This window comes from Streptomyces sp. NPDC090088, from assembly GCF_044747345.1.
In the GTDB taxonomy this organism is placed as follows: Bacteria; Actinomycetota; Actinomycetes; order Streptomycetales; family Streptomycetaceae; genus Streptomyces.
In genome coordinates, this window is sequence record NZ_JBIVDZ010000019.1 from 1 (window position 1) to 46,432 (window position 46,432).

Below are 46,432 nucleotides of genomic sequence, written 5' to 3' on the forward strand. Positions count from 1 at the left end.
CGGCTCGGAGTGACACCGACTTCCGCACCAGGTGGCCATGAGGGGAACTTCACCGAGCCAGCGGGTCTTGCCCAGGCCTTGCTCAAGGCCTGAAAGTCCGCAGCCCAGTACGGCGGCCGAGACGGCTGATGGTTGACGATTCACTGCTTTCGCGCCCGCGAGCCAACTAAACATGTCGATCGGTCTGGTTTGCTAACCAGTCCGCTGGTGTTCACCGATGCGATGCGCGGGTTGACGAGGCCTATCTGCGACGCGGAGTACGTCGCGAACACTGCGAAGGATGCTGATGGACGAGTTGCGGTTCGATGGCAAGGCGGCTCTGGTGACCGGGGTCGGGGCCAGCGGCAGCATAGGTCGGGAGCACGCGATCGAGTTGGCTCGGCGGGGCGCGTCCGTCGTTGTCAACGACGTCGCGAGCCGCGACGGCTATCCCATCGCGCAAGCTCTCGTGGACGAGATCACGGCCGAAGGCGGCACCGCTCACGCCTACGTCGGCAGCGTGGCGACGGAGGACGGCGCCCGCGACGCGGTACGACGCACGGTGGAACTTCTTGGTGCCATCGACATTCTCGTCAACAACGCGGGCAACGTCCACAACGGCGTAGTCGGCACGATGAGTACCGCAGACTTCGACGCGGATGTGCAACTGAACCTGATGGGGCCGTTCTGGACGATGAGCGAGGCTCTGCCGCAGATGCGGGCGCGTGGCTACGGCCGGATCGTCAACACGACGTCGGCCTCGGGGGCTTTCGGATCCTTCCGAAGCCCGGGCTACGCGGCGGCGAAGGCGGGCGTCATCGGCCTGACGCGAGCCGTGGCGCTCGACAACCCGGACTGGGATCTGAAGGTCAACGCGGTGGCTCCACTCGCAGCGAGCCCTCGATCGAGGGACTGGTTCGAGTCCTTGGACAACATCGATGCGGGCCTACTGCGCCCCGAGCTGATCGCACCCCCGGTTGCGTACCTGTGCCACGAGCAATGCGACGTCAATGGTTCGGTCCTGTCGGTGGGTGCCGGTCGGGTTGCCATCGTGTTCACGGGTACCGTGCCGGGCTATCTGAATCGCGACCTGACCGCCGAGGACATCTCGCTGCACCTCGATCAGGTCCTCGACCGGCGGGACTACGAGGTCCCGGGCAGTCAGCTCGAGCAGTACCCGCTGTTCGGCATCATGACCGACCGGTAGCCGTCACACGCGACCCATGGGCAAACTCGGGCGACCGGACCTCGCACAGTCTGCGAGGCCGGGTCGTCTCGCCTGCGATTGCGCATTCGTTAGCTGTGCGGTGAGGCCAAGTGCTCGCAAGATCGCCTCTGGCGCCGCGCCGCGACTCCTGTCGGCGCTCGAGCGTCGGAACGTCCCACGCCGCAGTAAGCCCAGAAGCCGCCGAGCGAATGAGAGTTGAACAAATGGTGCCGGAAGCCTTCGCGGTGGTGTCGGCGCCGAAAGTGCCGCCGCCCAGCATCGAGTACACCACGCTCGTAAGGCCTCCAGACACAAGTGATAACGGCGGCCTGGTTCGCCGGCCGCCCAGGAGCGAGGCCGGCGAGACCGCTGGGCTCGAGTCAGCGCAAGTAGGCATCCAGCGTCGCGTCTTACGCTTGCCGACGCAGTCCAGCCGAGAACGACTGAGAACGGAGTTCGCGACCGCACCGATAGGGGCTAGCGGAAAGGGGACAAACAGACTAGCCTGTTCGCAATGTGGTCCGCGCCACATCTGCTCGCCGAGCACTGTGCTCGAGAGCGACGTCTTCGAGCACTACGGGGGCACCAGGGCAGTCCAACGCCCGTCCGAACCGCCATGACTCGAAAGGGAACGATCGTCGATGACCGCTCAGATCTCGTTCGACGCGAACCCCTCCGGTAGTGCCGAGAACGCCGCAGGGCTCGACGCCGCTGCCCTCGTCATCTCGTCCGACGGGCACGCGTCGGCTGCAATGAGGTCCTACAAGGACTACTTGCCCGCGAAGTTGCACGAGGAATTCGCGGACTTCTGTGCGCTGTGGGACGACAAAGGCGGGCTTCCGTCCGAGACGCGCTCCCTCGTCATGCAGTTCGACCCCGAAGAACTCGAGCGCTGGGATCAAGAGATCGTCGAACCCGGCCGTATCGCCGGCTACGGGAACATGTCCGCCCGGCTGACCGAGCTCGACCGGCAGGGCATCGCCGCCGAGGTGCTGTTCCCCGACTTCGGCCGCCCGTTCGAGATCAAGCCATTGATTGCTCGACTCCTGGGATACTCGCCCCGGCAAGAGCTGATCGACGCTGGAAACCGTGCCTACAACCGGTGGCTAGCCGAATTCTGCAGCCAAGCCCCCGAACGCTTCGCGCCGTTGGCCGCCGTGAGCTTCAGCGATGTCGACGAGACCGTCGCAGAGATCCGTTGGGCTCACGCCGCCGGGCTTCGTGGAATCGTGCTGCCCTGCTTCGACGACGCAGTGCCGCTGTTCGATCGCCGCTTCGACCCGGTGTGGGCGACGCTGGCCGAACTGGGCATGCCGGCGAACTGCCACATCGCTATTTCGTCGGTAACCACGCACGCACCGGCGTTGCCCGAGTTGCCGCATCCCACCGTTGCAGCCCGGGTGCACGTTCCCCGCATCCTGTTCTTCGCCCACCAGATGCTCGGGCACTTCATCTGGGGTGGAGTCCTTGAGCGGCACCCCGACCTGCAGGTCGCCTTCACCGAGATGGGCTCGGACTGGGTGGTGCCCGAGCTGAGGTCGATGGACTACGTGCTCGAGGGCAGCTGGGCCCGCAGGGATATCCGCGAGATCATCAGCCTTCGGCCCTCGGAGTACTGGCAGCGCCAGTGCCACCTCGGATCCTCCATCTTCTCGCGGGCAGAAATCGAGGCGCGAGGAGAGATCGGCCTGGACAAGATGATGCTGGGTATGGACTTTCCGCACCATGAAGGAACCTGGGCGGGCGCACCAAACGCAACAACGCTCGACTATCTGCAGGCCACCCTCGGCGCGGCTCAGGTGCCGGTCGGCGAGGCCCGGCAACTTTTGTCCGGCAACGCGTCCGCCCTGTGGAAGTTCGACACCGATCACCTGCAGCACGTCGCGGATCGCATCGGCCCCACGATGCGTGATGTCTTGTCGGTGCCGGACGTCGACCGGTTCCCGCGAGGCGACGTCCACAAGCCGAACAGTGCCGCTGTCTGAGGCTCGTCTTCGGCTCCGTCGAGCATTATCTTCGGCCATCTGAATCGTCCCGATCACGGTCCACAGCCGTTCCGCCTCGATTCGCGATTGCACCCCACGCAACGGTGCCGACGCCGACGAACACACGGTGGAGGTGCTGGCCGAACACACTGGGGCTGTTGGCCGACACCCCCACGGCCTGCTCACCTGAGACGACAGGCCACCGACCGTCACCTCAGGGTTGGGCGATCCATGCCTGACGATGACGTCACGAGCGTTTGATGACGAGATCAGATCTTACGTACAGCGCGGTCACGGCCTCACAGCGGACCGTCCGGGGATTCGCAACGCGATGAACCGCCATGGTGCTGGAGCAGGCAGCACTACAGCACAGGCGGTTTTGCACCGCCGAAAGGGAGTGCAATGACGAGAACTGCCGAGGACATCTTCTGCGTCGATCGTCCGGAACTGTATGACGCCGAAACGAGTGGTCCGCTTCTCGCTCGTATGCGTCGGGACTTTCCCGTTTTGAGATACGAGCGTGCGAATGTGTGGGTGCTGAGCCGATATGACGACATCAAGTCTGCGCTGTCGTCCCGGACCCAGTATTCTTCCGCCAAGGGTACGTTCCTCAACGACGCCATGAACAGTGCTGGCCTCGACGGCGAGAGTGTGGCCAACTCGTTCTTCCCGGACGGTGCGGAGTTCGTTCTCACGCTCGACCCGCCCCGTCATGGAGACGTGCGCAAGTTGATGACGCCAGCTTTCGCTGCAAGAGTCATTGCTGCGATGGAGCCGGATGTACGCGCCGTGTGCCGACAGATCATCTCGAAGATCGAACCCGGTGAACCTCTGGACTTCATTCGGGATGCGGCTCGGCTCCTGCCGATCCACGTGGTGTCCCAACTGTTGGGTATCCCTCCAGCCGAGATTGACGTCGACCGGTTGCAGTTGTGGAGCGATGAGCTCATGAAGTCCGGCGCAGCGCTGAGCCGCGAGGAGTTCGACATCGCGCGCGCCAACACCATGGACATGCGCCGGTATTTCTTGGACCTGGTCAACCGCAAGCGCGCTGCACCAGGCGGCGATGACCTGCTGAGCACGTTGACAGAAGCCCAGCTGGACTCCAAGCCTCTAAGTGAGGCCAACATCCTGATGCTGGCTATGACCACGCTCGTTGCCGGAAACACGACAACTCGCGCTCTCGTGGCAGGCAGCATTTTCAACTTCGCTACACACCCCGAGCAGGCAGCGTTGCTGGTCGAAGACCTTGGTCTGGCCCGGCAGACTGTCGAAGAGACGCTTCGCTATACACCGGCGTTGCCGGGCTTCATGCGAACCGCTGCCGAGGATGTCCAGGTGCGCGGGCAGCGCATAGCGGCCGGAGACTTCGTGTATCTGCTGCTGTTTGCCGGTAATCGCGACGAGCAGTACTGGACGGACGGAGACCGATTCGACATCTCTCGGCCGGCCAAGCCGGCGGTGCTGACGTTCGGGCATGGCGCGCACTTGTGTATTGGAGCGGCTCTCGCGCGTCTCGAGGCACGCTGTTTCCTCGAGGAGCTGTTCGCAAGGTTCAAAGGTGTCCGCTTCGCGGGCGCGCCGAAGCGCTACGCGTCGTTCCTGGAGTACACCTGGACCTCGCTTCCTGTCGTGTTCGACGCGCGCTGACAACTGGGCTCAGGTCACAATCCGAACGGTGGAGGAGAAGTCTTGGCCGAGGTGCAAACCGTCAGGGGCCCCCTACGGACCGAGTTGATCGGCACGACGCTGATGCACGAACATGTGTTCGTGGCGGACGAAGAGTTGCGTTACAACTACCCGGAGCATTGGGAAGGTGAGGACATCCGTGTCGAGGAAGCCGTCGTCCGCCTGAAGGAGTTGAAGTCTCGGGGTGTCGACACCATAGTCGACTGCACCGTGATCGGGCTCGGTCGCAATGTCGAGCGCGTCGCGCGCGTAAACGAACAAGTTGACATCAATATCATCCCGGCCACGGGGATGTACACGTACAACGAGTTGCCCATGTCGCTGCACTTGTTCGGCCCAGGCACCTTGTGGGGAGGCGATGAGCCAATGGTGGACATGTTCGTCCGCGACATCACCGAGGGCATTGCCGACACGGGTATCAAGGCGGCTTTTCTCAAATGCGCCATCGAGGACAGACTGACTCCCGGCGTTGAACGGGTCATGAAGGCTGTGGCTGAGACCCACAAGCGCACCGGTGCGCCGATCACTGTGCACACGAGCACTGTGCACCGCACCGGCTTGGTAGCGCTCGAGGTATTTCGCAAAGAGGGAGTGAACCTGTCGCAAGTCGTTGTCGGGCACACCGGCGACACCACAGACTTCGACTACCTGCACGAGCTGCTCGATTCCGGTGCCTACCTCGGCATGGATCGCTTCGGGCTGGACCTCCTACTGCCTACCGATGACCGCGTACGCACCGTTGCTGCACTCGTCGAACAGGGTTTCGCTGATCAGCTCGTGCTCGCTCACGATGCGGCTTGCCACCTCGACTACTTCCCTCCGGGCATGCTCGCCGAACGCGCCCCGAACTGGCATCTCACGTTCATCCACGACACCGTATTGCCTGCATTGCGCGACGCGGGGGTTAGCGAGGCTCAGCTGACAACGATGCTGGTCGATAATCCGCGGCGGTATTTCAAGCCCGGTCAGGGCTGACCCTCGATACTCGAACTAGGAGCACGACAGTGACGTCGGTAGCCGAAGACAGGAACGAGATCGCGCAACTGCTGTACCGCTACGCGAACTCCATCGACCGGTTCAGCGCCGGCGCGGAGTTGGATGACTGGATCGCCACCTTCACGGACGACGGAGTTCACGAGTTCGCGGGCGTCGAGCACGTTGGACGAGAAGAACTCACAGTGCTCGCTGAACAGGTGCGCGGGATCCGCCACTTCATCCTCAACCCGGAGATCGACGTGGACGGCGACAAGGCCACAGTGCGCGCGGTGCAGATGGTCTACCAGGGGCTGAAGCTCGGCGCTATCACGTGGCACGACGATGACGTTGTGCGCACGCGGGACGGGTGGCGGTTCTCCCGGGTCCGGGTTGCGCGAACAGTCGGCGGAATTCTCGATGCCGACAATCTGGCGTAGCCAGCCAGTTCCCGCGCGAACAGGCGCGATGCGGCCGTTGCCGCCGCCGATTTCATGCGGCAAACCAGTTGCGAAACGATCGTTCTGTATGCCGGAGCTGGAGGTTCGCTAGCCGGGTGGCCTATCAAGGGATGAATACACCTTTGCCGACGTCTGTGCCTCGGACAACCTATAAGCGTCGCTGCCCCCTGGCAGGCTCCAGCGCTCCGTGAACAGGGCATCGACGTCGATGCCTCGCTCCACAACAAAGCGTGCACAGTCCGCCATGGCAGCAATCGACAAGGTCAACGACGCAATGCCTGTCACCTGCTTGTAAAGGCGCGGTCAGCTGCGCCGCACCGCACGTCACGTTCGCACCGGGCACGCGATGGAGTTGGTAGACGGCCTTCGACTTCACGACCGTGGCCGGGCGACCGGCCGAATCCTGTTCGGACTGAAGCCCGGGAAGGAAGTTGACTTCACCAGCTACGTGTTCGGCCCGGCCCATGTACTAGGCCGCATTGGCGAGAGCGAGTTCGAGGCGATGCCGTCCCTTGCCGAGGACGGTCTGGTGAGTTCGGCTTTGGCGCGTGCACGTTCCGGCGCCCAGCAGGAGAGATCGAGACTAGATCACGTCTTCGCGTCGCAACTCGTCGACCTCCGCTTCGGTGTAGTCGGTGACTCGGCTGAGCACGTCGGCTGTATCTTCGTCGTAGTTTGGACGTCCAGGTGCGAGAACCGGCGCCCTCCTACCAGGGTCCCTTGCATGATCGAGGTCTGTCCGGATTCATCCAGTGATGCCGAGGGCAGCCAGGGATCCTGGGGGCCGAGGTGCGAACGCCAGAACGAATATGGCGAGTATCTTGATCGTGCTTTTCGTGGTGCGCCCAATCTTTCGAGGGGACTTTCAGACACTACATGCGAACGGACTCCGGGAGATTTCCGTCCTTAACGAACTTCCCAGTACCCACGATATGCAGGCAGTTGGGAGTCCATTCATCGGCGTACACATCTACCACCTCGCCACCGTCCGTGGACTGGTGGGAAAATGCCCGCGTGTCTTCGTGATTTTCGCACCAGGCGCGAGGGTCGTTCATGACAACTCCTCTTTGACGATGGAGAAGGGGCTATGCAGTTTTACGGGAAAATCTCGATGATTTCGGGGAACTTCCTTTGAGCCTTCTTGGAGCTGTCGCAAGAATATACAGCAGCCTTGTGACCCAGGGGCCGTTGCATCAGAGGCCGCTGCATGATCACGTTTCGTCCGGAGTGCCGTGCTGGCCCCTCCTTGGAGGGGCCAGCACGGTTCGGGCAGGGGGCGGACGCAGTGCGGGCACGGTCTCAGTGATCATGTGAGTGTCGAAGTCCCATGAACACCTGGCGAGTCCGTGCCTGCTCCTGCATCTTCTCCCATGCCCACCGCGCTGACCCAACTGGGCCGGACTGCCGCGCCGGTCCCGCTGGCGGACGCGGTCGCACTGTCCGGCTTCCTGGACCTGGTCCCCGACCCGCGAGGCGTCCGCGGCCGCCGCTACCGGCTGTCCGCCCTCGTCTCCGCAGCCGCGGCGAGTGTCCTGGCCGGTGCCCGCTCGCTCACCGCGATCACGGAATGGATCGGCGACGTCCCTGCGTGGGCCTGCCGGGTTCTCGGCTTGCCCACCGACCCGCTCTCCGGCACCGTGTCCGTCCCGCACCCCCACACCCTGCGCCGTCTGCTCGTCCAGCTCGACGGCGACGCTCTGGACCGGGCGATCGGCGCCTTCCTCACCGCCCGCGCCGCCCCGGCCGGCCCCGGACTGCGGGCGATCGCCGTTGACGGCAAGGCTCTGCGCGGCTCGCGCACCCACGTCACCGGGCACGTCACCCTGCTCGCCGCGATGGACCACACCGGTCACGTCCTGGCCCAGCGCCAGGTCGCCGACAAGAGCAACGAGATCCCCGCCTTCCGGCCCCTGCTGGACAGCGTCGACCTGACCGGCACGGTCATCACCGCCGACGCACTGCACACCCAGCACGCTCACGGCACCTACCTTCGCGAGCGAGGTGCCCACTACATCGCCCAGGTCAAGGCCAACCATCCCGGCCTCTTCGACCGCGTCCGCCGCCTGCCCCGGCGCGAGGTCAGGCTCGACCACCACGACCGCACGCGGGCCCATCACCGCCTGGAGATCCGGCGGCTGAAGACCGCCGCCTTCTCCCACCTCGACTACCCCGACGCACGCCAGGCCCTCCAAGTCGTGCGCTGGAGGAAGGACTTCGCCAGCGGCAAGCTCACCATCGAGCGCGTCTACCTGATCACCAGCCTGCCGCCCGGCGCGGTTACCGGCGCCCAGCTCGCCGACTGGATCAGAGGGCACTGGAAGATCGAAAATCTTCTGCACCACGTCCGCGACCGCACGTTCCGCGAGGACGACTCCAAGATCCATGTCGGCCATCTCCCGCGCGTCATGGCCGGCCTGCGCAACCTCGCCATCGGCGTCCACCGTCAGGACGGCCACGCCAACATTGCCGCCGCCCTACGTCACACCGCTCGCGACTGGCGAAGGCCCCTGGCCGCCCTCGGCATGACCGGATGAATCCGGACAGATCTCGATCATGCAAGGGACCCTGCCTCATCGACGGCCTTCTCGCCAAGACCCGTCTCGACTTCCAACCGCCGTAACCCCAGCCATTGAAGATCTCTAGATCACTTCCTCGCGTCGCAACTCGTCGATCTCCGCGTCGGTGTAGCCGAGGACTCGGCTGAGCACGTCGGCTGTATCCTCGCCGTAGTTCGGCCCGTTCCGGTCCATCAGCCCGCCGGTGTAAGGCGGGGTCTCACTGAAGCGAACCGGGTGTGTCTTGACCGGCCATATGCCGTTCTCTGTCTGCGGCAGCTCGATCTGCCACCCGAGGTGGGCGAGTTGCGGGTCGATCTCGACCCGGTCTTGTGCGTCCTGCGCCACTCCGGCTGGTACTCCTGCGGCCTGCAGCGCATACATCAACTCGTAGCGATCCCGCTTCTCGGTCTCGCTGCCGAGAAGACGATCCAGCTCGTCTTGATTCGCCAACCGGCCAGCGAGCGTGGCGTACCTCGAGTCGCTTGCCCAATCCGGGTTGCCCAGCACGTCGACGGCGGCTTTCCACTCCTCCTCGGTGAAGACCGAGATCGCCACCCAACGGTCCTCACCGAGAGCCGGGTAGATCCCGTGCGGTGACGCCTGTTTGAGCGGATTTCGGTTGCCATAGCGCTGCCATGATCGGCCGTTGACCGAGTAGTCCAGCACGGCGGTTCCGGTCAGATAGAGGCCGGCCTCGACTTGGGAGGCGTCCACGTAAGTGCCCTCACCCGTCACGCTACGGCGATACAGAGCCGCCAGGATCGCTGTGGTCATGTTGTACGCGCCGAACCAGTCGAGGTACGAGTAGCCGATCCCGGCCGGCGGCCACGGCGATGGGAATCCCGACATCTCGGTCAATCCTGAGAATGCCTGCGCAGGGGGGCCGAAGGACTTCGCTCGACCGTAGGTGCCCAGTTGGCCGAGTCCGGACTGCTGGACGTAGATGATGCTCGGATTCAGCTCTTTGAGCCTCTCGTAGCCGAATCCCATTCGCTCCATCGTGCCCGGCGAATACCCCTCGATCACCACGTCCGCGTCACGGATCAGGTCTTCCAGGATCTTCTTTCCCCGGCCGTCCTTCAGGTTGAGCGACATCGCCAGCTTGCCAGCGTTGATCTCCATGAAGTTCGCCGACTGATTGAAGCTCGTCTGCTCCCGGATGTCCACCGGCTCTGTTGCCGCGTCGCGTGCGGCTCGACCGCCCTCCGGGTAGAGCACGAGCGTGTACCGCATTCCGTCGAGATGCGATTGGTGCTCGACCTTGATTACCTCTGCGCCGAATGACGCGAGGAACCGTCCGGCGCCGGCGGACGCGAGCATCCACGACAGGTCGACAACCCGCAGCCCAGCCAGGGCGAACGGCTTTCCGAGCTTCGACAGCGGTGCTTCGCCTCGTGCAGGCAGCTCATGGACCAGCGTGTGACCGAGCGGGGCCGCCCCCCAGTCGCGTGCGACCTCGTCGTTGTGCTCGCCGAGCAGCGGGGCGCGTCTGTCGGTCTTCCAGCTCGCTTGCTGCGACACCCAGCGCGCGCCCACATAGGTGAACGACGTACCGAGCTCTGGGTGCTCGACCTGCGTGAAACTGCCGCGCACCTTCCAGTGCTCGTCGTCCAGGTTTTCCTCAGGCCTGCGCACTGGCGCCCACGGAAGGCCCGCATCGAGCATCTCCCGCCACAGTTCCTTGTTCCAGGTGAACCGCGCCACCAGCTTGTCGATGACGTCGGCGACCCGCCACTGGTTCGGAATCCGGTAGTCCGGGTCCTCCCACTTCGGGTCATCCAGATCCGCCTGCATCCCGTACTTGCGCAACTTCGCGATATCCGTGGGCCAGCTATTGCGGAAGTTGCGGACATAGGTGCCGTATGGCAGCAGGTACCGTCCGTCCTTCGTCGGCGCCAGTGTGCGCACCGAGAGCTTCTCGTTCGAGTGGCGCCCAGTCTGGCGATGCTGAGCCCGGCGAAGCACTACCCAGTTAGGAATGTCCAGCTCGGTGTTGGCAGCGTTGGCCTGGTGCACCGAGGCGGTCAACACCTGCCCCTTTCCTGTCCGCAGGCGGTAGGACAGGGCTGTGAGCAGCGAAATGACGGTGAACTCGCCAGCGACGTGGTAGGCCTGCCACATCTGCGGGGCCACCGGCGGCGTGTCGTACTGGAGGGATGGGTCCGGGTCGTAGCCGGAGTTCATTGCCATGCCCCCGAGGGCGAGATGAACCAGGTCGCTGCCGGCGAACGTGGACCAGGGCCCGTCCGCGCCGAACGGGGTCACCCGGACGTAGATCAGGTCGGGATTGTGCTCGACCAGGGACTCGTAGTCCAGTCCGCGTGCCGCCATGTACCCGGCGGGACGCGCATCGAGAACCACGTCTGCCGCATTCGACAGAGCGAGGAAGTCCTTCCTACCGCCCTCTGAGTCCAGATCCAGCGCAACGCCGCGTTTGCCGAGATTGTAGTGCCAGAAATACAGGCTCTGATTGGGGTCCTGCTGGTCCAGGTAGAAGGGGCCGTACTGCCGGGTCTGCTCGCCGTCCTGCGGCTCGACCTTCACGACGTCCGCGCCCAGTCCGGCCAGCAGTTTGCCCGCGTACTCGCAGAGCTCGTTGCCGAGTTCCAACACACGCAAGCCTTCGAGATACGTGCCTGAAAACGATGCTTGGCTCACGGTAGAGACTCCTTCAACCCAGGCGGTAAACATCACAAGCGTGGCCGCGGAACCGACGTGCACGGCCCCGCAGGAGGACCCGGCGTGCAGGCCCGTCAGCTCTGCTGAAAGTTCGAATAGTCGGTGAATCCGACATCGGTGCCGCCGAAGAAGTGGCTTCGCTCCGCGTCGCGAAGCGGCCACCCCTCGCGGAATCGCGCTGGCAGGTCCGGGTTGGCAATGAAGGGGCGCCCGAACGCGATCAGGTCGGCCCAGCCGGCTTCCAACGCTGCCTCGGCCCGACTCAACGTGTACTTCCCCGCGAACATCAGGGTGCCGCTGAAGACAAGGCGCAGTGCCTCCTTGAACGCCGTAGGCATGTCTGGCACGTCTTCCTGATCAGGCTCAGCGATGTGGAGATAGGCGACGCCCAACTCGTCCAACACCTTGGCAGCTCCGAGGTAGGTCGCGAGCGGAGTGTCGTCGACCAAGCCTCGGTGACTTGCAAGCGGTGACAGCCTGACGCCCACGCGGTGGCGGCCGACCACTCCGATCACCGCCTCGGTGACTTCGCGCAGGAAACGCAAGCGGTTGGGCAGCGATCCACCGTAGTCGTCGCTTCGGGTGTTGGCCTGGGAGTCGATGAACTGAGTGATCAGGTAGCCGTTTGCCCCATGGATCTCGACCCCGTCGAAGCCGGCCTTGAGCGCGTTCGATGCCGCGTCAGCGAAGTCCTGGGCGACGGACGCGATCTCGTCCTTCAGCAGAGCACGCGGCTCGGAGTGCTGGACGAACTCGCCGCTACCGTGCTGCGGACCACGTCCGTCGGGGTCGATGTAGACCTTCACACCGGGGGAAACGAGCGCTGAGGAAGACACCGGCGCTGCATCGTCGGGTTGCAGCGACGTGTGCGAGATCCGACCGACGTGCCACAGCTGGGCGAACATCCGTCCCCCGGCGGCGTGGACCGCGTCGGTCACCAGCCGCCAGCCCGCCACCTGCTCCTCGTTATGGAGACCAGGAGTCCAGGCGAATCCCTGACCCTGCTGAGAGATCTGGGTGCCCTCACTGATGATCAGGCCGGCAGATGCCCGCTGCGCGTAGTACTCGGCCATCAGCGGCGTCGGGACGTTGCCGTCCGCTGCGCGAGAACGCGTCATCGGTGCCATGACGATTCGATTCGGCAGGCTCAGTTCGCCCAGTCCGTACGGAGTAAAAATCATCTGTGGTCAAGCCCTCTCAACCAGATCCGAATAATCCACCAACACCTGCTCCGGTATGCAGCCCGCGGAGCGATCCAGTTGCGCGCGACCCGTTTCCAGGGAGCCGGGCAGAGGAATCCGCCGCGGACGCGGCCACCACGCACGGATTTTCTCGAGCGAAGGACGCGATCGCTCTCGGGCGGCAGTGGAGCTTCTGAGAACAGGTTAGTCTGTTTGTCTGGCGGGGGCTAGCGCCCGTTCCGCCATCGGGTCCCGTTGGGTCGTCCACGTGACGGGGACCGATGCTGTGATGGCGGCTGCAGAGCCGACGCGAACTACTCGATGGCGCGCGCGACGGGAGCGATGCCCGCGATCTGCGAGCAAAGGCTCCAGGCGGCGCGCCGGGGGACTATGGAGTCGCGGCAGCGCTCGCAGCCGGGGTCATAGCCACTTCTTCGGCGCCGCTGAGCGGCGTCACCCAATCGGTCGCGGAGAGGATCTCGGGCATTGCAGCCGCGACATCTTCGACACTGGGTATCCCGCCTGGCTTCCACCCCTCGGTGACCGCGATGCGAACGCGAGCGAGTCGTCCGCCACCGACGGAGAAGATCTCGTGCGTGCTCGTGCACTCCGTCGACGCCAGGTAGCAGACAAGTGCAGCGACCTCGTCGGGCGAGTACGAGGCCGCCAGGTCCTCGAACATGGATGCCGTCTGCCGCGTCGCCGCGATAGGGGCGATGACATTCGACGTAATGTTCCGCTTCGCGCCTTCGATCGCCAGAACGTTGGCGAGTCCCACGAGCCCCATCTTGGCCGCCGCGTAGTTCGCTTGTCCGAAGTTGCCGAACAGGCCGACGTTGGAGCTCGTGAAGATCAACCGTCCATAGTTCTGAGCCTGCATCTGCCGGAATACCGGCTGCGTGACGTAGAACGCGCCCTTCAGCTGGGTGTCCAGGACCAGATCGAGCTCATCGTTCGACAACTTCGCGAAACTGCGGTCCCGCAGAGTTCCGGCGTTGTTGACAAGCACATCCACACGACCGAACCGCTCCAGAGCAGTAGCGTAGATTTCGTCGCCGCCCGCCGGAGTCGAGACGGAGGAGTAGTTCGCCGCTGCCGAGCCGCCAGCGGCAACGATCTCGCTGACGACGGCGTCGGCCGCATGCGGTTCGAGGTCGTTGACGACAACGGATGCTCCGCGGCGGGCCATCTCGAGGGCGTGTGCTCTGCCGAGACCGTTGCCGGCGCCGGTCACTACGGCAACTTGCCCCTCAAAAGTGATCGCCACTACACACACCTCTCGCGCCAGTTGCGAACAGATCGTTCTGCACACAGTAAGCTGATGGCGCTGGGCGATGTCAACCTGCCCCTCGACTTTTGTCGATCGGGATGGATCGTTAGCCAGCGGTGACTCAGGCTCGCTGAACGGGGCGAGGGTGCGGTGCTTGGCGTCGGGCGGGTCGTGTCCCGCCTGCGCGCACCGCATGACGAGGGTCGTGCGGTGCGCGCAGGCCGAAGGGGGCGATCTGCTCGGCCGCCCGGTGGGTGCGGTTCTCGGACTGCCTGGGGCGGCACTGTGCGGGATTCCGCGAAGGCGCCACCTCGATCGCCCGGTGCAAGGCGTGCCGGGTGATCGAGGTGGGCGGCGCCAACGCAGCTCGGACAGGACGACGGCATTGGCGCAGCCGCACCGCGTGACCTGGGTGGGGGAGTAGCGGACCCGTGAAACGCCTCCGTGACCTTGGGTGCTCGATGCTTACGCCACGAGGGCGTGTCCTTGTTCGAGGCGCTGTCGGGTCTCCAGCGGGGTGAAGTGGCCCCAGTGTGGATGGCGGGCGTAGGCGCTGTCGGTTGTAGATGTCGCCACTGCGCACACCTCTCGTGCCGGTTGCGAACAGATCGTTCTGCGTACAGTGGTACTATGACGTTGGTCGATGTCAACCTACCCATTTTGGGACCGAGAAGAGCTAGGTAGCCACGTGAAACCCTCTGACGGAGTGCTGCAGTTGCAGACGCAAGAGCAGCGATCGGCGAACACGCGACGTCTTGTCATGCGCGCGACTATCCAGTCACTGGTCGAAGTGGGATACGCAGGTTCTAGCGTGCAGGAGATCCAAGCGCGCGCACGTGTGTCCCGTGGCGCAATCACGCATCAGTTCCCGACTAAGCATGAGCTCCTGATCGCGGCGATCGACCATCTCTCCGCCGCCCACGAAGCGCAAATCCGATCGATCCGGATTGCGGATTCGCACGACCGCGCAGAGCGCGCCCTCAAGGCGCTGTGGAAGAGTTTCGGTAGCGACCTATGGAAGGCAACGCTGGAGTTGTGGACAGCGTCGCGCACGGACGACGCTCTGCGCAAGCCGCTGCTCGCCTCAGAGCGCGAACTCGGTCGGCGACATCGCGAGCTGTTCTCAGACATGCTTGGCAGCCCAGAGTTGGCTGGGGTTCAACTTCATTACGCCATCGACCTAATCTTTCGATTCATGCGCGGTACTGCGCTTACCGACATGCTGCAGCGAAAGTCGACGCCAGCGAACCGCGTCGTCGGCGAGTGCATGGCCATACTTCAAGCTGTCGCTGGCTCCGCCGAGGGGACCAACAGCATGGTCTACAAGTAACAGCTCCCCACCAGGCGCGGGTGACGTGCTCGCCCAACTTCATCGAGTTACGTCCTGCATTGCTACCAAACGGGAGCGTGGAGAACACATGAAGAAGTCGTGGATCCGTTCGATGCTGTTCGTTCCGGGGCACAAGCGCGACTGGATCATAAAGGCCTGCCGCTATGGCGCCGATGCGCTCATACTCGATCTTGAGGACTCCGTTCCGGCCGAGCTGAAGGATTATGCCCGGGAGCAGGTCTGCAGCGCAGTCAAGGAGATCGCGACCACCGCAGGTCCTGACACGCCAGCGTTGTTCGTTCGCGTCAACGGCTGGGAGACCGGCGAGTTGCTCGCGGACGTCACCGCGGTCGCCAGCGAGGTCTCGTTGCAGGGCCTGGTGCTGGCGAAGGTCCGGGGTCCAGGGGACGTGCAAGCTCTCTCGCTCGTGTTGGACAACATCGATCACCAGCGCGACCGCGACTCCGACAGACTGGAGATCGTGCCCATGCCGGAGACGGTGACAGCTGTCCGCGACATAGAGGCGGTGTGCCGTGCATCCACGCGCGTGCACCGACTCACCGGGATCTCAGGCCTGACGCCCGGCAGTGCGGGTGATCTGCAAAGCGACATCGGAGTCGAGCCCTCGGGCGACGGGATGGAGATGCTCTATGCCGACAGCCGCTGTGTGCTCGGTGCGCGAGCCGCCGGGCTGGCGCAGATTTTGGGAGGACAGAGCTCGCGCTTGGATGATCCGGACATCCAGCGGCGGTCCTGGCGACGCGCCAAGATGCTCGGAGCGTCCGGCTCGACCGCGATTCACCCGAGCCAGATCGAGATCATCCACGACGTGTTCACTCCGTCGGCCGCCGAGGTCGAGAGTGCCTCGCGCATGCTCAAGGCCTTCGACGCCGCTGTCGCCGACGGGAACGCCGCAATACGTTACAACGGCGAGATGATCGACTACGCGCAGGTCCAGAGGTTGCGCGGTCTGATCGAGCGGGCCAAGTCGTACGGCGTCGGCACGGTTGCGAGCGACTAGAGGCCCCTAACCACCGGAAGGTGACCGTAGACCATGGACAGCCATCGGAGCATACTGTTCGAGGTGATCGACCATGTCGCCTGGATCACTCTTAACCGGCGCGGCACGCTGAACGCCGTTGACCACGTGATGGCCGGCGAACTGCGCGAGGCATGGTCGGAGGCGGCAACGAAACCTGGTGTCGCGGGAGTGGTGGTCGTGGGCGCCGGGAGCGAGGCGTTCTCGCTGGGAATCGACCGCTCACCCGGCTCGGCTCTCGCCCAGATAGACAGCTTCATGCTGCCGGAACTGGGCTTGTTGCCCCTGGTGGTCGCGGTCAACGGCATGGCGTGCGCAGAGGCGCTCACCCTGCTGCGCGCCGCCGATTCAGTGGTCGCCGCCCAACACGCCTGCTTCTGCCCCGGCCGCCCGCCGGTACGTCAGCGGGCCACCGATGTCCTCACAGCGACCGAGGCGAACGCGGCTGGGCTGGTTGAAACCGTGGTCCCGCTGAAGCGACTGCGCACCGAAGCGCAAAAAACGGTCACCCGACTCGCCGAGGGCCGGGACTCAGCACCTGACCGTTGGGAGCCCGTCCGGGAGTAGTTCGCGGCCGCCTGGCCTTCACGATGTTCTCCGCGAGCATTTCCTTCCCGATGGGGGCGTGGACATACAAGCCGTGCCGCTTCGGGAACCGCCGGCTATTTAAAGAGCACCTGCGGCCAATCCGCCAGGTTGCAACGAACTGGCGTTGTCGGTGGCTCCCGATACGGTTGCACCAGTGAGGACTGCCGGGGAGTCACGGAGCTTCAGGGGAACGGAAGTCCCAGATGGGAGGGAAGCCCATGACTGAAGTCGATGTAACCGTCACCGGTCCCGAGCCGCAGGTCCAACTTCCGGACGTCATGGAGCCGGTGCTGGACCTCCACCTCCAACACTTGATCAAGATGCTGAACGATGACGAAACCAAGAAGTCCCACTTCGGGATTTCCCTCAATATCCCTGGTGGTGTCATCTACGGGCAGGCGATCAGCCGGGACGCCTACCTGGACGCTTGGGAGGCAGAGATTCGGCAGTCGTCGGGAGCAGGCGCCGAGTTCATCGCTACCTTGCCCCGCAAGATCAGTGAAGTTGGAGACAAGCTGGTCAAGGGTCGGGATACGAAGCCGCTGCCCAGGTGGATCCATCTCCGCGAGGCCACGTTTCTAACTGGGGCGCCGGTTCAGACCATGCACTATGGCCTCTGGCGCGGCCGCTTGTCCGACGTCGCCGGCTGGTCTTTCTCGTTGCCCTCGGCGTAAAGAAGCACCTTGCGTGTCGGACGAACTCTCGCTGGTAGGCGCCCTGGAGCGAGCGGATATACGAACCGGAACGCTCGTGTCCGGAAAATGTGTGTTAAATCTCAACATTTGGACTGGTCGTTAGAAGGGGAGACATAGGTCAGCCACTCGTATGATCAAAAGTGCACACCTCTCTTCTAAAGCAAGCAGACGGTTTCAGGGATGAATCGACCACCAAGGTTGGCCGCTATTACCTGAACCGCTCCGGGGCTGATAGAGGCTCCGGGCCAGGTTCGGTGCAGGCCTGCACGGAAAGGGGGGGATCCGACAGGCGGCCACGGAACACCAGCAGGGCGGGCTTCGTACAGCCACCAGCTGCCCCTCCGGTACCGGTATACCCCCGGCGCAGCAACTGCTGGTCATCCTTGCCGGGACCTGGCTGCCCGTGGTGCTCATTAAGGTCGCCCCTAGTTCATCCACGCACCACGCCGCCGGTACTCCCGGCGCTGCTCAAGGGCCGTGTTCCACACCGTCCGGCAGACGTTCCCGAACTCCTCGCACATCTCCCCTTGCTCGGGCGATGGATCGAGGCGAGAGCGGCGGCCCAACAGCATGACAACACCCCCTTCGACTGTAGTGATCAACCTAATGCACGCCACTGACAACACCGTGAACTCCGCCGCTGCGCGGCTCCGGTCCGAGGATGCGCGCAGACCCCCTGCTTCAGCTGGGGGTCTGCGCCCAAGAGAACGGATCACACATCGGTGATTCGTACTCCCGTGTGGGCCTTGTAGCGACGGTTCATTGAGATCAGGTTGGCGACTAGAGATTCGACCTGATGGGCGTTGCGCAGCCGTCCTGCGAAGATTCCGCGCATGCCGGGGATGCGGGCAACTAGCGCTTGCACGACATCGGTGTCCGCCCGGATGTCACCCAGCACCATCACGTCCGTGTCGATCTCTTCAATCTCTGGGTCCTGCAGGAGGACGGCTGAGAGATGATGGAAGGCGGCAGCCACTCGCGACTCTGGAAGCAACACAGCTGCCTGTTCCGCGGCACTGCCCTCATCTGGACGGAGCGCGTAGGCGCCTTTCCCGTCGAACCCCAGCGGGTTGACGCAGTCGATGACGAGCTTGCCCGTGAGATCTTCGCCCAAGGCCTTCAGAGCCTTGGCGTGACCGTCCCAGGGCACCGCGACGATGACAACGTCACTGTGCCGCGCACACTCGGCATTCTCAGCCCCCTCGATGCCGACGCCCAGCTCTTGTGCGGCAGCCTGCGCGCGCCCGGCATCGCGCGACCCAATGATGACCTTTTGGCCGGCTCGGGCCAGTCGATAGGCCAGCCCACGGCCCTGGTCACCCGTGCCGCCGAGAACACCGACCACCAAGCCGGATACGTCGGGCAGCTCCCAGGGGTCTCTGCCCAGGCTCTTCTTTCCCTCGGAAGCCTGGCCGACACCGACGACTACGGGAGTGTTGGGGTCCACGGGGTTAGGGGTGGAAGTCATGGAGACCGGACCTTTCGTGCTTCAGATCTAATGCTTGAGGGAGGCTTTCAGGCGACGGGTGCACGCCGGAGACGAACCGGGCGCCCGTTCTCGTCGGACCGGATGAGGAGGCCGAGGTCGGTGAGGTGCTGCACATGAGCCTCGGTCTCGGCCAGGGCGGCGAAGCGCATTGCTCCGACCTGGTCCCAGGGACGGGACCAGGAAATGTGTGCGGTTGCTTCCCAGAGCGTGGGCTGGCCGAGTTCGCCGACCACCTCGAGGAGTTCGCTCAGTCGTGCAGTGTGGTGGTCGAGAAGTTGTTCCGTGCGGGCCGCCAGGCCGCGGAACCGGTACTCGTGGGCCGGCAGTGCTTCGTGGTCGTCCCACGACGCGAGCCGCTTCAGGGAGTCCATGAAGTCGGCCAGCGGGGTTTGGCCTGGCCGGCGGCCGTGCAAGCCGATGTTGGGAGTAATACGGGGCAGTATGTGGTCACCGGTGAGCACAACGCGCGCGGTGGGTTCCACCAGGCAGAGGTGCCCCGGGGTGTGTCCGGGCGTCCACAGGGCGACGAGGTCGCGCCCGTCGAGCGCTACCGGGCTGCCATCCTCCAACAGCAGGTCGGGCTCGACCAGGTCGGGAGCGGAGTCTGGCCGATGCTCCTCATCCGGAGTACCGAACAGTTCTCGCACGTCGCTCTCGGGGGCGCCTGCTTCCCGCAGCCGGTTGCGGGCCGCCTCTGCACGGGACTTCTCGTGCTGGAACTGCCGGTGCGGGAGGCTGTCGCGTTCGGCGGGGTGCATGGCCACCCAGGCGTCGCTGGCCGCCTTGAGCCGGGCCGACATGCCGTGGTGGTCGGGATGAATGTGGGTGATTACGATGCCGGTCACGTCCGCTGGCGTGGCTCCGGCCGAAGCGAGACCGTCGCACAAAGCGTCCCAGCCCTTCGTGCTGTCCCAACCGGGATCGACGACGACCAGGCCAGAGTCACTGGGCACGACATAACAGAGGGTGTAGCGCAGCGGATTGTCCGGGATCGGGACCGGCAGCGACCAGATGTCACCGGCCAGGTGCTCGACCGGCGGCAGGACGTGTTCCGCCCAGGCCGCCTTCTGCCGGCTCCCGGTTACCGTGACGGTCGAGCCGTCACCCCTTTCGGCGGCGCTACCAGGTACGTGCATGGGTTTACCTCTCGCGTTTCCACCTGGTCGTGTCTTCTTACGGGGCCAGGATCGCTGTGCCTTACGGGAGGTGTAAGGCGTCCGTTCTTCTTCGAGCTCAGTCTTTACAGGTCTTGATCTCTTCCGTGAGGGCGGGGACGACGTCGAAGAGGTCGCCGACCACGCCGAAGTCGACCAGCTCGAAGATCGGGGCCTCGGCGTCCTTGTTGACGGCCACGATGGTCTTGGAGGTCTGCATGCCGGCGCGGTGCTGGATGGCGCCGGAGATGCCGTTGGCGATGTACAGCTGCGGCGAGACGGACTTGCCGGTCTGGCCGACCTGGTTGGTGTGCGGGTACCAGCCCGCGTCGACCGCGGCGCGGGAGGCGCCGACGGCCGCGCCGAGGGAGTCGGCGAGGGCCTCGATGATCGCGAAGTTCTCGGCGCCGTTGACGCCGCGGCCGCCGGAGACCACGATCGCGGGCTCGGTCAGCTCCGGGCGCCCGGTGGACTCGCGCGGGGTACGGCCGGTGACCTTCGTCCCGGTCGCCTTCTCGGAGAAGGTGACGTTCAGAGCCTCGACCGTGCCGGCGGCCGGGGCGGCCTGGACGGCGGCGCTGTTGGGCTTGACGGTGATGACCGGGGTGCCCTTGGAGACGCGGGACTTGGTGGTGAAGGAGGCGGCGAACACCGACTGGGTGGCCACCGGGCCCTCATCCGAGGCTTCGAGGTCGACGGCGTCGGTGATGATGCCGGAGCCGATGTGCAGCGCGAGGCGGGCGGCGATCTCCTTGCCCTCGGCGGAGGAGGGGACCAGGGCGGCGGCCTGGAGCGCGTCGACCTTCAGGACGACCAGGTAGTCGGCGTACTCGGACGCGTCGTGGGTGAGGACCTTCACGGCGCCGTGCTCGGCGAGCGTGGCGGCGGCCCTGACGGTGCCGTCCTCGACAGAGACCTCCGACAGCAGCGTCACCTGCGGCACACCCAGCTGCTCGGCGACCAGCGCTGGCACCACACCCATGGTGCCGTCGGTGGAGGCCATGCCGGAGACGACCAGGTCGTAGCTGGCCTTCTCGATCGCCTTCGCCAGCACCAGTGAGGTGCCGATCGCGTCGGTGCCGTGCAGGTCGTCGTCCTCGACGTGGATGGCCTTGTCCGCACCCATGGACAGCGCCTTGCGCAGCGCGTCCTTGGCGTCCTCGGGGCCGATGGTCAGGATGGTGATCTCCACGCCGTCGTCGGAGTTCTCGGAGATCTGCAGCGCCTGCTCGACGGCGTACTCATCGAGCCCGGAGAGCAGACCGTCCACGTCGTCACGGTCGACGGTCAGGTCATCGGCGAAGTGCCGGTCGCCAGTGGCGTCGGGCACGTACTTCACAGTGACAACGATCCTCAAGCTCACGGGGGTCCTTTCACAGTGGTCGCACACGGGCCCGTGGTTCGGACGGGGGCACCCGTCTCCGCCCTCCCCATCGGGAGGGCTTTTTGCGCTGGCCGGAGGGGGCGGAGAAGTGTGCGCGACCTCTCCGGCGCCGAGTCCTTCTTCGTGCCGACCGCCACGTAGGCCTGCGCCGGTGTCATCGGGACGCCGTTTGTCAGAGAAGCCAGCGACTGGCTCAAGGCCGCAGCCATGCTGGAGACCATCGCGCTGCATGAACCGCTTGAGGCGAAGAACGAGCCCTTCGCCTGGCTGGTCGCCGAGACGTCCCTCAAAACCAACAGCGTCACACCCTGCACTACAAGCCGGAAGAGATCCTCGCGCTCGTCATGCGTGCCAAGTGCAAGGGCGCCCCTACAGGAAGTCGTCGTACAGCTAATCCACCGGCTGAAGCTCCGTCCGTAAACGGTCTGCCCGTTTAGCAGGGTCAGGGACTGGCGCGGTGGCCCTCACGAGGCGCGGAGTCGGCTCGTTGCCGATTGGATGCGCGTCGCGCCATCGCGCACCGCGGCGACTTCTTCGGCGGTCGGCTTCCACAGCGGATACAGCGTGACCCGGTCAACGACTCCTCCCAGCCGGGAGTCAATGGCTGCGGGAATCTCCGCGGCGTCGTCGACGACAATTGCGAATTCGTTGAGGATTTCATCGGTTATGAGCGATGCCATGTCGTCCCACAGACCGTTCCGCGTCATCGCCCGAAGCTTCTCCTGGAGCCCGTCCCAGCCGTGCAGCGCGAGGACATCGCGGTAGGCCGGCGTCGACGCGTAGAAGGCGAGCTGCTTGCGAGTCTCCGACTCGACCACAGCGCGCTCCTCAGGCGTCTTTCCGGCGACGACGAAAACGCTGGCGACGAACTCGACGTCTGCGGCGTCCCGGCCTGCGGTCGCAATGCCATCGTCCAGCCACTTGCGCGAGCAGGACCGCACGTACTCCGGCGAGGTGAAGGGGTGCGCGAGGAACGCGTCTGCCTTCTCCCCAGCCAGCACCGTCATGCGCTGCCCCACGCCAGCCAAGCCGATCGCAGGCCGCCCGAATCCGTGGCGTTCACCGCGGAACATCGGCGGCATGAGGTCGTGGTGGTAAAATTCACCATGGAAGTCCAACGGACTCCCGTCCTCCCAAGCGGCCCACGTGCGGTGAAGCACGTCGATGTATTCCGACATCCGAGCAGCCGGGCTCGACCACGGCATGCTGAATCGGCGCTCTATGTGCTGCTTGATCTGAGAACCGAGGCCGAGGAAGAACCTGCCGCGAGACAACGCTTGCAGGTCGTTGGCCGCGTAGGCGACCGTCATCGGGCTTCGCGCGAGTGCGACGGTGATGGAAGTACCCACGCGGATCTCGGATGTCCTCATCGCTGCCGCGGTGCACGCGACCAGCGAGTCGAAGCCGGTCTCGCCTGTGTACCAGCCGTCGAAGCCCAGCTCCTCGGCCTCCTGGGCGAGGGTAGCCGCCTGGCTCGCAGAACGCGGCACCGTCATCATGTCGATCTTTACTGGCATCTCAGCTCCCAGGGCACTGCGCTTGGGTCATTGGCGATCCGCCGCGCCTACGCCGTGATCGAAGGTGGTCTTGACGCTTTACGCACTCCGGTGCAGTCTAGCGTATAGATAGAACGATCTGTTTGGAAGTTGCCGGTCGGTCGCGCGGCCCCTGAGGACGGCGGTCCCATGTCGCGAGGACGTGCCGACACGTTTGATAACAAGGACCGGGAGCAGGCTGGATGTTGAGGGACCGCGCATCGATTGACGGTCTTCGCCTACCGATGATCGCAGCACCGATGACTGGCGTGTCTGGTATCGAGCTTGCCCTCGCCGCGTGCCGCGAGGGCATAGTCGGGTCGTTTCCGACGCACAATGCGCGCTCGCCCGGTGAACTGGCGGAATGGCTGGAGCGGCTGAGAGTTGCTGCTGTCGACGCGCAGGGAGCGTTCGGGCCCTATGCCCCCAATTTGGTGGTGCATCGCGGAAACAAGAGGCTCGACGCCGACATGGAGGCCCTCCTTCGGGACCCGCCGCCGTTCGTTGTGACGAGTGTGGGCCCCCCTGGGCAGGTCATTGGCGCACTGCACGACGCGGGTGTCGGTGTGCTGGCCGACGTCGCCTCGCTACGGCACGCCGAGCGAGCGGTGTCCGCCGGCGCAGACGGCTTGGTCCTGCTGTGTGGAGGAGCAGGCGGCAATACCGGGTGGGCTAATCCCTTTGCCTTCATACGGGCGGTCCGCGAGCGGTTCGAGGGGATCATCGCGGTGGCTGGCGGTATCGCGGCGGGGTCGACCCTACTTGCCGCGCAGGTTGCGGGCGCAGATCTGTGCCACGTAGGCACCTTGTTCGTCGCGTCTCAGGAGAGCATGGCCGATCCGGAGTACAAGCGGGCACTCGTGGCTGCGAGCCTCGACGACGTCGTCGTCAGTTCCACCGTGACGGGTCTCCCCGTCAACGTGCTCCGCGACTGGATGGCCACGCAGACCGACGCCAAGGAAGCATCGACACCTTCGGGCGGGCTGTTGGAGCGGATGCTGGACAACCTGGACCGTGGCGGGGTCGCATCGTGGTCGAGCGGTCATGCTGTCGCGTCGGTGACCGAGGTGCTGACAGTGGCCCAAATCGTGGCGAAGTTGGACGCGGAATACGGCGACGCCGTGCAAGGCATGCGCAAATACGTCAGTCAAGGAAGCGAGTAAGCAATGAAGCCTACACCCGAGACTTGGGGAACGCTGACGAGGGTCTTGGACCGCGCGTGCGAGTACTTCGCGGACCGGGCCGCGATCATCGATGGCGACCAGAAGCTCACATATCGAGAGATGAGCATCCTTGCGCACCGTGTGGACAACGGCCTGCGGAAGCACGGGCTTGATCGCGGGACGGCCGTCGGCCTGCTCTCGCCGAACGCTCTAAAGTACATTCCCATTGAACTGGGTATTTGGCGGGCCGGCGGCGCGGTCGTTCAGATGCCCACCCGTGCCTCGATCACCGACCTCCAGCATTGCCTGGACTCGACCGGCGCAGAGGTCCTGATCTACCACACCTCGCAGCGTGCCACCGCCGACGAACTCGCGCGACGCGTCAGCACCATCAGACTGCGGGTCGAGTTCGGTGACGGCGATGAGCCGGAGAGCGCAACGAACTTTGACGAAATCTTCCCGCCGTTGGCACTCGACGAGGGCGATCGCATCGAGATTCACCCCGACGACCTGGCCTACATCGTCTTCACCTCGGGAAGCACGGGTAGCCCCAAGGGCGTGCTGGCGAGTCATCGCACGTGGGCACACCGATGCATAGCGCCGGGACGGGAGATCTACGATGCGCAATCCGACGAGGTGTTCGCCCATGTAGCGCCACTCACTCACTTCTCCCAGCATCTGGTGTTTCCGACGATCATGCGCGGCGGCACCAACCTGATGCTGGACCACTTCTCCGTCGATGGAGTTCTCGACGCCATCGACCGCCACGGGGTCACTGCGATCGCCATCGTGCCGACGATGCTTTACCTGCTGCTCGACGACCCGCGATGTGCAGGCATCGCCGACTCGACTCTCCGAACGATCGTGTACGCGGGTTCTCCCGCGTCGCCGGAGCGGGTGCGCCAAGCCCTCGACTCATTCGGTCCAATCCTGGTCCAGACCTATGGTGGTTCCGAGCAGGGCTACGTCTCGTGCCTCCGCAAGGAAGACCACGTGGCGGCGGCGACGGCGGGCAGTAATCTGCTGGCCTCCGCCGGGCGCATCTTTTTCGACGTGGACGTCGCTATCAAGGATGACGACGGCAACACGTTGCCGTTCGGGAGTGAAGGCGAGATCGCTGTCAGGAACCCCGGCATGATGGATAGCTACGTCGACAAGTCCCGCAACGACGAAGTCATGCGGGACGGTTGGGTGTACACCGGTGACACCGGGTACGTGAGCGCTGACGGCTTCCTCTACATCGTCGACCGCAAGCGAGATCTGATCGTCACCGGCGGGATCAACGTCTTTCCACGCCAGATCGAAGACGTGCTCTACCAGCATGCAGACGTTGAGCAGTGTGCGATCGTCGCCGCGCCACATCCGAAGTGGGGCGAGGCCGTCACAGCGTTCGTCGTGCCAAGCAAGCAGGCTCGCGAGGACATGGAGAAGTTCGAGGCGGAGCTGAGGGCGGCCGTGCGAGAGGAGAAGGGAGCGGTCTGGGTGCCCAAGTCATTCCACTTCGTCGAGGATCTACCCAAGAACCCGGCCGGCAAGGTCGACAAGCGGACGCTCCGCGCACCCTTCTGGCAGGACCGGACGCGGCAAGTCGGATGAACTGGCGTCAGGGGCAGCCGGCCCAGCCGTGACGCACTGTCCCGGGCCCGGCCCGCGCGGCTCATCGCGAAGGGAGGCTCATGACGGTCGCGCCAGAGTCTGTCATGAGCCTCCTTGATCGGCTCTTCATCGCCTGCGGATGACGTTTACGGAGGCTTCGCTGGGAGGCCGAGCAGTTCGTGGGCGCGGAAGGGCTGTTGGGGATGGTCGTTGAAGGCGACCAGGAGGCGCTGGTCGGTATCGGCTGCCGCGATGGGCATATCTTCGATGACCTTGCGGGCAGTGGTCAGTCCGGCGAGGTGGACTTCGGTCTCGCCGAGGACTGCTGCCAGGGGCATCGATCTGCCAGCGCAGGGCGTCCGCGACACACCGACGACGGGTACCCGAGCTCGGAGGAAATCCGGATCCGCATCGGCCCGGCGCATCGATCGTCCAGAGGAGTGAGTCCTGGGACCCCGGGGCCCAGTTATCGACTGGGGATGCTCCTCATCCTTGCCCACTTGGTTAACGGAGCAGTTGAGGAGCAGAGCATGACTACGACCGGACTGGACATCGCCGCCCTGATCATTCGCGTGACAGTCGGAGCCACGCTCTGCGCGCATGGTTGGAATCACGCGTTCGGCGGGGGAAAGCTGCCAGGCACGGCGCGATGGTTCGAGTCGATCGGAATCCGACCGGGCCGTGTGCACGCGCTCGCCGCGACGCTGACGGAGTTGTGCGTCGGCGTGCTCCTCATCCTGGGCGCGTTGACCCCGCTGGCGGCAGCGGGTGTCGTCGGGACCATGACCGTCGCCCTCGTTGCTGCACACCGGCGAAACGGCTTCTTCATTTTCAATCCCGGGCAGGGCGTCGAGTACGTTCTCCTGCTGATCCTCATCGCACTCGGGATCGGCGCGATGGGACCTGGCCGAGTGTCGGTGGATGACGCGATCGGCTTCTCCGCCGAGGGCTGGAGCGGGCTCGCGACCGCGGCCGGAGCCGGGCTGGGCGGGGCAGCGTTGCTTCTGGCGGTGTGTTGGCGCCCAGGCAAGGAGCAGGCTCGCGAGAGCTGAACGTTTGCCACCACCCCCACGTGCGATGTGGAGTTCTTGGCAGCATCCACATGCTAACCGCAACGCAATCGCCGACTCAGTTCTCTCGAGCTGGGCGGGCGGTGAAGGGCGGGTGCCGGTCAGCTCGTCATAGACCGACAGCGGACGGCGGTCGACCTCGCCCCCGACAACATTCCGAAGAGGCCAGTAGGTCTTGGAACGAACCGACTGACAGACTATCCTGTTCGTAAATCTTGTCGGCGCGAGCAGCGAGGACGAGGCTGCGCGAGTTTGGTGCCCTTGAGTCCGGAGGAGATCAGCAGTGGAGCAGTATCGGAAGAAGCCGACTCTCAACGGCCCTGCGGACTGGTTCACCGGCCACGTGTGGATGGACAGCGTCGCCCAGAGCCACAGCGACGCAGCGTTGAGTGTCGCCTTCGTGCGGTTCGGCCCAGGCGCTCGTACCGCGTGGCACAGTCACTCAGTCGCGCAAACCCTATACGTCACTGAGGGTGAAGGGCGCATCCAGACTCGCGGCGGCGCCCCCGTTGCCATTCGAGCCGGCGACGTTGTAGTTGCGTCTGCAAATGAGTGGCATTGGCACGGTGCTGCCGGTGATCACTTCATGACCCATTTGGCCGTGAGTGAAGGCGAGGTTTCATGGGGGGAGCAGGTGTCCGAGAGCGAGTACCGAGTTGCAGCTGACTGAATCGGTTCGCGACCGCGCTTTAATCCTTGCACCGGCCTGAACCTGGTGGATCTGGGCCGGTATGGCGCGTTCCGCTGCATCCCGTTGTGGCGGAAACTCTCGCTTCCGCATACCGATGAGCCGGGGGCGCGAGGAGGGTCTGCGGCGTGCTCGTGGCGAGGCTGCTGTGACACAGTCGGGCTTCTCCAGAGGAGCGAACTACGGTGAACACGTGAACCGCCCGGTCCTAACTGCACACACTCGACCTGCGGTTGAGCGGGACGGCGGATGAGCGTACCGACCGTCGATCGGGCCGGGACTGTCGTAGTACTCCAAGGCCGGGAGGGGCGCTGAATCCGGATTTTGGACGCGGGGTTATGAGGCTCGAGGAGGTGTAGTTGGCGGTTCGTTGAAGAGGCTTTCGTGGGCGAGTGGGGAGCGTTGTCCGAGGCGACGTCGATACATGTGAAGTCAGAGCGGCTCCTGCAACGGCGCCGGTCAATCTTCGTCCCCAAATTTGTGTATGACACGAAAGTTCAGGACGCCTAAGCCGCGAAGCGAACGTCCTATTCTTCACCGACCTGCCAAATTCATTGGGCCATCGATCGGAGCGTCACGCATAATGCAGATCTTCTCTGTGATCACAGTGGTCAAGGGTGGCGGCGGAGGTACCTATTTGTCGGAGACATGCGAGTCGGTGGCCAGCCAACGACTTCCGAAGGGATGGTCACTCCAATGGCTAGTCCAGGCAGACACCGAAACGAGTGAACTGCTCAGTCGTCTGCCGGATAAACCATGGATTTCCAAAGGCGTTAGCCGCACCGGCGGGACCGCACACACCCGTACTGTCGCCCTTCAACGCGTCTCAGGCCTGTTGACGCGCGCCCTGGACGCCCACGCCTTGCTTCCCGATGAATCAACGCTGGCCCGCGACGTTGAGGTCCTGGCAGCCAACCCAGATCTGGGATGGGCCGTGGCTCCAACTCTCGAAGTCCAGCCGGACGGTCGGTTTGTCCCCGTTCCAGCGGGATCCCTGCCGGGCCGCCTCCCGCCCGGTTTCATGGCGGACAGCCTGCGGGTGGGCAACCTGTCAGCCACGCGCACTACTGCCACGTTTTATACCGAGCTGTTGATGGTACATGGAGGCTGGCCTGCCATCCCTCCCCTTGAAAACGCTAGCCCGCTGCTGGCTGCTGAGGCGGTCGTTGACGGGTGGATGCAGGAGAAGCCAGGGGAAGTTTCTAGAAAGCGCCTGAGTCCACAGCCCGGTGGACCAGAGCATCAGCAAAAGCTCGAACCTGAAATGACTATGTACATCGAAGCCGTGGTTGGCCGTGCGGACGCCCTCCGCCAGCTCGGCTGGCGGTGGCAGCCGTCGGTGCCGGCCGCGATCTAGCGGTGTCACTTTACGGAACCCTGATGATGGATAACTTGCCCATGGACCCGGTTACTACCAGGCACTCCCGAGTGACTGAGGCCGCCGTTGCTGTTTGGTCGAACCGCACCCAGCTAGGCCGCTGGCTGGCCCGTCAGTGCTCGCGATTGGCTGGATTCCTGTGAAGTGGTTTCCCCCCGCCAAGCCCGGCATCGAACAAGATTGCGTCGGCGTGGCCATTCCCTCCCAACTACTGGCGCTCGCGGATGAACTGAGTTCTTTCCCCCCATCAGCGTTCGGCGCGCTCGATGAAGAGAACGCTTATCAAGCGAGCGCCAAGGGTGAATCCGCTGTCGTAATTGAGGACGCCAAGATGGCCGCTGGCGCTTTGGTCTACACGACCGACATCTTGCTGGACGGGCTACTCGAGGACTTTCAGACCCTAACGCGGGAGGACAATACCGTCGCGGAATGCGATGCGTATCTATGGTATTTGCAGGACCTTCCGAGGCGGTACGCTCTCCGGTACGACGCCCACTTCGCCGGGCGTTTCCTCGTCACAACTACAGCTATGAGCAACCGCTTCACCGATGGTAATTTCCAGCAGCTGACTTGTGCCGCCGAGGAACTAGCCCTAAGGCTTTTGGTGAAGCAGGCAACGGTAGTCCTGGAGCTATGGGGGCTACTCAGCGAGGGCGTCTCGACTGCTCTCGATGCGTTTGTCGACAACGTGTCCAGTCATTTGAACCCCCGACGACTTCATGAGAATTCCTTGGAGAGGATGAACGTGCACCCCGAAGCAGAGGATTCCGGAGGCGCGCCCACAGAATTAAAGGAATGGTTTACTCCACTGAACAAAGGTGAGTACGTACATCCATTCGCCGCGGATGAATCAGAAGGAACACCGTAGCGCGAGTAACGAGCCTTTCCGGAAAATTCCTTCCGCAAAGTCCACCTCACCGTGCCCGCGTGTGCGTGGTGGCCGCACGAGAGACAGTGGAACGTGTCCTGGGTGGGCCGGTTCTCCTTGGCGGTGTGCCCGCATGCGGGGCATCGCCGGGACGTATTGCGGGGGTCCACGGCGGTCACTTCCTGCCCGGCGCTTTCAGCCTTGGCTTTGAAGATCGTCAGGAACACCCCCCATCCGGCATCGGCAATGAAGCGGTTGAGTCCGGCTTTGGCGCTGGCCCCGTTGGACAGGAACACACCCGGCTGGCCGGCGTCCGGCTTCGGTGCGGGGGCTTTGCTCATGGTGCGGATCTTGGGGTCTTCGTGCGCGATGACGTCGTTGCCGCGCACGTACTCCAGCGCGGTCTTGCGTGCGTGGCCCCGCCGAAGGTTGCTCTGTCCAGCCTGGTCAATTCCCTTTACAGGTCATCTTATTTGGACCGTTCGATAGCCTGCGGGCGTGCGGATCGTTGAGCGGCTGGTGCCGGATGAGTTGTGGGAGTTCTTCCAACGAGTGGTGCCGGAGGCCCCGACCCGTCCGCAAGGCGGCGGACGACGCCGGCACGGAGACCGGGAAGTCCTGGCCGCAATTGTGTTCGTTGCGACGTCGGGCTGCACGTGGCAACAGTTGCCGACTACCTCGTTCGGGTCGTCGGGAGCTACAGCTCACCGGCGGTTCGCGGAGTGGTCCAAGGCTAGGGTTTGGGCCAAGCTCCACCGCCTGATCCTCGACGAACTTGGTGCCCGCGGTGATCTGGATTGGTCCCGCTGCGCGATCGACTCCGTCAACATGCGGGCACTCAAAAGGGGGGACTGACAGGCCCGAATCCTGTGGACCGGGGCAAGTACGGCTCAAAGATCCACTTGATCACCGAGCGTACCGGTCTGCCCCTGTCCGTCGGCATCTCAGGAGCCAACGTCCATGACAGCCAGGCCTTGATACCTCTCGTGCAGGGCATACCGCCGATTCGCTCTCGCCGCGGCCGACGGCGACGCAGGCCGTCCAAGCTCCACGGCGACAAGGGCTACGACTACCGCCACCTGCGACGCTGGTTACGCGACCGCGGCATCACACCTCGCATAGCCCGCAAAGGAATGGACTCCAAGGAGCGGCTCGGCCGTCACCGCTGGATCATCGAACGCACCATGGCCTGGCTCGCGGGCTGCCGACGCCTGCACCGTCGCTACGAGCGCAAAGCCAGCCACTTCCTGGCCTTCACCAGTATCGCGTGCACCTCATTTGCTACCGCCGACTCACTTGATGAGCTGATCCATCACCCGTCGACAGGCCCGCAGAGCATTTCAAGGTACTCCTCATCCGTCGTCCACGGGGGATCCCAGTCGTCCCCCGCCGACACCTCGTCGTTCGTCTCGTCGTTCATCACTCGCTCCAACCTATCCGGCTGCAGAAGCACTTCCTGCGAGCACATACCCGCAGAACAGTTGCCAGCTCACATCAGTCGTACCTCAGCACTATTACCTTCGCAAGCATCGCCTGCACTCTGACCGTACTGCGACTGCCCAGCCAAATGAGATGACTTGTTAGGGTGTGTCCTCCCGGCGCCTGCGGCAGGAGTTCACCGACCGCGCGAACCGGGCGCTCATGCATGGTCGGTTCTGGTCTGGCTCCTACTTCGCCGGGTCCTGCGGAGGGGCACCTGGCCGTGGTCAAGGACTACATCGAGAACCAGAAGCGGCCGGACTGACTGTGGCCATCATCGCGGGGAGGGAATCCGAGGAAGAGGGTGAAGGGACGCGCAAGGCCGACGAGCTCGGCGGTGCGTATGGCGCGTTGGAGCGGGCTGGTGATGGCGAAGGCGATGCCGCGTTGGGCGAGTAGGGGGGGCGACGACTCGTGCCTGTTCCTCGCCGTGGGCGGTGAGCGGCAGGTCCGTGTAACTGGTGTGCTGCCTTGACACGATCCATGCAGTCTCGCCGTGGCGGATCAGCAGGAGGTTATTCACAGTTGCCTGTCCCCCATGGGGGTTCGCCGTCTTCCTGAGCACGAACGGTTATGTTTCGGTCGCGGGCGTCCGCTGTCTGCGGCGTCTCACCGGTCTGCTCGTAGGCGTGGAGCATGTCGATGTGGCGTGCGTGCCGGGGCTCTCCGCTGAACCTCGTGGTAAGGAACGTCCGGACCAATTTCTCGGCTTCGTGAAGGGAGTGCATGCGTGCGCCGAGGCTGATGAGGTTGGCGTTGTGGTGCGCCCCGGGACAGCCGGGCCGTCTCCTCGCTCCACACCAGCGCAGCAGCGTACACCGGCGACCTTGTTCGCGGCTATCGCCTCGCCGTTGCCGGAGCCGCCGATGACGATGCCCAGGCTTCCAGCGTCGACGACGGTGCGATGGGTGGTTTCGATCACGCAAGGGGGATAATCGTCGTGGTCCCGGTATGCGTGCGGTCCGCAGTCGACCAACTCGTACCCGAGCGCGGTCAGCTCGCCGACGAGGCAGCGCTTCAGCCGGTAGCCGGCGTGGTCCGATCCGACATAGATGTCCAACCTGTGGTCTCCTGCCGTGAGGCTGTTCAGTAGCCTTGCAGGCTGTGGCACTTGACGACGAGTGCGGCGGTGGAGAACTGTTCAGGCCCGGCACTTCGGCGCCGTCGGCGAGAGCGGGCTCCACACGCTCGGCGAGGGCCTTGCCGAAGCGCTCCTGATCGAAGGAGTCGATGCCCCAGATCGCGCCCTGTACGAACACTTTGTGCTCGTACAGGGCGACGAGCTGGCCGAGCACGGAAAGGGTGAGTGCAGCGGCCAGGATGGTGGTCGGCGGGCGGTTTCCCCGGAAGGCGCGGTAAGACACCTGCTCCACAAGAATCCCCTCGACCGCTACTTCCTCTTCCTCGGGTGTCTTGCCGAAGGCGCGGGCCTGCCCTTGAACGAACAGGTTGGCCATCAATTGGTCGCGTTGGTACATGAGTTCACCGAGCTCTGCAACCGGTCGGGCGAACCCGATCAGGTCGGCTGGGATCAGCTTCGTGCCCTGGTGCAGCAGCTGGTAGGAAGCGTGCTGGCCGTTGGCTCTTGGTTCCCGGAGTTCCTCACACCACGGGACCGGTCTGCCACCTCACTACGCGGCCCTCGCGGTCTACCGACTTGCCGTTGGACTCCATGTCGAGCTGCTGCTGGTACGTCGTGAACTGGTGGTGATCATGCGTACGGCCTCTTCGACGATGACCTTGCGGGCGACGAGGTCTGAGAGCTGCGCGTCGTAGCCATCCAGGGCGAATAACCGTCTCTACGACGGCATGAGCAAGTCCATCTTGATCAGGGGCTCTCAGCTGTCAGTCCTCCCGGATAGGCTCAGGTTCATGACGACGGAAGTGATCACGCAGGGGTGCGGACATGCCCGGTACACCGTTCGTGTGCGCCTGTAGTCCATGGCCCGTAGGGTGCTGGAGGCCGAGTGGGACCGCTGTCGTTGGGTCTGGAATGAGTGCGTTGCGAAGTCGAAGACGGTCCATGCGCACAACCGGGCGGGCGGAGAGAAGGCGACGTGTGAGCTGGTGTAGCTTGCGAAGATGCTGTCCGAGGCCCGCGCGGTGACGCCGTGGCTGGCTGAGGGTGCCTGTGTTCCGCAGCAGCAGGTGATCCGCGACTTCGGCAAGTTCCGTGCCAAAGGCGTTGAAGGACGTTGAGGCACGGTTGCCGGTGCGGCGGCGGGCCGGGATGCCGAAGTACAAGAGGAAACGCGACGCGTTGCCCACGCTGGAGTACACCCGGCGCGCGTTCCGTCTCAAGGACGGGCGCCTGCATCTGGCGGGCGGGATCGTGGTGCGGCCGGTGTGGTCGCGCGTTTCCCAAGCTTGCCTTGTCGGTGTGCGTGTACCGGGATGCGGTGGGGTACTGGTGGGCGTCGTTCGTCGTCCAGACCGAGAGCGAGCACCTGCCTGCGACCGGCCGGGTGATCGGGATTGACTGGGGTGTCAGGGAGATCGCCACTACCACGAGTGACGGCCATGACCTTGCCCACCCGCGGCACGGCCGCGCAGAAGTTGGCCCGCCATCAGCGGATGATGGCCCGGCGCCGACCTGCGAAGGGCCAGGTCGCCTCGAGGGGCTACCGGGAGGCGAAGCGGCAGACCGCGAAGCTGTATCAGAAGGTGGTCCGGCAGCGGCAGGACACCGCCCGCAAGTGGGTCAAGCGTGTCGTGCGAGACCATGACGACCTGGCCGTGCAGAACTTCTGGCCCAAGTTCCTGGCGAGGTCCACGATGGCTCGCAAGGCGGCGGACGCCGCGATCGGCGCCACGACAAGGGCCCTGCTGGAGATGGCCCGCAAGCACGGCTGTGCCGTGCACCTGGTCCACCCCGCGCATAACCATGGACTGTGCGCAGTGCGGAGCGAGAACCAAGCACGCACTTCCCCTCTCCGAAGGGACGCATGCCTGCGCCGCGTGCGAAGCCGTGTCCCCCCGGGACAAGAAAGAACTCCGCCCGCGTGATACTGGTCCGGGCTGGTCTGCAACCCGGCTAGTGCTGATCGTGTAAGACCTGGGCGCCTGCCGGGCCGTAGGCAACGTGAGCCAGGAATCCCCCTCCTTCAGGAGGGGGAGGAGTCAATTCAGTTCGTGCTCTCTTCAGAGCGGTCGCCGCTCCACCGGGTATGGAAGACACCGTCGCGGTCGGTGCGCAGGTAGGCGTGGGCGCCGAAGAAGTCTCGCTGGCCCTGGAGGAGGGAGGCGGGCAGGCGCTGGGCGCGCAGGGTGTCGTAATGGGTGAGTGCGGCCGCGAAGGCGGGGATGGGAACGCCCCGACGGGCCGCAGAGGCGACGACCTCGCGCCAGGGGACCTGGGCGTCGGTGATCTCCTGGACGAATTCTTTGTCCGACAGCAGGCTGATCAGGGTGGGGTCGGCGGTGTAGGCGGCGCGGATGTGGTCGAGGAAGGCGGCGCGGATGATGCAGCCGGCGCGCCAGATTCCGGCGACGGCGCCGAGGTCGATGGTCCAGCCGTACTCGGCGGCTGCATCCCGGATCATGGCCAGGCCCTGGTCGTAGGCGATGATCTTCGAGGCGTAGAGGGCATGTTCTACCTGCGCGGTGAAGCGGGCGGCCTCGGTGCGGCTCATCGGTGGGCGGGTGCCGCCGGGCAGATCCCGGTAGGCGGTACGCAGGTCGGGCCTGCTGGAGGCGACGCGGGCGAAGGTGGCCTGGGCGATGGCGGTGGCGGGGGTACCGAGGTCCAGGGCAGTCTGGACGGTCCAGCGGCCGGTGCCCTTCTGGCCTGCGGCGTCGGCGACGATGTCGACGAAGGGTTTCTCGGTGTCCGCGTCGGTGTGGGCGAGGACCTCGGCGGTGATCTCGATGAGATAGGAGTCCAGCCGGCCCTGGTTCCAGGTACGGAAGACCTCGGCTATCTCGGCGGGGGTGTAGTCGGCGACCCGGCGCAGCAGGTCGTAGGCTTCGGCGATGAGCTGCATGTCGGCGTACTCGATGCCGTTGTGCACCATCTTCACGAAGTGCCCGGCGCCGTCTGTGCCGACGTGGGTGCTCATCGGCTCGCCGCCGACTTTCGCGCTGATCGCTTCGAATATGGGGCCAAGCGCGGCGTACGATTCCGCGGACCCGCCGGGCATGATCGACGGCCCGTTCAGCGCTCCGTCCTCGCCGCCGGAGACGCCGGCACCGACGAAGTGGATGCCCTTCTCGCGTAGGGCGGCCTCTCGGCGGCGGGTGTCGGCGAAGTGGGCGTTGCCGCCGTCGATGAGGATGTCACCCGGTTCTAGGAGCGGGGTGAACTCGTCGATGACGGCGTCGGTGGCGGCGCCCGCCTGCACCATGATCATGAGGCGGCGGGGGCGTTCGAGGACCGCCACGAGCTCCTCGGCGGTCTCGGCCGCCACGAAGGTGCCCTCATGGCCGAACTCGTCGATGAGTGCGCGGGTGCGTACAGGTGTGCGGTTGTGCACGGCGACCGTGTAGCCGTGGCGGGCGAAGTTGCGGGCCAGGTTGCGGCCCATGACCGCGAGGCCGGTGACGCCGATGTTGGCGGAAGCGCGCATGGTGATGACTTTTTCTCCAGTGAGCCCCGGGACGGGCTGCTGCGGGTGGCCGGGCAGGGTGCTCGGCCCTTTCGGTTGCCGCGAGGCGACAGGATTCCGGGGAGGGGGGTGAGAGGGCTGACAAAAGGGGGCAGGCCACGCCCGTCGGCGGCCCGACGGCGTCGGTGAGCGCGCTGGTAGGGCGGACGAATACTTGAGGCAGCGGGTGGGTGGTCGGCGCTCACGCCGGGCCGTAGCCGTGTCTGAAGCTCATGGGGCCCGGTCCGACCGAGACGTCAGGAGCCCGATCGTTCGTGTGTCCTCGTGTTCATCACTGCTTGTTGCGACCGGAGCCCCGCGACTGGCTTCGTGGCGCAAGCTGTCAGCGAAGGTCTCGATGGGCTGCGTGGCGGCGGTCACGTCAGGCCGCCGCCGCACTGAATCCATCCGAGCTGTCAACTCAGGAGGTGAATTCCTTGGGCAGGTCCTCGATGAGCCCGAACGCGCGCTCCTCCCACTTCGCCTCGGCGACCAGGCGGCGTACGTCGTCGGGGGTGACGGTTGCGGTGTGCTCGGTGCGGAACCACTGCTGGCGCTCTTCGAAGGTCAGGCCTTCGGGGAACTCGCCGATGTACGGGAGCACGTAGACGGGTGTTCCGCCCTGGATGCGCCAGGAGTCCGCAAGGGTGCCGCAGTCGACCGGATCGAAGCCGATCTTGTCCATGAACTCGGCGACGGCCGTCTTGGCTTCGTCGTCGTTGGCGGCGATCGGCAGCGCCCACCGCTCCGGGGATCCCTTGGGCCGGGCACCGTTGCGGAGGTGGAACAGGTCCAGGTTGTGTAGCGCCTTGACCAGCCGTGCGCCGGGGATGTGCCCCAGGGTGTACTGGCTGACGGTGAGCTTTCGCTCGTCGATGTCGGGGATGCGCTCGTCGCGCTGCGGGTAGTAGTTCATGCTGTCGATCACGATCTTGCCGTCGAGCGCGTCGGCCGGGAGGGTGTCGACCTGGAACAGGTTCACCGACACCGAAACGATGTCCCCGGCCTGTGCCGCTTCTGCGGCGGTGGCCGCCCGGGCGCGCGGGCCCAGTTCGGCGACCGCGTCTGCCAGCGTCTCGGGACCGCGGGAGTTGCTGATCACGACGTTGTAGCCCGCGTCGACAGCGAGGCGTGCGATCCCTGAGTTGATGTGGCCGTAGCCGACGAACCCGATGGTCTGCGACATGACGGTACTTCCTTTCGTTGGGCCGAGTTGAGGCGCGCGATGTTCTGCGCTCGCCGGGGCTGGTGCAGGTGAGGCCGGGACGTTGGTAGCTACTGCTGCCGGGGGTGAAGCGGACGAGGGCGGCGATGAGTGCCGGGAGAGTTCCTGGATCGTCTTGAGGGGGACGTAGGCGTTCGATTCCTTGAGGGCATTCTGGCCAGGGGCTCCCTCTTTGGAGTCGACCGGCTTGCATGACCTCTGGGCCTGGTCCGCCGCGCATAGCGGTGGCCACTGCGGCCTGGCCGGTGGACGGCGAAGTCGAAGATGTCGACAAGGCCACGCGGCACGGCAGCCGCAGGGTGGTCATGGCCGCCGTCGGCGCGCCGGTGATCATGCCGACGGCGAAGGGGGCGACCAGCAGACCGGCCCAGCCTTCAGCGACGCTCAGGCCCCGTGACCTGAGGCAGCAGCCCGGCCATGATCATCTACGTCGTACCTATCAGGAAAGCGACGGCTCCAGGCAGGCCGGCGACCGGCAGCAGGTTGGTCTTGGGGACGTCCGGGGCGGAGGCACCGGTGGGTGACGCCGATGGAGAAGTGACGGTGGTCTCCATCATGTCCTTTCAACGAGTGGTGCATGTGGATCGAGACGCGCTTCAGTGCCGATGCAAGACGTTTGCGGCGCCGTGCCGGTGAACGGACTGAAGGCGGGAGAGAGCGCGCCGACGCGGCCAGGAGTTCGGCTCTGCTGGAGTGTCTCCCGCATGGCGGATATCTTTATCCGCTTGCCGGTCCACCGTAACACACAACCGGATTTGAATATCCGCTACACGTTGTGGTCGACGCCTGGCCTCTCGGGGTGCTTACGCAAGGATGCCAAGTTCGGCCGGCGTCGGCTCCTGGAAGTCGCTTGGGAACTGCACGACCGGAGCCTGACGCAGGTCTTCACCAACCCCCAGCTCGGCCAGCCTCGCCTGGACGAGACTCGCGACCGCATTGCCCCTCCGCTCGACGCGCTTGCGGACCGGGCGAGGGAGCAGGGCAGGACGCGAGCGGACTTCCATGGCACTGACGTCTTCTTCATTCAGCAGGCCCTGACCGGATTGATCGACCGCAGCCACGCCCTGGCTCCCGACCTTTACCGGCGCTACCTCGCCATGCTGCTCGAAGGTGCCCGATCCGATCCGGACCCCTCGGCCGAACTGCCGGTCCCGCCCCTCGGCGTCGACCAGACGCACGCTGTGATGACCTCGGCCGGCGAGCGCGCCAACAGGCACTCCTTGCAGCAACGAGCGGCCTGTCCGGCCAGGTTTCCGGCAGCGAGACTGGTTCGAAAGAAGCACATGATCCACTGCAGTGCTGGCGCAGCAGGGCCTCGCGGCTGCCGGAGACAGCCAGGACGTGCGAGGTGTCGAAGAGACGTGGGCCGGGCTCGCGGAAGGGGGAGAGGCCTTCACGGCGTGCGCGGACACGTCCAGTTGGCGAGCCTTTGAAGGGCCGGGGCGATCGTCGTGGTGATCGGGGTGGGGCGGCGGCCGATCAGGCGGGCGAGGTCGCTGCTGATGGCGGCCAGCTCGCCCTTCTCGATGGCGACCTCGCTTACCGCGGCTCCGCGTGCGACTGGTTCGGACAGGCTCGCCAGCGTGTGGATGGCGTAGTACGTCTGCGAGCAGATGGCGGTGTACGCGATGTTCCAACCGGCTTGGCGGCCCAGTTTGCGGCGTACTCGGCGAAGCTCCACACTCGCCGCCCAGCTTGTGCGTCGTGTTCTCGTGGCCTTCGCCGGTCAGGGCCGCCGCGTAGTCGCCGAGGGCTGCGCTGGTGATCCAGCCGCGTCACCCGCTGCGGCGGTGACGGCACCGAGTCTCAGGACGCTGGCAGCTGATCGGTGTTGACCTCGTTGTACCAGCCGTTGCGCAGGAAGACGTACAGCAATCCCGAGACGGCGATTGCGGCCTTAGTGCCTGTTTTCAAGGTCAGAGCGTGACGATCGCCGAAGCGTCGGTCCTGTCGTAGCGTGGAAGTACTGGTAGACGGGCTCCCTCCTGGGGGCGGCGATGGAGTACTGGGAAGTGGAAATCGCAGCGTTCAGGCACTTGATCGCTGCCCATCCGGATGAGTTCTCCGCGTTCCTTGCCGAGGAGGAGCGGAACGCAACGATCACGGTGCCCGCAGAGCCGTGCCCTGCTTGCAAGCGCCTGCACCTTGATCGGAAAGGGGTTGAACTGGCTGCTCACCTGGGACACGACCGCCTCGGTCACCGAGCACTCCATGCCCTGTGGGAGGGCGGCTATCGGACCGTGAGGCAGGTGCGCGAGGCGTCCGATCAGGAGCTGGGGATGCTGGGAGGGCTGCGCGATGCCGGCATCGGACGTGTCCGCGCCTCGCTGAGGCTGCATGATCTTGCGCATGCCCATGAAGGCCGCCTGGACCGGTGACCCGTATCGCGTGAGATGACCGCCCTCACGAGCGTTGCCGCAGACCGGAAGGCTCGACCACCTGGGACGGATCCGCCCCGAGCGGTGATGGGCCCGCGGCGGAGACCTCCGTGCCTGAGCAGGTGGTGTGATCGTTGGACCGGAATGGACTACGAGTTCTTCAGCCAGGTCCTCAAGCACGGGGGCGTCGAAGCGGTGGAGACTGCACTGGAGGATTTCGCCGGCCGGGCTTGTGGTGACGAGCTGGATGCGGCCGTGGATGTGGCATGCAGGGTCATCGCGGACGACACCGCCCGCATCAAGGCGCGTGGTGAACGGGACAAGGCAGTGGCCAACCGGCTGGCAGCGGAGGCTGCCGAACTGGAGTGGCAGCTCGTTTCGTTGTCGGCGAACTCCTCGGTCCGTCTCCTGAAGCCCGCTGACCGCCTGCATGAGGAAAAAGGTGTGCGCCGTCGGCGTGACGACGATGAGATGGATCTTGCCCGTTAGGCCGCTGCCGCCAGAGAGGATTCCGGGGCCTGCGCGGCCCTCCGGGTCGGCTTGCGGGTGAGACGGCGAGTCATCAGCGTGATAGAAGCCCAGGTGATGAGGGATTCGCTGACCTGCGGCAGCCTCTCGTGGTCCCGGCAGTGCCGTCGGGCCCTCATGATCCACGACAGCGACCGCTCGACGACCCAGCGGCGGGGCAGGACCACGAAGCCGGGCGTGTTCGGCGGGCGGCGCACTGTCTTGATCTTGATGTCGAGGCGCTGGTTCGCCCAGTCGACCAGCGCGCTGGCGTAGGCGGAGTCGGCCCAGACGATCGCGATCTCGGGGTGCATGAGGTGCAGCCGGAAGAGGACTTCGCGGGCGGCGTCCCGGTCGGTGACGTCGGCCGGGGTGACCATGACGAGCAGGACCAGGCCGCGGGTGTCGACGACGACATGGCGCTTCCGGCCGTTGATTTTCTTGGCTGCGTCGTAGCCCCGGCTGTTCCTGCCGACCGTCTCGGAGGCCTTCACGCTCTGGGAGTCCACGATCACGGCGGCGGCCTGAGGGGTCTTGCCGCCGGCAAGGCGGACGGCCCGACGCAGCTGGTCGCGGATGAGGCTGATGACACCGGCGGCTGCCCAGCGTCGGGCGAAGCCGTAGATCGTCCGCCAGGGAGGGAAGTCCGAGGGCATCGCCCTCCACTTGATCCCGTTGTCAACGAGGTAGCGGATGCCGTCGACGATCTCGCGGCGAGGGCGCTTCTCCGGCCGCCCGCGGCCTGTTTCGCAGGCAGCGGGCGGTAACAGGGCCTCGATCAGTGCCCACTCGGCGTCGGTGGTGTCGGAGGGGTAGCGGGGGCGGCGCATCGGATCGGTGAGGGGTCCTGGCCGTGTGCTGCCGGGGAGCCGGCCAGGACCCCGTTCCCTTCGGATCGCAGGTTGTCGGCGTCCCGGACGCAAGTCACCTGGTCTGCGAGGACGCCATATCCAGGCTCGACTCGACCGCCGTGATCTGCGTGTTCAGGTACTTCGCCCACCGGCTCTTCTGGAAGAGGGCCAGGTGCGGAGCCAGCGTGCCGGTGATCATCCGGCGGAACTGGGTGAGCTTCTCACTGATCCAGACCCGCTCCCACGCTTCAAGTTCGTCCTCGCTCGCGCAGAAGTGATAACCGTCCTGCCGGGTCCAGATCAGCGGAGGCCAGCCGCGCTCGGCGCACAGGTCCCGCATGGCCGTCAGGCCGCTGCGGGTCTGGTACTCGCTCAGTTCGCAGGCGCCCATCAGACGTCTGAGAGGCAGCCCCGCCGGGGCCGCCTCCATCAGCGCGATGCGCAGGAGTTCGGCGTGACGCTCCGCGGCCGGGGAGCGTTTGCGCACCCCTACTCACCCCGCAGGATGCGGGCGAGTTCCTCGTCCATGTCGACCTGGCCGGTGGAGACCGCGGTCTCCACCTAGTCCAGCGTTGCGCGAGCACGTGCGATGTTGGACAGCAGGACCTCGCGTTCGTCCGTCGACCAGTCGCGGTCGCGCATCTTCGGCACCGCCTTGGACGCTTCGCGGACGAACCGGTGGAAGGCGCCGAGCAGGTCCACGAACTCCTCGGTCCGCTCGATTTTCCGGACCGCCGGCCCCAGCGGTGACTCCTGGCGGAAGGCCGCGGCCTGCTGGCGGGAGCGGTCGGCCTGGGCGCGGTTCACCGCGTGACGGGCCGGCGGGTCGGCCGCGACCCGGGCCGCGACTTCTGGACGGCGCAGCACGTCGGAGGCCACCTTCGCCGCGGCGACATCGTCCTTGACCACGCTCTGCACCGTCTCCGCGCGGTGCTCGGGCGTCTGGGCCTCGATGACCGCCTGCCGGACGGCGGGGTCCTCCATGAGCCGGGCGGCGACCTGCGGCCGGCGCAGGACGTCCCGGGTGACCTCGACCGCGACGTCCTCGTCGACCGCCAGGTCCTGGACGCGTTCCACCTTCTCCTGGACCGTTCCGGGCCGGTCGGGACGGCGGCCGACGTGCTTCTTAGCCAGGTTCGTCGTCCAGCGCCGCAGCCCGCTCACGTCGTCGACCGGCGGGTGGTCGATCGCCGCGAACCGCTCGGCGTCGTCCCGGACCGACGCCAGGATCGAGTGGACCTTGTGCGATACACCCTCACGGCGCCGGGCAACCGGCCAGCGGTGGGAGGTGAAACGGTAGTTGAGGACGGTGCTCAGCGATAAGCCGATGTCGTCGGCGTATATCTGGAGTGACGCGCGGACCCCGAACAGCTCGTCGCTGTGCGGCGACGAGCCGCCTTGCGACCGTATCGGCTCGATCTCCGCAGCGTGGTCGCCGATCGTGAACATGGCCCGCCCCATCTGGGCGACCAGCTGGCGGTCTGTGCTGACGATCTCGTCATATCGCTGTCGAGTGACCTGGCCGACGTTCGTGGACACGGTGATCACCACCCCTTCGCGGGGCCGGGTGCGGCACTCGGGGCCGCAAGGAACCCGCGGCCCCTTGCTCTCTCCGGAGAGTCCTCCCGCCGCGCGATCGTCAACAAGGCGTGACGTCAACTCGGTCAGTATCGGTACGAGTTGCGCAAAACAAGCGTTCAGAACAGCGTCACTGTGACGCCGATCCGGACGCTTCCTGCCGCTGCCGCCAGGCCCTCGTACGGCACCGCGGCGAGCAGTAGACGGTGCCCGCCGGATGCTCCACCCCGGGCGTCCACCGCGTCCCGCACGACGGGCACTCCGCGGCGTCACGCGCCTTCCGTAGGGCCGCCACCCTCGCCCGCACCCGACGGGCGTGATGCCACTGCCTGGAGCGACAGACCGCCGAACAGAATCGCGCCCGTGGGCCGGCGTCCAGCCGAAGCGGCTCACCGCAAGCCGGGCAATACCGGATCGGCGACCGGCCGTCACCATCGGCCACCCCACCAGGCTAGGCCCGCGAAGAGATCACTTCAGCGACTTCAGGAACGGGCACTTAGGATTGCCGGTGGGCGTCGGCGAGTTCGGCCGTCAGAGGACCCAGGGCGCTGGTGTAGGCGATGATGCCAGTGTCGGCGGACCGGGCGGTGCCGGTGACGGTCTGGTGTTGGGCCGTGCGGTCCTTGTCATAGGCGTCACCGGAGATCGGCAGCACCTTGGCCTGCGGAGAACAGGCCGTCAAAGGGTTTCGGGACGATCGTAGTAGTCGGCGGCGACGACCTTCACGCTGTGCCGCTCGGCGAGGTCGCGGGCCTTCTCGGAGGTGCGTGCGAGGGCGGTGAAGTGGTGGCCGTGCTTTCTGAAGGCTGCGGTAACGAAGATGGCCACTACGGTTTCCTTACTGGTCAAGCTAGTTGGTGGGGCGGGGGTGCGGCACGCGTCGGCGAGGTGGCCGGACCTGAGGTGCAGGGCCGCCAGGCCCGGCCGGGTGGTGGAGTGTCAGCGGTGCTTGACGCCGGTCTGCGCGTGCGCGGCGATCCGCGGTTCGGTGACCGGGGCGTCGCCGAGAGCCCGATCGACGGCTTCCAGCAGGTCCTCGGAGAGTTGGGCGTCGGAGACCTCGGTGTTGGCGTGGACCTGCTCCGGGCGGGAGGCGCCGGTGATGGCGGTGGCGACTTCGCTGCGGCGCAGGATCCAGGCCAGCGCCAGGGTGGCCAGGCTCATTCCAGCCTGCTTGGCAACTGGGACGAGGCGTTGGACAGCTTCGAGGTTGGCCTCGTTGTAGACGAGAACGCTGGGGCCGGACATGGTGTCGCTGGCGAAGCGGCTGCCTTCGGGCAGGGGCTGTCCCGGCTTGTACTTGCCGGTGAGCATGCCCTGGGCCAGCGGCGACCAGACGGCGTTGGAGATGGCGTTGGCTGCGGTGAGCGGGAACAGTTCGGCCTCGGGCGCCTGCCACAGCATGGAGTACTGCGGCTGTGAGATGGCGAACAGGTCGGGTCCGGCGATGTCGATGGCTGCCTGGATCTGTTCGATCGTCCATTCGCTGAAGCCCAGGTAGCGGACCTTGCCCTGCTCGACGACCTTCTGGAACGCCTCGATGGTGTCCTCTATCGGCACCGAGGGGTCGAAACGGTGCGCGTAGTAGACGTCGACGTAGTCGGTCTTCAGTCGGGCCAGGGAGGCATCGATCTGCTTGTTGATCTGCTGCGGCGACAGGCCCTGGTCGGCGGGGTCGTCGGACATCTGGCCCCAGACCTTGGTGGCCAGGATGTAGGAGTGCCGCGGGTGAGAGGAGAGGATCTCACCCCATGCTGCTTCGGCGGCTCCGCGGCCGTAGACGTTGGCGGTGTCGAAGAAGTTGATGCCAGCGTCGAAAGCCGCTTCGGTGCAGGCTTGGATCACGTCAGCCTCGACGCCACCCGAGTAGGTGAGCCAGGAACCGAGAGCGATCTCAGAGACCTGAAGGTCCGAGTTGCCGAGGGTGCGGTACCGCATGAGTCCTTCTTCTGTGTGCCCTGTGGTCAGCGACGCCGCAGGTTAGGCATGTGCTGGTCAAGGACCAGAGGAAGCGGTCCGCCTTGCCAAGCCGCAAGCTTGCGGACCGGATCCGAGAGCCAGGCACGTATCGGATAGTCTGATCCGGCTACGCGGAGGCTACCGTATCACGCAAGCGGATATATATATCCGATTTGCGCTAGGGTTAGGTCTATGACGCCCCGACCTCTTCGCAAAGACGCCGAACTCAACCGTGATCGGCTGCTGGAAGCTGCCCGGGAGCTGTTCGCGAAGCGGGGGCTGGGTGTCGGGCTCAACGAGATCGCCCGTCGCGCTGGCGTCGGCGTCGGTACCGCGTACCGGCACTTTCCGGACAAGGAGCAGCTCATCGACACTCTGTTCGAGCAGCGGCTTTGCGAGATCGTTGCGCTCGCCTCGGAGGCGTTGGGTGATCCGGACGCATGGCGCGGCCTCGGCTTCTTTCTGGACAGGTGGCTGCGGCTGCACCTTCACGACCGCGGGCTCACGCAGGTCTTCACCAACCCGGAGCTCGGCCCTCGGCGTGTTGGCAAGTCCCGTGACCGCATTGCTCCCCTGCTTGATGCGATTGCAGACCGTGCGAGGGAGCAAGGCCACACGCGGCCCGACTTCCGTGGAACGGATGTCTTCTTCATTCAGCTCACCCTTGCGGGGCTGATGGATCGCAGTCTCGAGCTGTCCCCCGACCTCTATCGGCGTTACCTCGCCATGATCTTGGACGGTGCCCGGGCTCGCCCCGATCTCGCGGCGGATCTGCCGGTGTCGGCTCTCACTGTCGACCAGACGCACGCAGTGATGACCAGCCGCGGTCAGGCCGGCGCCAAACGCTCCGCGCAACCGTGAGCGGCGTCTCGCGCGCACAGGGGGTGCGTCCACTGCGTCAAAGGCTTTCCGGCCAGCCCTGAGGGGGAAGCGGGGTAGTGGTCGTCGTCCGCTCTCTTGGTGGCTAAGCGTGGCCGCAAGGGCCGGCGCATTGGCCGGCTGCAGGCGATCGTCCGCTCCCGCCTCGGCGCGCATCCGATGGCCAGGGCTCAATACAGGTACCTGGTTGGCCAACTGTGCCCCCTTGTGGCAGTGCGTGAAGCTCGTTTGCGCGCTAGCTCGATACGGTAGGAATGAGCCGCGTCGGTACATCCCGCGCCGAGCGACCCGACGAACCTGTCGATGCGGAGAGTCGGGCAGTCACTCCTGGGGGGTCTTCGGAAGCGGATATGGTGGTCCGCTTGTGCTATGGTGGGCCCGTAATCGGATAGATGAATCCGGTGGCTCCCTGAGGGCTGTTACCCACTCAAGTCGGTGATCCCCTGAGATGTGAACGCCGTCCAGTGCATGGTCGCACCGAAACGCTGGCGACTGCGATCTGTGCGGGGCGAGATCCCGAGCCGGGTGGCCGTGAACCGGTCATTGCCCCCGTCGGCAGCCAATGCCTCCATCCGGCAGTCGACGGCAGCAAGGGAGCCTTCGCTGAAGGGAGTCAGGTCATGCGGTAGGACCCCGAGACACTCGCGGTGCTCACGGACACCGAAGAGAGCAGATCGCGCCGCTCAGTCCCGACGGCGTGACGTACCGCAGGACGACGGTGATCTGGATGATGGTCGCCCCTGAAGCGAGCGCGCTCATTCATCACTCCGCGCGGGGCTTGATGCGCCACTTGGGCGCTCCGGGGTCGGCAGACAGAGCCCTGCCGCCGCCGAATTGCAAGATTATTTCATGCTGGCTTTCGAGGGCCAGCCGACTGACTTCGCGGAAGGAATCGCCTCATGACAGCCGTCATTGGCGGTGCCGCTTACGGCACCGCCCACCCGATCCCGCGGATTGCGTTGCGTGATGGCACGTGGATTCCTCAGTTGGGTTTCGGCACCCTCAACGTTCCTGAAGGCGCTGCTGGTCGCCCTG

The 46,432-nt window shown here is 65.3% G+C and carries 36 protein-coding genes and 10 pseudogenes; 22 read left to right on the forward strand and 24 right to left on the reverse strand.

Annotated features, from left to right (window positions below; all coding sequences use genetic code 11):
- The first annotated feature begins 280 nt into the window (after positions 1-280).
- The 6 genes from ACIPSJ_RS51475 to ACIPSJ_RS51500 all read left to right on the forward strand — a co-directional run bounded on the left by ACIPSJ_RS51475 (position 281) and on the right by ACIPSJ_RS51500 (position 8,827).
- The gene (locus ACIPSJ_RS51475) at positions 281-1,186 is read left to right on the forward strand and encodes an SDR family NAD(P)-dependent oxidoreductase (RefSeq protein WP_401357321.1); all 906 of its coding nucleotides are present in this window, start codon (positions 281-283) and stop codon (positions 1,184-1,186) included.
- A 641-nt stretch (positions 1,187-1,827) separates the two neighbouring features.
- Entirely contained in the window at positions 1,828-3,171 is a 1,344-nt protein-coding gene (locus ACIPSJ_RS51480; RefSeq protein ID WP_401357323.1) for an amidohydrolase family protein, read from the forward strand.
- A gap of 402 nt (positions 3,172-3,573) precedes the next feature.
- Entirely contained in the window at positions 3,574-4,821 is a 1,248-nt protein-coding gene (locus ACIPSJ_RS51485; protein WP_401357326.1) for a cytochrome P450, read from the forward strand.
- Between the two features lie 51 nt (positions 4,822-4,872).
- Positions 4,873-5,835, forward strand: a complete 963-nt coding sequence (locus tag ACIPSJ_RS51490; protein ID WP_401357395.1) for a phosphotriesterase — start codon at positions 4,873-4,875, stop codon at positions 5,833-5,835.
- A gap of 29 nt (positions 5,836-5,864) precedes the next feature.
- Positions 5,865-6,272 carry a nuclear transport factor 2 family protein gene (locus ACIPSJ_RS51495; protein ID WP_401357328.1) on the forward strand — a complete coding sequence of 136 codons (408 nt, stop codon included), beginning with the start codon at positions 5,865-5,867 and terminating at the stop codon, positions 6,270-6,272.
- 1,391 nt (positions 6,273-7,663) lie between these two features.
- On the forward strand, positions 7,664-8,827 hold the full coding sequence (locus ACIPSJ_RS51500) for an ISAs1 family transposase (RefSeq protein ID WP_401357330.1): 1,164 nt from the start codon (positions 7,664-7,666) through the stop codon (positions 8,825-8,827).
- A 105-nt stretch (positions 8,828-8,932) separates the two neighbouring features.
- Here ACIPSJ_RS51500 and ACIPSJ_RS51505 read toward each other — a convergent pair whose 3' ends face one another.
- The 3 genes from ACIPSJ_RS51505 to ACIPSJ_RS51515 all read right to left on the reverse strand — a co-directional run bounded on the left by ACIPSJ_RS51505 (position 8,933) and on the right by ACIPSJ_RS51515 (position 13,978).
- Positions 8,933-11,509, reverse strand: a complete 2,577-nt coding sequence (locus ACIPSJ_RS51505) for a CaiB/BaiF CoA transferase family protein (RefSeq protein ID WP_401357332.1) — start codon at positions 11,507-11,509, stop codon at positions 8,933-8,935.
- A 95-nt stretch (positions 11,510-11,604) separates the two neighbouring features.
- On the reverse strand, positions 11,605-12,711 hold the full coding sequence (locus tag ACIPSJ_RS51510) for an alkene reductase (RefSeq protein ID WP_401357334.1): 1,107 nt from the start codon (positions 12,709-12,711) through the stop codon (positions 11,605-11,607).
- A 388-nt stretch (positions 12,712-13,099) separates the two neighbouring features.
- On the reverse strand, positions 13,100-13,978 hold the full coding sequence (locus tag ACIPSJ_RS51515) for an SDR family NAD(P)-dependent oxidoreductase (protein WP_401357337.1): 879 nt from the start codon (positions 13,976-13,978) through the stop codon (positions 13,100-13,102).
- Positions 13,979-14,687: 709 nt separating this feature from the next.
- Here ACIPSJ_RS51515 and ACIPSJ_RS51520 point away from each other — a divergent pair.
- The 4 genes from ACIPSJ_RS51520 to ACIPSJ_RS51535 all read left to right on the forward strand — a co-directional run bounded on the left by ACIPSJ_RS51520 (position 14,688) and on the right by ACIPSJ_RS51535 (position 17,612).
- Positions 14,688-15,311: a TetR/AcrR family transcriptional regulator gene (locus ACIPSJ_RS51520; RefSeq protein WP_401357339.1), complete on the forward strand. Its 624-nt coding sequence runs from the start codon at positions 14,688-14,690 to the stop codon at positions 15,309-15,311.
- A gap of 88 nt (positions 15,312-15,399) precedes the next feature.
- Positions 15,400-16,332: an HpcH/HpaI aldolase/citrate lyase family protein gene (locus tag ACIPSJ_RS51525; RefSeq protein ID WP_401357341.1), complete on the forward strand. Its 933-nt coding sequence runs from the start codon at positions 15,400-15,402 to the stop codon at positions 16,330-16,332.
- A gap of 33 nt (positions 16,333-16,365) precedes the next feature.
- Positions 16,366-16,917, forward strand: coding sequence for an enoyl-CoA hydratase-related protein (locus ACIPSJ_RS51530; protein WP_401357344.1), 552 nt, complete (start codon positions 16,366-16,368; stop codon positions 16,915-16,917).
- A 239-nt stretch (positions 16,918-17,156) separates the two neighbouring features.
- On the forward strand, positions 17,157-17,612 hold the full coding sequence (locus ACIPSJ_RS51535; protein ID WP_401357345.1) for a hypothetical protein: 456 nt from the start codon (positions 17,157-17,159) through the stop codon (positions 17,610-17,612).
- A 446-nt stretch (positions 17,613-18,058) separates the two neighbouring features.
- Here the strand turns inward: ACIPSJ_RS51535 and ACIPSJ_RS51540 are convergent, their stop codons facing one another.
- The 6 genes and pseudogenes from ACIPSJ_RS51540 to ACIPSJ_RS51565 form a co-directional block, all read right to left on the reverse strand.
- Positions 18,059-18,205: a helix-turn-helix domain-containing protein gene (locus ACIPSJ_RS51540; protein WP_401357348.1), complete on the reverse strand. Its 147-nt coding sequence runs from the start codon at positions 18,203-18,205 to the stop codon at positions 18,059-18,061.
- 140 nt (positions 18,206-18,345) lie between these two features.
- Positions 18,346-19,101 (reverse strand): NADPH-dependent F420 reductase, encoded by a 756-nt coding sequence (gene npdG / locus ACIPSJ_RS51545; protein ID WP_401357350.1) that lies wholly within the window; start codon positions 19,099-19,101, stop codon positions 18,346-18,348.
- Positions 19,102-19,148: 47 nt separating this feature from the next.
- Positions 19,149-20,258 carry an MBL fold metallo-hydrolase gene (locus ACIPSJ_RS51550; RefSeq protein WP_401357353.1) on the reverse strand — a complete coding sequence of 370 codons (1,110 nt, stop codon included), beginning with the start codon at positions 20,256-20,258 and terminating at the stop codon, positions 19,149-19,151.
- 97 nt (positions 20,259-20,355) lie between these two features.
- Positions 20,356-21,162: pseudogene (locus ACIPSJ_RS51555) on the reverse strand (electron transfer flavoprotein subunit alpha/FixB family protein); the annotation flags it as partial.
- A gap of 6 nt (positions 21,163-21,168) precedes the next feature.
- A pseudogene (locus ACIPSJ_RS51560) lies at positions 21,169-21,639 on the reverse strand (electron transfer flavoprotein subunit beta/FixA family protein); the annotation flags it as partial.
- A 485-nt stretch (positions 21,640-22,124) separates the two neighbouring features.
- Positions 22,125-23,177 carry a TIGR03617 family F420-dependent LLM class oxidoreductase gene (locus tag ACIPSJ_RS51565; protein ID WP_401357355.1) on the reverse strand — a complete coding sequence of 351 codons (1,053 nt, stop codon included), beginning with the start codon at positions 23,175-23,177 and terminating at the stop codon, positions 22,125-22,127.
- Between the two features lie 287 nt (positions 23,178-23,464).
- On the opposite strand from ACIPSJ_RS51565, the gene ACIPSJ_RS51570 reads away from it, so the two are divergent.
- Positions 23,465-24,358 carry an NAD(P)H-dependent flavin oxidoreductase gene (locus tag ACIPSJ_RS51570; RefSeq protein WP_401357357.1) on the forward strand — a complete coding sequence of 298 codons (894 nt, stop codon included), beginning with the start codon at positions 23,465-23,467 and terminating at the stop codon, positions 24,356-24,358.
- Between the two features lie 3 nt (positions 24,359-24,361).
- The gene (locus ACIPSJ_RS51575) at positions 24,362-25,954 is read left to right on the forward strand and encodes a class I adenylate-forming enzyme family protein (protein WP_401357359.1); all 1,593 of its coding nucleotides are present in this window, start codon (positions 24,362-24,364) and stop codon (positions 25,952-25,954) included.
- Between the two features lie 146 nt (positions 25,955-26,100).
- Here the strand turns inward: ACIPSJ_RS51575 and ACIPSJ_RS51580 are convergent, their stop codons facing one another.
- Positions 26,101-26,292, reverse strand: coding sequence for a hypothetical protein (locus tag ACIPSJ_RS51580; RefSeq protein ID WP_401357361.1), 192 nt, complete (start codon positions 26,290-26,292; stop codon positions 26,101-26,103).
- A 192-nt stretch (positions 26,293-26,484) separates the two neighbouring features.
- Here ACIPSJ_RS51580 and ACIPSJ_RS51585 point away from each other — a divergent pair, with 192 nt between their 5' ends.
- From ACIPSJ_RS51585 to ACIPSJ_RS51600, 4 genes are all read left to right on the forward strand, one after another.
- On the forward strand, positions 26,485-27,006 hold the full coding sequence (locus tag ACIPSJ_RS51585) for a DoxX family protein (protein ID WP_401357363.1): 522 nt from the start codon (positions 26,485-26,487) through the stop codon (positions 27,004-27,006).
- Between the two features lie 367 nt (positions 27,007-27,373).
- Entirely contained in the window at positions 27,374-27,694 is a 321-nt protein-coding gene (locus ACIPSJ_RS51590; protein WP_401357397.1) for a cupin domain-containing protein, read from the forward strand.
- Between the two features lie 601 nt (positions 27,695-28,295).
- Positions 28,296-29,069, forward strand: coding sequence for a GltA (locus tag ACIPSJ_RS51595; protein ID WP_401357365.1), 774 nt, complete (start codon positions 28,296-28,298; stop codon positions 29,067-29,069).
- A 211-nt stretch (positions 29,070-29,280) separates the two neighbouring features.
- Positions 29,281-29,958: a hypothetical protein gene (locus tag ACIPSJ_RS51600; RefSeq protein WP_401357399.1), complete on the forward strand. Its 678-nt coding sequence runs from the start codon at positions 29,281-29,283 to the stop codon at positions 29,956-29,958.
- A 68-nt stretch (positions 29,959-30,026) separates the two neighbouring features.
- Here the strand turns inward: ACIPSJ_RS51600 and ACIPSJ_RS51605 are convergent.
- A pseudogene (locus ACIPSJ_RS51605) lies at positions 30,027-30,299 on the reverse strand (zinc ribbon domain-containing protein); the annotation flags it as partial.
- Between the two features lie 163 nt (positions 30,300-30,462).
- Here ACIPSJ_RS51605 and ACIPSJ_RS51610 point away from each other — a divergent pair.
- Together ACIPSJ_RS51610 and ACIPSJ_RS51615 are read left to right on the forward strand one after the other, a co-directional pair.
- Positions 30,463-31,258, forward strand: a pseudogene (locus tag ACIPSJ_RS51610) (IS5 family transposase).
- Between the two features lie 287 nt (positions 31,259-31,545).
- A pseudogene (locus ACIPSJ_RS51615) lies at positions 31,546-31,702 on the forward strand (transposase); the annotation flags it as partial.
- Between the two features lie 44 nt (positions 31,703-31,746).
- On the opposite strand, the pseudogene ACIPSJ_RS51620 reads toward ACIPSJ_RS51615, so the two are convergent.
- The 3 pseudogenes from ACIPSJ_RS51620 to ACIPSJ_RS51630 form a co-directional block, all read right to left on the reverse strand.
- Positions 31,747-31,960, reverse strand: a pseudogene (locus ACIPSJ_RS51620) (histidine phosphatase family protein); the annotation flags it as partial.
- Positions 31,953-32,497 (reverse strand): annotated as a pseudogene (locus ACIPSJ_RS51625) (ribose-5-phosphate isomerase). The pseudogenes ACIPSJ_RS51625 and ACIPSJ_RS51620, both read right to left, overlap by 8 nt.
- A gap of 26 nt (positions 32,498-32,523) precedes the next feature.
- A pseudogene (locus ACIPSJ_RS51630) lies at positions 32,524-33,180 on the reverse strand (glucose-6-phosphate isomerase); the annotation flags it as partial.
- Positions 33,181-33,378: 198 nt separating this feature from the next.
- Between ACIPSJ_RS51630 and ACIPSJ_RS51635 the strand changes: the two are divergent.
- Positions 33,379-34,506, forward strand: a pseudogene (locus ACIPSJ_RS51635) (RNA-guided endonuclease InsQ/TnpB family protein); the annotation flags it as partial.
- A gap of 56 nt (positions 34,507-34,562) precedes the next feature.
- Here the strand turns inward: ACIPSJ_RS51635 and gndA are convergent.
- From gndA to ACIPSJ_RS51655, 4 genes are all read right to left on the reverse strand, one after another.
- Positions 34,563-36,002 carry an NADP-dependent phosphogluconate dehydrogenase gene (gene gndA, locus ACIPSJ_RS51640; RefSeq protein ID WP_401357367.1) on the reverse strand — a complete coding sequence of 480 codons (1,440 nt, stop codon included), beginning with the start codon at positions 36,000-36,002 and terminating at the stop codon, positions 34,563-34,565.
- A 439-nt stretch (positions 36,003-36,441) separates the two neighbouring features.
- On the reverse strand, positions 36,442-37,206 hold the full coding sequence (locus ACIPSJ_RS51645; protein WP_401357370.1) for an NADPH-dependent F420 reductase: 765 nt from the start codon (positions 37,204-37,206) through the stop codon (positions 36,442-36,444).
- Positions 37,207-38,048: 842 nt separating this feature from the next.
- On the reverse strand, positions 38,049-38,423 hold the full coding sequence (locus ACIPSJ_RS51650; RefSeq protein WP_401357372.1) for a hypothetical protein: 375 nt from the start codon (positions 38,421-38,423) through the stop codon (positions 38,049-38,051).
- A 215-nt stretch (positions 38,424-38,638) separates the two neighbouring features.
- A complete protein-coding gene (locus tag ACIPSJ_RS51655; RefSeq protein WP_401357374.1) occupies positions 38,639-38,926 on the reverse strand; it encodes a hypothetical protein in 288 nt (95 codons plus the stop codon).
- A 316-nt stretch (positions 38,927-39,242) separates the two neighbouring features.
- Between ACIPSJ_RS51655 and ACIPSJ_RS51660 the strand changes: the two genes are divergently transcribed.
- Together ACIPSJ_RS51660 and ACIPSJ_RS51665 are read left to right on the forward strand one after the other, a co-directional pair.
- Positions 39,243-39,623: a hypothetical protein gene (locus ACIPSJ_RS51660; protein WP_401357376.1), complete on the forward strand. Its 381-nt coding sequence runs from the start codon at positions 39,243-39,245 to the stop codon at positions 39,621-39,623.
- 144 nt (positions 39,624-39,767) lie between these two features.
- Positions 39,768-40,112, forward strand: coding sequence for a hypothetical protein (locus ACIPSJ_RS51665; RefSeq protein WP_401357379.1), 345 nt, complete (start codon positions 39,768-39,770; stop codon positions 40,110-40,112).
- Here ACIPSJ_RS51665 and ACIPSJ_RS51670 read toward each other — a convergent pair.
- The 6 genes and pseudogenes from ACIPSJ_RS51670 to ACIPSJ_RS51695 form a co-directional block, all read right to left on the reverse strand.
- Positions 40,109-40,960, reverse strand: a complete 852-nt coding sequence (locus ACIPSJ_RS51670) for an IS5 family transposase (RefSeq protein ID WP_401357381.1) — start codon at positions 40,958-40,960, stop codon at positions 40,109-40,111. The two genes, ACIPSJ_RS51665 and ACIPSJ_RS51670, sit on opposite strands and share 4 nt — an antisense overlap.
- A 94-nt stretch (positions 40,961-41,054) precedes the next feature.
- Positions 41,055-41,468 (reverse strand): RacP protein, encoded by a 414-nt coding sequence (locus ACIPSJ_RS51675; RefSeq protein WP_401357383.1) that lies wholly within the window; start codon positions 41,466-41,468, stop codon positions 41,055-41,057.
- A 2-nt stretch (positions 41,469-41,470) separates the two neighbouring features.
- A pseudogene (locus ACIPSJ_RS51680) lies at positions 41,471-42,994 on the reverse strand (DUF6192 family protein).
- A 61-nt stretch (positions 42,995-43,055) separates the two neighbouring features.
- A complete protein-coding gene (locus ACIPSJ_RS51685; RefSeq protein ID WP_401357386.1) occupies positions 43,056-43,241 on the reverse strand; it encodes a hypothetical protein in 186 nt (61 codons plus the stop codon).
- Complete coding sequence (locus ACIPSJ_RS51690) at positions 43,238-43,387, reverse strand: hypothetical protein (RefSeq protein WP_401357388.1); 150 nt, start codon at positions 43,385-43,387, stop codon at positions 43,238-43,240. The genes ACIPSJ_RS51685 and ACIPSJ_RS51690 overlap by 4 nt, the downstream gene beginning before the upstream one ends.
- A 111-nt stretch (positions 43,388-43,498) precedes the next feature.
- Positions 43,499-44,497 carry an aldo/keto reductase gene (locus tag ACIPSJ_RS51695; protein WP_401357390.1) on the reverse strand — a complete coding sequence of 333 codons (999 nt, stop codon included), beginning with the start codon at positions 44,495-44,497 and terminating at the stop codon, positions 43,499-43,501.
- Positions 44,498-44,710: 213 nt separating this feature from the next.
- On the opposite strand from ACIPSJ_RS51695, the gene ACIPSJ_RS51700 reads away from it, so the two are divergent.
- Positions 44,711-45,379, forward strand: a complete 669-nt coding sequence (locus tag ACIPSJ_RS51700; RefSeq protein ID WP_401357392.1) for a TetR/AcrR family transcriptional regulator — start codon at positions 44,711-44,713, stop codon at positions 45,377-45,379.
- Positions 45,380-46,432 lie beyond the last annotated feature (1,053 nt).

What these genes read in the sequence shown, in the direction of transcription:
- ACIPSJ_RS51475 (WP_401357321.1), top strand. Translation starts at nt 281, where the DNA reads ATGCTGATGGACGAGTTGCGGTTCGATGGCAAGGCGGCTCTGGTGACC.
- ACIPSJ_RS51480 (WP_401357323.1), top strand. Translation starts at nt 1,828, where the DNA reads ATGACCGCTCAGATCTCGTTCGACGCGAACCCCTCCGGTAGTGCCGAG.
- ACIPSJ_RS51485 (WP_401357326.1), top strand. Translation starts at nt 3,574, where the DNA reads ATGACGAGAACTGCCGAGGACATCTTCTGCGTCGATCGTCCGGAACTG.
- ACIPSJ_RS51500 (WP_401357330.1), top strand. Translation starts at nt 7,664, where the DNA reads ATGCCCACCGCGCTGACCCAACTGGGCCGGACTGCCGCGCCGGTCCCG.
- ACIPSJ_RS51510 (WP_401357334.1), bottom strand. Translation starts at nt 12,711, where the DNA reads ATGATTTTTACTCCGTACGGACTGGGCGAACTGAGCCTGCCGAATCGA.
- ACIPSJ_RS51525 (WP_401357341.1), top strand. Translation starts at nt 15,400, where the DNA reads ATGAAGAAGTCGTGGATCCGTTCGATGCTGTTCGTTCCGGGGCACAAG.
- ACIPSJ_RS51530 (WP_401357344.1), top strand. Translation starts at nt 16,366, where the DNA reads ATGGACAGCCATCGGAGCATACTGTTCGAGGTGATCGACCATGTCGCC.
- ACIPSJ_RS51535 (WP_401357345.1), top strand. Translation starts at nt 17,157, where the DNA reads ATGACTGAAGTCGATGTAACCGTCACCGGTCCCGAGCCGCAGGTCCAA.
- ACIPSJ_RS51540 (WP_401357348.1), bottom strand. Translation starts at nt 18,205, where the DNA reads ATGCTGTTGGGCCGCCGCTCTCGCCTCGATCCATCGCCCGAGCAAGGG.
- npdG (WP_401357350.1), bottom strand. Translation starts at nt 19,101, where the DNA reads ATGACTTCCACCCCTAACCCCGTGGACCCCAACACTCCCGTAGTCGTC.
- ACIPSJ_RS51550 (WP_401357353.1), bottom strand. Translation starts at nt 20,258, where the DNA reads ATGCACGTACCTGGTAGCGCCGCCGAAAGGGGTGACGGCTCGACCGTC.
- ACIPSJ_RS51565 (WP_401357355.1), bottom strand. Translation starts at nt 23,177, where the DNA reads ATGCCAGTAAAGATCGACATGATGACGGTGCCGCGTTCTGCGAGCCAG.
- ACIPSJ_RS51575 (WP_401357359.1), top strand. Translation starts at nt 24,362, where the DNA reads ATGAAGCCTACACCCGAGACTTGGGGAACGCTGACGAGGGTCTTGGAC.
- ACIPSJ_RS51580 (WP_401357361.1), bottom strand. Translation starts at nt 26,292, where the DNA reads ATGCCCCTGGCAGCAGTCCTCGGCGAGACCGAAGTCCACCTCGCCGGA.
- ACIPSJ_RS51585 (WP_401357363.1), top strand. Translation starts at nt 26,485, where the DNA reads ATGACTACGACCGGACTGGACATCGCCGCCCTGATCATTCGCGTGACA.
- ACIPSJ_RS51590 (WP_401357397.1), top strand. Translation starts at nt 27,374, where the DNA reads ATGGACAGCGTCGCCCAGAGCCACAGCGACGCAGCGTTGAGTGTCGCC.
- ACIPSJ_RS51595 (WP_401357365.1), top strand. Translation starts at nt 28,296, where the DNA reads ATGCAGATCTTCTCTGTGATCACAGTGGTCAAGGGTGGCGGCGGAGGT.
- gndA (WP_401357367.1), bottom strand. Translation starts at nt 36,002, where the DNA reads ATGCGCGCTTCCGCCAACATCGGCGTCACCGGCCTCGCGGTCATGGGC.
- ACIPSJ_RS51645 (WP_401357370.1), bottom strand. Translation starts at nt 37,206, where the DNA reads ATGTCGCAGACCATCGGGTTCGTCGGCTACGGCCACATCAACTCAGGG.
- ACIPSJ_RS51660 (WP_401357376.1), top strand. Translation starts at nt 39,243, where the DNA reads ATGGAGTACTGGGAAGTGGAAATCGCAGCGTTCAGGCACTTGATCGCT.
- ACIPSJ_RS51665 (WP_401357379.1), top strand. Translation starts at nt 39,768, where the DNA reads ATGGACTACGAGTTCTTCAGCCAGGTCCTCAAGCACGGGGGCGTCGAA.
- ACIPSJ_RS51670 (WP_401357381.1), bottom strand. Translation starts at nt 40,960, where the DNA reads ATGCGCCGCCCCCGCTACCCCTCCGACACCACCGACGCCGAGTGGGCA.
- ACIPSJ_RS51695 (WP_401357390.1), bottom strand. Translation starts at nt 44,497, where the DNA reads ATGCGGTACCGCACCCTCGGCAACTCGGACCTTCAGGTCTCTGAGATC.
- ACIPSJ_RS51700 (WP_401357392.1), top strand. Translation starts at nt 44,711, where the DNA reads ATGACGCCCCGACCTCTTCGCAAAGACGCCGAACTCAACCGTGATCGG.